Origin of the sequence: Flavobacterium tiangeerense (genome assembly GCF_007830355.1) — a bacterium.
In the GTDB taxonomy this organism is placed as follows: Bacteria; Bacteroidota; Bacteroidia; order Flavobacteriales; family Flavobacteriaceae; genus Flavobacterium; species Flavobacterium tiangeerense.
The window spans coordinates 230,917-288,587 of sequence record NZ_VLKO01000003.1; the positions used below are offsets into that span (position 1 = coordinate 230,917).

Below are 57,671 nucleotides of genomic sequence, written 5' to 3' on the forward strand. Positions count from 1 at the left end.
GGAAAAGATAAAAAGGACGACAAAGGCGATCAGGATAAGCAAAATAAAGATCCGAAACCAAATGAAAAAGGAGAGCCTAAACCTGCGCCAGGAGGAATCTCTAAAGACCGTTTAGAAAATCTTTTAGACGCTGTAAACAAAGAGGAAAAGAAAATTCAAGACAAGGTTAATGCCCAAAAAGTAAAAGGAAAACCAGTTAAAACAGAAAAAGATTGGTAATTCAATTAGAGATTTTGAAAATGAAAAAATACATTGCAGCGATTGTTTTATTGGTGTGCAGCACGCTGAGCGCTCAGGTTCAATTTGAGGCCAGAGTAAGCAAAACTACGCTAGGCTTGAATGAAAGATTGCGTATTGATTTTATGATGAACGTTGATGGCGATAATTTTGTACAGCCATCTTTTGATGGTTTCAGAATTATTGCCGGACCTAGTCAGCAAGTGAGTCAGTCTTGGGTAAACGGGAGAAGCTCTTTTGAAAAAGCATATTCTTATTTTTTGGTTCCCAATCAAAAAGGAACTTTTGTAATCAAGTCGGCTGCTATTGAGTACAACGGGCAAATTTACAAAACAGCTCCCATAAAAATAACGGTTACAGCAGCTACAGAGCAGCCTAGAGATCCTAACGATCCTCAAATTTCTGGTGATGAAAACTTATATTTGGTTGCTGATGTTTCTAAGACTAATCCATATCTCAACGAGCCAGTTACGGTAGTATATAAATTGTATTTTGCAAACATTGGCATTACAAATCTTGGGGAAACAAGTAAACCCAAATACATTGATTTTTGGAGTCAAAACATTGAAATAAAACAACTAGTTGCCGAAGAAGGCATTTTTAAAGGTCAAAATTTCAGGTATATTGTTCTTAAGAAAGTAGTATTGTATCCTCAAAAATCGGGTAGACTTAAAATTGAGCCACTGTCCTTATCTGTTGATGTGCAATTGCCTACTAACCGTAGAGATATGTTTGGTAGAATGTTACTCACCGAAACTACAAAAAGAGTTTCGGCTGGAGCCAAAACAATAAACGTAAAACCACTACCTGAGGCAGGCAAACCAGATGATTTTACAGGTGCAGTGGGTAATTTTGATTTTAAAGTTACTCCATCAAAAACTAATTTAAAACATGGAGAAAGCCTGGATTTGGTTGTGAGCGTTACCGGAAAAGGAAATTTAAAACTATTTAGTTTGCCAAAACCAGTAGTTCCAAATGCTCTTGAAATGTATGATGCCGTTCACAGCGAAGTCATTAGCACACCGCTATCTGGAATGGCAGGAAAATCAGTTGATAGTTATGCTATAGTTCCGCAATACAAAGGGAATTATCCGGTAAAACCAATGCAGTTTTCATATTTTGATTTAAGTTCTGGAACTTATAAAACTTTGCGTTCACCAGAAATCATGATACATGTACTTGATGGGCCTACACCAGTCGATTCTACTGCTACAAGGGGTAATAAAAATAAAATTGCAGCTGTAGAAGAATTTAAAAACATTAAGTCAAAGACCAATTTTGTTCCAATAAATAAGAAAGATTTTTTAGGGTCAAATACGTTTATAGGGTTATTATTAATTCCTTTTTTATTGATACCGCTGATTGTGTTATTCAAAAAGAAGAAAGAAGCTATGGATGGTGATGTTACTGGAAACAGAGTTCGAATGAATAGCAAGTTAGCCAAGAAATATTTATCAGAAGCCAAGAAACAGATCAATAACAAAGAACTCTTTTACATTGCACTTGAAAAAGCGATGCATAATTTCTTGAAAGCCAAACTAAATATTGAAACCTCAGAAATGAGTAAGGATAATATTCAAGAATTATTGTTGTCTCGTAATGCAAATCCAGTAGCGGTAAATGATTTTATTGCACTTACTGAAAATTGTGAAATAGCGCGTTATGCACCTTCGTCAAGTTTCACGATTCAACACGATTTTGATAAAGCGGTAGTTATAATTTCGGATTTAGAAAAACAGATTTCATAATAAGAGTATTAAAATTAATTTTTAAGTAAAAGGACTTTGTGCCTCTGTGGCAAATAAATATTATAATGAGAAACATATTATATCTACTTTTATTTTCAACCCAATTTTTCTTTGCCCAAAGTGGCTTTGAGAGCGGCAACGCATTCTATGCAAAAGGAAAGTATACCGAGGCTGCAGCGGCTTATGAAAGTGTTTTAAAAAACAACCAACACTCATCAGAGTTGTATTTTAATTTGGGTAATGCCTACTATAAGCTTAATCAAGTAGCGCCTGCTATTTACAATTATGAGAAAGCCCTTGTACTAAATCCAGCAAACGTTGAGGCGGCAGGTAACTTAAAATTCGCCCAAAAAAGAACCATTGATGAGTTTAAGGTGATTCCTAAGGTAGGTTTTTCAAAACTCTTACAAGACTTCACGGGACAATTTCACTATGATGTTTGGGGTAAAATAGCTATCGGTCTTTCATTTTTATTTTTTACGTTCTTTTTAGTGTATTATATTTCTCGAAAACCACTTTTAAAAAGAGTTTTCTTTACCGGAATGAGTGTAGCTTTTGTATTGCTTCTGGTTGTTCTGTCGGCTGCATTTTTTGAGAAAAGGTATTATTATTCTGAACGACCGGCGATCGTTTTTGCCGAAAAAACAGATGTGAAAAAAGAACCGAGAGAAGGTGGAAAGCCATTGTTAGCAATACATGAAGGAGCCAAAGTCTACGTTTTTGAAACTATTGGAAAATGGAGAAAAATTCAACTCACAGATGGAACTTCTGGTTGGATTGAAAGTATTGCAATAAAGGAAGTGAAATAGATTATTCTTTACTTTTTTTCTTCAAACTGCTATACCACTCTTGTAAGGAAGGGTATAGGTAAGCAGCGGTTTTTTGAACGGGATTATAAAATATGGATTTGTCAAGCGTTTCTTTCTTGACCAAAATATGATTGTAATTTATTTTTTCAAAAATTGAAAATACAATTCCTAATATTAAAACGGTTTTTAATATTCTAAAAAAACCACCACCTATAGAATTGGCCCATCCCAAGAAAGCAAAACTCGCTATCCCAGTGAGAAATTTACCTAAAAATGTTACTGCCACAACAACGATTAAAAACGTAATCATAAACGCTATTACTTGGATGGTATTTGGATTCCAGTTTACAAATCCCGAAATGATTTCTTTTGTAAAAAATGAAAATTTAATAGCTAAATAGATTCCTAATACTAATGAAACTAGTGAAGCTAGTTCAACAAAAAGACCATTTTTTAAACCTTTAAATCCAGCAAAAGCTAATAACGCACCCAAAATAATATCTAGAAAACTCATAAAAACAAAAATATAGTGATTTAAATAAAGAACAAAGATAAAAGAATTGTTGACTATCAATTGCCAATTTTCAAGTTCTTATCTTTGTGCAAATAATTTTATGAGTTGTACATCAATAATTCATAATCCATCATTCATACTTTAAACAATGTCCAGAGATATACAACTAAAAGAACGCTGGGAACAGTTGGTTCAATTACTTTCTGATCAATTTTCGCAAGGCGAGGATTTAGATTTAGATGCTATTATTTATTTAATTGGCGTACAAGAATTAGGTAAAGTACACCAAGAATTTAAAAAAGACGAAAAACTCAATTTGATGCATATTGCCATTTGCCGTTTGTTAGAGCCGTATGGTTACTATGAATTCGAGTTTTTTGACAAAGACGGTTGGCCACATTACAAAGTTAAAGAACAATTACCAGCGTTAAAGGCAGGGGAACAATCGGTTTTGATGAAAGAAGCCATTGTGAATTATTTCTTAGAACGCGAAGTAATTTCGTAGTTGACAGTCACAGACACAGTTTTCAGAATGAATCTACTAGAAACTGCGACTGAAAACTGAAAACTTTTTCATAAATTTGCACTCTCAATTACGGAAGGAAAATGATAGATAAGATAAAAGAATATATCGGCGAAGCTCAAGCTTTTTCAACTCAAAATGCAACTGAATTAGAAGCGTTTCGAATTAAATTTTTAGGAAGCAAAGGTCTTTTGAAAGATTTGTTTGCGGAGTTCAAAAATGTACCAAACGATCAAAAAAAGGAGTTTGGGCAAATTATGAATTTGCTAAAAACTACTGCCGAAGAAAAAGTAAAATCCATACAAGAAGCTTTAGAAAGTAAAGAAGAAAGTAAAGGATTTTATGGTGATTTGACTCGCTCTGCTGAACCCGTTATTATTGGTTCTCGTCACCCTATTTCATTGGTTAAAAACCAAATCATAGAAATCTTTTCTACCATAGGTTTTAACGTTTCTGAAGGTCCAGAAATTGAAGACGATTGGCATAATTTTACCGCATTAAACTTGCCAGAATACCATCCGGCACGTGATATGCAAGACACGTTTTTCATTCAAACTAATCCAGATATTTTGTTGCGTACACACACTTCATCTGTGCAAGTGCGCTACATGGAGAACAACAAGCCGCCTATTCGAACCATTTCGCCAGGCCGCGTTTTTCGTAATGAGGCTGTTTCCTCTCGTTCCCACTGTATTTTTCATCAAGTGGAAGGGTTGTACATTGACAAAGACGTTTCATTTGCCGACTTAAAACAAACCTTGTTGTATTTCACCAAAGAGATGTTTGGTAAATCAAAAATACGTTTGCGTCCTTCTTATTTTCCATTTACAGAACCAAGTGCCGAAATTGATATTTACTGGGGTTTAAAAACAGAAACAGATTACAGAATTACCAAAGGAACCGGCTGGCTAGAGATAGGTGGTTGCGGTATGGTAGATCCTAATGTATTAAAGAACTGCAACATCAATCCAGAAGAGCACACAGGTTTTGCATTCGGAATGGGAATCGAACGGATTGCGATGTTGTTGTATCAAATAGGCGATATTCGTATGTTTTACGAAAATGATGTTCGTTTCTTAGAACAATTTAAATCCTCAATATAGTCAAAAGTTATAAAGTCTAAAGAAATATCAGTTATAGTTTTTCATTCGACTTTATGATTTTACGACTTTAGACATTACAAGTAACTTATGAAAAAAGATATCATTATACCCGAAGTAGAAAACGTTTTTTTTGCAGCAGTGCAAGAATGGAGCGACGATTTTATGGAAAAAGTATGGTACGCTTATCTAGTAAACGATAGCGATTACTTGATCGAAAGTGTGATGGTTGTTTCCAAAGCCTTTGGAACAATAGATGGTGAAATGAAAAAAACATCACTTTTGCGCCATGCCTTTATTGAAGTCCCAGCGGTTTCTGTAGTTAAGGTTGAAATGATCGAAAAAAGTGTTTTAGCGCTTAACAATGAATTCATGCTTACGTTTTTCATGGATGGGAAATTGTACGATAAAAAATTCATTTTCAAAGCTAAAGCCATCAACGAAACAGAGGTAGAAGAAGTACCTATTTTATTTGTTGACGGTGTTATTGTTAGATAATTTACTTTTTTACAAAAAAAACATACAAGACTAAATAAAATTTAGTTCTACAAAAAAAGCAGTCGAGAGACTGCTTTTTTTATATAAAAACTCTTTTTACATTATTTTGAATACCTAAATTGCGGCAAGAATTAGTAGAAATACAAATCCTAAAATCAAGCCAGTTTTAAGTTGGTATTTCAATCTTTCTGTAAGAAATTAAAAATTATAGGTTTTGCTTTTGTTTGGATTTCCAGGTAAAATAACCCAAAACAAATATCCCTACTAAAATATAAGCTACGGCTTTAAAATAAAAAGCAGGAGCGGCAACTTGTGCTGCGAATGGAGTTTCTTTAATGTCAAAAAGCACATTGAAAACGGTCATAAATACGCCCCAAATACCACCCATTTTAATTTGATATTTCCATCTTTCGCTCATAAGGTGTTTTTTAAATTTTGAATTCGGGTGTTATATTAGTCGAGTTTGTCTGTTAGTTTTTTAAATACCGCCTTGGCATCTTGACCTTCATACAAAATACTATGAACAGCATCTATTATTGGTGTTTTGGCACCATAAGCTTGATTGAGTTTATAAGCGCTTTTCGCTGCATAGTAGCCTTCGGAAACCATACTCATTTCCATCATGGCTGATTTTACGGTATATCCTTTACCTATCATATTGCCAAACATTCTATTTCTAGAAAAAACAGAGTATCCGGTCACCAATAAATCACCTAAATATGCTGAATCATTGATGTTGCGTTTCATGCGATGTACTTTTTTGATGAATTTTTTCATCTCGCGAATCCCATTACTCATCAATACAGACTGAAAATTATCGCCATACCCCAAACCGTGTGCAATTCCTGCTGCAATAGCATAAATGTTTTTGAGCATGGCAGCATACTCAGTACCTATAATGTCATCTGTGATTTTAGTTTTAATGTAGTTTCCTGATAAATTTTTAGCCACGGTTTTGGCTTTATCAGGATCGCCACAAGCAATGGTTAGGTATGATAGGCGTTCCATAGCTACTTCTTCGGCATGGCAAGGACCTGTTATGACACCAATATTGTAATACGGAATATCATATTTTACATGAAAATGTTCGCCTACGATCAGGCTTGTTTCTGGAACAATTCCTTTTATGGCTGAAAAGATGATTTTATCTTCTAATGAAACGGTAAGTTTCTCTAATTCTGCACCAAGAAAGGCAGATGGAATAGCAAAAATAATATAATCAGCATAGGCTATTGCCTCGTTAATATCGCTTGTAAGTTTTAATTTTTTAACGTCAAACTCAACCGAACTCAAATAGTTAGGATTGTGCTTATAGGTTTTAAGATGTTCTATTGCAGCTTCATTACGCATGTACCAAGCTATTTCGTCAAGATTTACACAAAGCATCTTAGCTATTGCTGTAGCCCAACTCCCACCACCAATTACTGCAAATTTTTTATTATCGGTCATTGTTTACTGAATTTAATCAAAAGTACTTAAAAAAGGTCTAATGAAGCAAATTTAATTATTGTCAGAGGTATTGTGTATACTAAGTTTTTTTAAAATTTGTCTTAAAAAAGTAAAATATAATTATATTTTTTTTAGTTATGGCATACTATTTTTAATTTTAAGACGTTGTAGTTAATTAGTAAGCAGTGTTTTAACATTTATTTGAATTGAGTGAGTTAGTTATATTTTAGAATGTTAAAAGGCGTTCCCTGTTTTAGAGAACGCCTTTTTATTATGATCTGTAAGCTAGTATGAGGTTTAATAACTCATTTCAACGATTGCTTTTACTTTCTCTAAAGTAATGTTTTGCTTTTCACCTAGTCCTAACCAACCTCTTTCTTTAAAGCGGTCTACTATGAAATCAGCAGTTTTATCGTACTCTTTAGTGTAGTCTGACAATTTAGTGTCCATTCCCATGGTATGAAAAAAGGCTACTGTTTTGGTGATCGCTTCATTTGCGATTTCATCCTCAGTTCCGGTTAAATTAAAGATACGTTTTCCGTATTGTGCTAATTTCCCCTTTTTGGTTTCAAACATGACGCGGTACAAATTTGGACCTACCACTGCTAATGTTCTAGCATGATCAATTCCGTACAATGCCGTAAGCTCGTGACCAATCATGTGCGTAGCCCAATCAGATGGAACTCCTTTTTGAATTAATCCGTTCAAGGCCATGGTGCAACTCCACATAAAGTTAGAAGCCAATGCGTAATCTGCTGGGTTTTCAACAACTTCTGGACCTACTTGAATTAAGGTTTGCAAAATACTTTCGGCAATACGATCTTGTAAAAAACCTTCGTGCGGATAAGTTAAATATTGCTCTAAAACGTGAGTGTAAGCATCTACGACACCATTTTGCAATTGTCTTTTTGGAAGCGATTGAATGACTGTTGGATCACATATAGAAAATTTTGGAAACAAAGCCGAACCTCCAAACGCCAATTTCTCTTGAGTAGCTTTGATAGTTACCACAGAGCCAGAATTCATCTCGCTTCCTGTTGCTGGCAAAGTAAGAACTGTTCCAAAAGGTATTACTTTAGATAAATCCTTAATCAACAATCTTTTTTGTAGAATTTCCATTGGATTTCCTTCAAAATGTACGGCTGCCGAAATGAATTTTACTCCATCAATTACTGAACCTCCACCAACGGCAAGGATAAAATCAATGTTTTGTTGCTTAATTACGTCAACCGCTTTCATCAAAGTTTCAAAATGCGGATTGGGTTCGATTCCACCAAATTCAACAATTGTAAAATCTTTTAAATTGTTAATTACTTGCTCGTGAACACCATTTTTGAAAATACTTCCACCACCATAAGCCAAAAGAATTTTAGCTCCTTGAGGCACTAGTGTAGATAGTTTTTCTATTTGTCCTTTTCCAAAAACTAAATTGGTAGGATTGTATAATTCGAAGTTTAACATGATATTTTATTTTAAAAAGAGGTACTAAGATCCTTAGATTCTAAGTTTTTAAAGCATATTTAAACCTTATTAACTTAGCTTCTCAGCATCTTAGTGACTTTTCTTTTATTTTTTTGAATTTAATTGGTTCAATAATTTTTCAGCAACTAATTTAGACGAAGCTGGATTTTGACCTGTGATTAACAAACCATCTTCTACAGCATAAGGCTGCCAATCTCCTATTTTTGAATAAGTAGCACCGTTAGCTTTCAAGGCATCTTCTAATAAAAATGGAACAACATTTGTCAATCCCACTGCTTCTTCCTCGGTATTAGAAAATCCGGTTACATTTTTACCTTTAACTAAAAATTCTCCATTTACTTTTACGTTTTTCAACACTGCTGGTGAGTGACATACAAAAGCAACAGGTTTGTTATTGGTATAAAAAGATTCAATCAATGCACTAGAGTTCGCATCAGTTGCTAAATCCCATAATGGACCATGACCTCCTGGGTAAAAAACAGCATCATAGTCAGCTTGTTTAACATCAGCTAATTTGTGTGTTTTACCTAGTTTAGCTTGTAGTTCAGTATCTTTATCAAATCTTTTAGTGTCTTCAGTTGCCGAAGATGGATCTGAACTTTTTGGGTCAATTGGTGGCTGTCCTCCTAGTGGTGATGCAATATCAATGATCACTCCTTTATCTGCTAACTCATAATAAGGTGCAGCGAATTCTTCAATCCAAAATCCTGTTTTTTCTCCTGTGTTCCCTAGTTCAGAATGACTAGTTAGAACGAATAATACTTTTTTCATCTTAGTTTTTTTTGTTTTTTGTGCCGTTGCTGATAAGCAACCCACGGTTAATACTAGTAATGCAAATAATGCGATTTTTTTCATCTTGTAATTTCTTTGTACAAATTTACGGCGATTATGTTATCAGTAAAAATAATTTAAATTATGTTTGTGATAAATATATTTATATCATGGTCAATCTAGAATGGTACCGCACCTTTAAATCAGTGTATAAAAACGGGAATTTTTCGGCTGCTGCCAAAGAGTTGTTTATCAGTCAACCCGCTGTGAGTCAGCAAATATCCATGCTCGAAGCGCACGTGGGGTACAAGCTTTTCAATAGAAAGTCAAAAGGTGTAGAACCTACAGAATACGCTAAGTTACTTAATAATTTAATCATTGAAGCATTAGACCGATTGGAAAATGTAGAAAATGGTTTTCGAGCCAAAGCATTCAACGCCAATCGGTTAATTTCAATAGGAATTTCGAAACATTTAATGTCTAGCTTGGGTAGTGCTCTGGTGTCAAAGTTTGAATATATTGACTTTAGTTTCTATGACAATGACACGTTGTTTGAATTGGTGAACGAAAAAAAACTTGATTTTGCAGTAGTTACCCAACAATATGACACCTTTGATACCATTCAGAAAAAAGTTGGAGACATCAAGCAGGTAATTGTAGGATCGCCACAAATTGATGCGGCGCCATTAAAAGCAAGTATAAAATTTAAAGATTTTGCGGCCATTGAACATTGGTTGAACGATCAAAAATGGTACAGCCACAATGCTCAAATTCCGCATATCAAATTATTTTGGTTGCATGTCTTTAACAAAAAAAGACCGTCGATGGTTCCTAACTATATCATTCCGTCTGAATATGAAATGCTCGAAATCATTTCGAGAAATACTGGAATAGGAGTAGTTTGGGATATCAATGCAAAAAAGTTACTAGCTGAAAACAAAATCCGGATGTTGTGGAACAGCAAGCAAATGCCCAGTACAGCCGTTTATGTCTTGTCAGGTAAAAATGACAATTTGAGTACTATTTTTGAGAATATTCAAGTGGAATTGAAAAAGGTTTTTTGATTATTATTTAAATTATTCATTTATCATAACTTAGAGAGCAAATTAATAAGATTAGAAGTATAAAACTATTTCTATATTTGTGTAAATCTTACGCATTTAGAATATGAGTGAAAATCAAAATATCAGAGTCGCTGTTGATGCTATAGTTTTTGGTTACCAAAACAATCAGCTTTATGTATTGTTAATACAGCAAAAATTTGGAACAAACGATTCTTATTGGGCATTGCCTGGTGGATTAGTACAAATTGATGAATCCTTGGAAGATGCTGTGAAAAGAGAGTTGAAAGAGGAAACGAACATTAGCGTTAATTATTTTGAACAGCTGTTTACTTTTGGTGATGATGTGTTTCGTGATCCTAGAAATCGTGTAATTTCAGTAGCATATTTTGCCTTAGTGGATTCCTCAAAACTTAAGGTCAAGGCCGATTCGGATGCTGAAAATGCACAATGGTTTAAAATTGATGAAGTGCCAGCTTTAGCTTTTGATCATACCATCATTTTAAGGAAGGCAATGCAGCGATTAAAGGCAAAACTCACGTATGAGCCTATAGGATTTGATCTGTTACCAAAAGAGTTCTTATTCTCAGAGCTCGAAAATTTATACTGCACTATTTTGGAAAAAGAAATAGATCGTAGAAACTTTAGAAAAAAAATACTAAGCTTTGAAATTATTGAAGAAACAGATCATTTTTCTCCTATAAAAAGCGGAAGACCTGCAAAACTATTCAAGTTTAACAAACAGAAATATAATGCTTTATTGAAGAAAGGTTTTCACTTCGAAATAAAGTTTGCGTAATTTTTACACAAAACAAATTGTTTATTGAAAAATACTATTTATATTTGCGTATAATTAACGCAAAACAAAAAACTATGATACTTAATTTAGACCCAAAACTCAAACCATTTACTGCCGAGGAGGAAATCATTTTCCAAAATTTCACTTTTTCAGGAGGAGAACCTCATATTAAAATTAATCCTGATTTTGATGTTAATCAAAAAATAACCATTACACACAGATTAAATTCTTTTAACGATTTAGGATTGCTGTGCATTGCCGTTGATGCCTTGCGAAGAATGGATGTAAAAAGAGTAGAACTTTTTATTCCCTATTTTCCCGCAGCAAGACAGGATAGAGTTATGATTAAAGGTGAGCCATTGTCAGTAAAAGTATATGCCGATATTATTAATGGAATGCAATTCGATAAAGTGTTTGTATTTGATGCACATTCTGAAGTCACCCCAGCATTAGTAAACAACTGTGAAGTGATCCCGAATCATACTTTTATTGAAACGGTTGTAAAAGCAATTGGGAACGACGTCAAATTAATTTCTCCAGATGGAGGCGCTTTAAAGAAAATCTATAAAGTTTCAGAATTTCTAGGAGGAGTTGAAGTAGTGGAATGCAGTAAAAGCCGCGATGTGAAAACAGGAAGATTATCTGGTTTCAAAGTCTATAATGACGATTTACAAGGAATGGATTGTCTGATAGTAGATGATATTTGTGACGGTGGCGGAACTTTTGTTGGTCTTGCCGAAGAACTGAAAAACAAGAATGCTGGAAAATTATATTTAGCAGTAAGTCATGGAATTTTTAGTAAAGGTTTTGAAGTTTTAGATTGCTTTGAAAAAATATTTACGACCAATTCTTTTAAAGATTTTGAAGGAGAGAGTGTTGAAGTGATAGGATTAAATCAACTGATATGAAATACAATATAAAAGATATAGCTCCCGAAAGTAAATTTTTATTTTTCTGGGGACATTCACCTTCAAAAGATGGAACTATTACCAAAACCTGTTTTAGTCAATGGTGGATTAGTCCATTTATAGTGGATGGCATTACCTATAAAACAGCAGAACATTGGATGATGGCAAAAAAAGCCGAACTGTTTAACGACAATGAAATTTTAGAAAAAATAATTCAAGCGAATTCTCCTGCCGAAGCTAAAAAATTAGGACGAGAAGTGAGGAATTATGATGATACACTTTGGTTAGCTAACAGATACGAAATTGTAAAACAAGGCAATTTTCATAAGTTCAGTCAACATTCAGATGTAAAAGAATTTCTTATAAATACTAAAGAAAGAATTTTGGTAGAAGCGAGTCCAGTTGATGCTATTTGGGGAATAGGAATGGCAAGTGATCATAAAGACATTCATAATCCTGAGAAATGGAAGGGATTGAATTTATTAGGTTTTGCATTGATGGAGGTTAGGGAGGAATTAAAAATTTATTAAAGTGAAAACAATATATAGAGCTCCAGATTCAATTGATGCTATTAATCAAGATATTCTATCTGTTTTTTTAGCTGGATCTATAGAAATGGATAAAGCTGTTGATTGGCAAAAAGAATGTGAAGAAGTGTTGAGTGCTAAGTACGTTATATTTAATCCAAGAAGAAATGAGTGGAATTCAGATTGGGAACAATCTATCGATAATGTAAAATTTAAGGAACAAGTAGATTGGGAATTAAATGCATTAGAAAAAGCAGATATCATTATTATGTTTTTTGCGAATAACACAAAATCTCCAATATCACTATTAGAGTTTGGACTTTATGCTCAATCAAATAAGATGAAAGTTGTAGTAGAAGAGAATTTTTGGAGAAAAGGGAATATTGATGTTGTATGTGAAAAATATAATATCCAACAATATAAAAGTTTAGAAGAGTTATTACAAAATCTGATAAAGTATAAATTATGAACCCACTATTATTAACAGATGGTTACAAAGTTGACCACAAAAGACAATATCCTGACGGGACGACATTAGTATATTCTAACTGGACTCCAAGAAAATCGAGAATTGAGGGTATTGATGAAGTTGTGTTTTTTGGATTGCAGTATTTTCTAAAAAAATACATCATTCAAGATTTTGATTTGCATTTTTTCAAACAGCCAAAAGAGGAAGTGGTAAAAAAATATGCGCGTAGAATCAATAATTATTTGGGTGAAAACCAAGTGGGTACCAAACATATTGAAGATCTGCACGATTTAGGATATATACCGATGGTTTTCAAAGCCTTGCCAGAAGGAGCCAGCGTGCCTATTCGCGTGCCTATGTTCACGATGTACAATACGATTGCTGAGTTTTTCTGGTTAACCAATTATTTTGAAACATTGCTTTCTGCAGTAATTTGGCTGCCTTGTAATTCGGCTACAATAGCAAAACAATACCGTATTGTTTTAGACAAATATGCCGAAGAAACATCATCAATGCTGGGGTTTGTCGATTGGCAAGGGCACGATTTTTCAATGAGAGGAATGGGTGGTATTGAAGCGGCGGTAACATCTGCAGCAGGACATTTATTGAGTTTTACAGGTTCGGATACGATTCCTGCCATTGATTTTTTTGAAGAGTATTACAATGCTAATTCTGACAGTGAATTAATAGCTGGTTCTGTTGCTGCAACTGAACATTCTGTAATGTGTATGGGTACTACCGAAGGAGAATATGAAACGTTCAAAAGATTAATTTGTGAGGTCTATCCAAAAGGAATTGTTTCTATTGTTTCTGACACTTGGGATTTATGGAAAGTATTAACAGATTATTTACCTCGTTTGAAAGATGAAATTGTTTCAAGAGAAGGAAAAGTAGTCGTGCGTCCAGACAGTGGAGATCCAGTTGACATTATTTGCGGTAATCCAAATGGTAAAACCGAACAAGAGAAGAAAGGAGTAATTGAATTGCTTTGGGATGTTTTTGGAGGTACTGTAAACGCAAAAGGATTCAAGGAATTAGTACCTCAAATAGGAGCTATTTATGGAGACAGTATTACCGTAACTAGAGCCACGGCCATCTGCGAACGATTGAAAGCTAAAGGGTTTGCTTCTACTAATGTGGTTCTTGGAATTGGTTCATTTACTTATCAATACAATACAAGAGATACTTTTGGCTTTGCAATGAAAGCGACTTATGGAGAAGTACACGGAGAAGGAAGAGCTATTTTTAAAGACCCGATTACGGATGATGGTACCAAAAAATCGGCTAAAGGATTAATGAAAATAGAATTAGTTGAGGGTCAATATACTTTGACAGATGAAGTGTCTTGGGAAGAAGAACAAAAAGGGGAATTGAAAGAAGTTTTCAGTGACGGAAAACTCTTAATTGACCAAAGTTTATTTGAAATTCGAAGTCGAGTTAAGAATAGTGTGTTGCAACCAAGTGTGTAAAACAAAAAGCCTAAATGTAAATTTTCATTTAGGCTTTTTTTGATTTTATTTCTTATAAAAATTATTGTGATCAATATACTCCCAAACTTTTGCAGGCAACAGCGGTTGAATGTTTTTGCCTTTTTTGATGTTGTCACGGATAAAAGTTGCTGAAATCTCTACAACAGGCGCATCAATCAGATGGATTTTTGGGTGGTTTTTAAACTCCAAATTTTCTTCTTCAGTTGAGATTCGTGGGTACACATAAACGTCATGACGTTCAAGGATTACTTCGTAGTTTTTCCATTTGTGTAAGGACTTCAAATTGTCTTCTCCCATGATTAAAGAGAATTCGTAGTTATGATATTTTTCCTCTAAATGTACAAGCGTATTTACTGTATAATTAGGTTGCGGTAGTTTAAATTCAATATCCGATGGTTTGATTTTTGGGAAATCCTCAGTAGCTAGAAACACCATTTGCAAACGATGGTAATCATCAAGTAGTGTGCTTTTTTTCTTCAAAGGATTGTGTGGCGTAACTACCATCCAAACTTGATCCAAATCAGAGTGCTCTGCCATGTGATTGGCAATAATAAGATGCCCAACATGAATGGGATTAAAGGTTCCGAAATAAAGTCCGATTTTCATTAATTTAAAGATTTAAAAATTTAATGATTTAAAGATTAGAAATAATTTTTGAATTTTTCAATTCTTTAATTTTTAAATCTTTTAATCCTCAACAAAATCCTTCACCAATTGATACGCTTCCTCAAGTGCAACTGGCAAATCATAGTTTTTGATAATCACATCAAATTGTGGTGCAGTTGCAAGTTCTACTGATGCCTTAGCGATACGCATATTGATTTTATCATCACTTTCAGTGGAGCGTTCCTTCAATCGTCTTTTAAGTTCATCCACGCTTGGTGGTTTCACAAAAACAGCAAGAGTTTCCTCTGAAAATTTATGTTTGATGCGCAATCCGCCGGCAACATCAATATCAAAAATTACGTTTTTACCGAGTGCCCAGATACGTTCTACTTCGCTTTTTAAGGTTCCGTAAAAATTATCGCGGTAGACTTCTTCCCATTCTACGAAATCTTCGTTTTTAATGTGCGTTTTAAAATCTTTCAGCGACATAAAATAGTAATCCTTGCCACTTACTTCTTCACCACGAGCCTCGCGCGTAGCTGCTGATATAGAAAACTCTAAATTCAAGTCTTCTTGTTTTAATAAATGCCTAACTATAGTAGTTTTTCCTGAACCTGACGGTGCAGAGAATACGATTAATTTTCCTTTTTTCATTTGTATGATGAATTTGTTTAGGTGTGTGAATTAGTGACCTAATAATTTCAATTTTATTTTTTCTCGTTCAATCTCTTCTATCAATTCTTTTTCGCTAGGCAAATACGGTAGGTATTTTGTAGCAAAAAGGTGTGGTGAATCATTGACAATAGAGTATTTAACAACTGTTTCACTTTTTTCAGTACAAAGAATTATACCAATGGTTGGTAAATCGCCCTCTGGTTTTTTTAAATCATCAAACATACGACGGTACATATCCATTTGGCCAATATCTTGATGAGTGAGTTTGCCTATTTTTAAATCAAATAAAACAAAACATTTTAAGAGATAATTATAAAAAACTAAATCAATATAGTAATGTTCAGTTTCACTACTTATGCGGTATTGTCTTCCTACAAATGAAAATCCTTTACCAAGTTCCATCAAGAAAACCTGAAAATTCTCTATCAAAATACTTTCTACTTCTTGTTCTGAATGACTTTTAGGTTCTGGAATATCTAAGAACTCAAACACATAAGGGTCTTTGATAAAGTCTTTAATGTTGATCTTCGTTTCGGCTACTTCATTCTTTAAAATCGTTTTAGAGGATAGTAGTCGATTGTAGTAAAACGTTTTAATATTTCGCTCTAAAGTTCGTACACTCCAGTTTTCTTGACTAGCTTCTGTAAGATAATATTGTCTAGCCTCAAGGTTGTCAATTCGCATGATGAGTCTATTGTGGCTCCAGCTTAATTTGCTACACAGTGTGTAGCAAATTTGTTCATCAGGATAAGTCAAGTAAAATTGTCGAAAATTGCGAAGATTAGCAGAAGAAAATCCTTTTCCGAATTCAGCAGATAAATTCTTTGACAATTCTTTTAAAACTGCTTCGCCATAGTTGGCTTTTTCTTTGCCATTTTGCTCTTGAACAACAATTTTTTGTCCAATTTTCCAATACGCTTCAATCATTGCAAGATTGATTGCCCGATACGATTGTTGTCGGGCTGTGATCAATATTTGCTTTATTTCTTGAATGTACTGCATCTTTAATTATCTAGAGCACATTCAATACCTGTTCTTTAATTTTCTCCAATTCGTCTTTCATTTGAACGACTAATTTTTGCATTTGTGCGTGATTTGACTTGGAACCCATCGTGTTGATTTCACGTCCCATTTCTTGAGTAATAAAACCTAATTTTCTACCGTTAGCTTCGGTTCCGTTGATGGTTTCCAAGAAATAATCGAGGTGATTCGTCAAGCGTACTTTTTCTTCGGTGATGTCTAGTTTCTCTAAGTAGTAAATCAATTCTTGTTCAAATCGATTTTCATCTACATTGACTTTCAATTCGGCAATAGCAGTTTGCAAACGATCTTTAATAGCTTGCACACGTTCTGGATCAAGCGCGAGTGCCTCGGTCATGTATTGACGAATGTTACCAATACGCAATTGGAATTCTTTTTCAAGTGACATGCCTTCATCTTGCCTGAAGTTCAAAATGTTTTGCAACGCTTCTTGAATCACGGTTTGGATCTGAACCCAATCATTTTCGTCAATTTCTTCGCGTTCTATTTTCATGGTATCCGGCATGCGAACAGCCATTTTCATGAGTTCAGTTTCATCAGCTTGTGGGTATACTTCACGCAATTGATTGATGTATGCTTTTACAATCGGTACATTGACTTTGGTAGAAGTTTGTTCAGCAGTACTTTCTATAAAAAGAGAAAAATCTACTTTTCCGCGTTCGAGTTTCAGCGCAATTTGGTTGCGTAAACCCAGTTCCATTTCGCGGTACAGCGAAGGCATGCGTACATTTAAATCCAAACCTTTACTGTTCAAGGATTTTACTTCGACTGTTATTTTTTTGGTTGGTAGTTGCAACGTCGCTTTACCAAAACCGGTCATTGATTGTATCATATCATTTTATAAAAAGAGCTCAAAGATAAGGAAAAACTTTTTCAGTCTCAGTCTCAGTTTTTAGTGTGTAGTTTGCAGTATTTAGTCATCGTTTTCAGTCTCAGTTTTCAGCAATCAAATTCGCAACCAAATCTCATTTTTGTAGACTACTTTTTACGACTGCCAACTGCAACTGCCCACTGTAAACTAGTTCTTTTTCATCGTCACCAAAAAAACGCCGGTAAATATCAATAGAGCCGACGCTATTTTTACCAAACTCAACTCATCTTTACCCAAACTGATGGCAAAAATGGTTGCAAATAAAGGTTGTAAATAGATAAAAACGGCCACGGTTGTTGGTTTTAATTCTTTCATCGAAAGCAAATTCAATAAATACGTGAAGAAAGTTGAAAAAATCACTACAAATCCTATTTTCCATCCAATAGCTGCGGGTATTACAGCCCAATCAACAGCTTGAAATTGGCTCCAGCCAAAAGGCAAAACCATTAAAAAACCAAACAAATAAATCCATTTTACAAACGTAAAAGCATTGTATTTATCCATTAATTTCTTGACTACAATAAGATAGAACCCATACGAAATGGCATTGACCAAAACGAGAAAATTCCCCAATCCAGCATTGGTAGCATTGCCAATAGACTTGCCGTATAAAATTAAAAACGCAGTTCCTATAAGTCCTAGGATGATTCCAAAAACTTTTCTTTTTTGCATACGTTCTTTCATGATAATGGCCGAAAGTGTCAATACAATCATGGGAGTAGACACCATAATTACTGCTGCACTTATGGGCGAAGTCAAGCTTAATCCTTTAAAAAAAGTAAGCATATTAAAGGCCACACCAAAAAAAGCAGCCGCTATAATTCTAGGAAAATCACCAATCTCAATTTTTTCCTTTGGCATAAAAAGCCAAACCAACCAAAACAAAAGTACCGAGCCACCTACACGCAGCAAAATAAACCCATACGCATCAATATAGAAAGGCATAACATCCTTAGCAATGGTAAAGGTTACACCGTAAATAATAGAGACCAGTGTAGCGCCAATGAGTGCGAGATTTCTTTTAGACATGGGCAAGAACAAGATTTACTTGATGCATGTTTTGTTGGCTGTTGCCAATGTAGATTTTGTCTTTGATAATAAATACCGGACGACTCAAAAACGTATAATGTTCCAAAATGTATTTTTTGTAATCGTCTTCGGTTAAGGATTTATTTTTCAAATCCATTGATTTGTAAAGCTGTGCTTTTTTACTAAAAAGTGCTTCGTAACTGCCTGCAAGTTTGCGCATTTGCTCTAATTCTTCCAGCGTAATGGGGTCTTGTTTGATATCGTGAAATTTAAAATCATGTTCTTTAGGTAATGATTTTATAATTTTTCTGCACGTGTCGCAAGATGCGAGATAGTATATTTTGTCCATGGATAACATAATTTCTTTGTGCAAAGAAAATTCATTTGACACGGAAAATGATTATTTTTATAGAAAAAATAAAAAAATGCATCAAACATTTGATATTGCCAAAGCAAGTAGAAAAGTGTTGTCACAATTTCTGGAAAATTATACTTTGGAACAACTAAATAAAAGGGCTCCGGGATTTAACAACAATTTAATTTGGAATATCGCCCATATTGTGGTTACACAACAAAGGTTAGTTTATAAATTTTCGGGAGTGCCTATGATTATTTCTGACGAATTATTCGAAAAATACAAAGGTGGAACCAAGCCACTTCAAGATGTTACACAAGCTGAGGTTGATGAAATCCAGTCATTGCTTTTTGAAACTATTAATCAAACCGAAGCTGATTTTAATAATAAATTCTTTAAAGATTATCAGGAATATAAAACCTCAATAGGCCTGACTATTAAAAACATTGAAGATGCATTATCTTTTAATAACTATCATGAGGCGCTACACATGGGCATCATTATGAGTATTAGAAAGTTTGTATAAGTCAAAAAATGATTATTTTTATAGAAAAAATAAAAATCATGAAGCAATTATTTGATGTAGCTACAACCAGTAGAAAAATGATGTCGAAATTCTTAGATAGCTATTCGCTGGATCAATTGAATGCCATACCGCTAGGATGCAGCAATAATTTAATCTGGAACATTGGGCACATTATTGTCTCCCAGCAAATGCTAGTGTACAAACTTTCGGGTTTGCCTATGTTAGTTTCAGAGGAATTGGTGGAGAAGTATAAAAAAGGAACCCGCCCAGAGGGAGATGTTACACAAGCCGAAGTAGACGAAATAAAGGCCTTATTGTTTGCAACTATAGCGCAAACCCAACGGGATTATGAGCAGAAAAAGTTTGTTTCTTACATGGAGTACACCACTTCTACGGGTGATCACGTCCTGCAAAATGCCGAAGATGCCTTGGCTTTCAGTAATTTCCATGAAGGCTTACATATAGGCAATATGCTCATCATTCGAAAGTTTATCTAGGAGCCATATCCCGCCATTCGTTTCATCTCTGGCCCAAAACCCTATTTTTTCAAAGGCATAAAAGGAGCTTCCTGCGGTCGCTCTTTTCTACCAAGAAAAAATAGAGTTTTGGGCCAGAGGATTTTCACTGCTGTCGGGGCTAGGGGATAGCGCTTTGTTGATAAAGATATTTTGTAAAGCAGACTGATCTTTTTTTACTTCAATTTCAAATAGGATTCTATTGTTGCGTACGATAGCAATAATTCTTTTGGCCCATCGGCATAGGATGCTGCTTCGTAGGAGTTGTAATAAAGCAGTAATCCTTTATCAGTGTAAAAAATATTTTGAGGAAGCGCAAATTTATCCTCTTCAAACATCAATCCCGTAGCGTTTATCGATGCCGTACTTGGGATTTTATATTTGGCTCTGAATTTCTTTTCGGCGAAAGCCATAAAAGCAGCTTTATCCTTAAAAATAGCTTCGTTTGTAATAGTCTTACCTGTTGATGGGTCAAACAATAAAGAACGCAAACCTTGATAGCCATGAGCACCTCCCGTATAGGTGTAATGATTGATTTCTAGATTCAAAATCCCTTCTGATTGGTACCCTACTTTCCCTGTTACAGTAGCCTCCCAGCCAATAGTTTCACTTGGAAAATCTTTGTGTAATTTCTCGTAGGAATCAATAAAAGCAGTGGTTAAATCTTTATAATTTGTTGCGGCATATGGCTTTTCACCAAAGTAAACAATCTCTTTCAATACAGAAAATACTTTTTGGTTAATACTATCGGTCTCCACAGAATTGTCTTGTGCAACTGGAATTTTGATACTGATTTGTGGGCAGTTTTCTTGGCAAGCAATCTTCGATTTTTTTTCGAAAGAAACAGAAGTAAAGTGAAGTTCCTTTGTACAACTAGTTAAAAAAAGGAATAGTACTCCAAAAACGAAATAAGGTTTCATTTGTAAATTGTTAATTATATACAAAGGTATCAACTTGTAGCTTGGTTAAAATAAATTAAAGGGTAAATTTGTGAAACATTTAGGTAATAAAATCAAACGATATGAAATTCAATACAAAGGTAATCCACGGTGGGCAACACCATGATCCAAGTACAGGAGCAGTTATGCCGCCAGTATATCAAACATCAACATTTGTACAAACTAGCCCAGGGCAGCCATTAAATCCAGACTATGAATACAGTAGGGCTGCAAATCCTACCAGAAGCGCTCTTGAAAACGCTTTGGCAAGTATTGAGAACGGAACTCGTGGATTGGCTTTTTCATCAGGATTAGCGGCTACTGATTGTGTGTTGCGATCTTTCAAAGCAGGAGACGAAATCATTGCTATGGATGATTTATATGGAGGAACGTACCGAATGTTTACGCGTATTTATAAAGATTCAGGAATAAAATTCCATTTTGTTGACATGAATGATTTAGAAAAATTCAAGTCGTTAATCAATGAAAACACAAAGATGGTTTGGGTAGAAACGCCTACAAACCCTTTAATGAAACTAGCCGATATTCAAGAAATTGCAAAAATCACGAAGGAAAACAACATTCTTTTTGCAGTTGATAACACTTTTGCAACGCCTTATTTGCAAAAACCATTAGACTTGGGAGCTGATATTGTAATGCATTCTGCCACCAAATATCTAGGTGGACACTCTGATGTTATTGCGGGAGCTTTGATTGTAAAAGATGAAGCGCTAGGAGCACAATTGCATTTTCAACAATTTGCTACGGGAGCTACACTTGGACCCATGGATAGCTTCTTAGTACTTAGAGGTATAAAAACTCTGCACTTGCGCGTACAAAGACATTGTGAAAATGGAGCTAAGGTGGTGGAGTTTTTAAACAATCATCCAAAAGTAAAAACAGTATATTATCCTGGATTACCGAGTCATCCCTATCATGAAATTGCTAAAAAACAAATGAGTGGTTTTGGCGGAATGGTATCTTTTACATTTGTATCGGGTAAAAAAGAGGATGCAATTGACTTTCTAGAAAAAGTTAAGGTATTTACTTTGGCCGAATCTCTTGGTGGTGTAGAGTCTTTAGCCAATCATCCAGCGTTGATGACACACGCATCTATCCCTGAAGATAAACGTAAGGAAATTGGAATTACGGATGATTTGGTTCGTTTGAGCGTAGGTATCGAGGACGCCGATGATTTGATCGAAGATTTGAAACAAGCATTGGCTTAAAATAAAAAACAAACCCCAAAACAGAAAGAATGTTTTGGGGTTTGTTTTTATACGTATAGAGGTTTAATTAATTAATCTAAATAATGAATATATCCTACATTAAACCACACGAGCCAATCATTAGCTTTGTTTTCTTTATAAATTTTTGGGTTGGGATTAAGCCCGTCAACCCAGTTGGAAAAAAAATATTGAAATCGTAAATCGACCATCAAATCACCAGAATCGGTTAATTTATATCGAGATCCAACACTTGATACAACAGACCAAACGGTACCTTGTTCTGATGAAAAACCGTAAGGACGCCCTTCAGAAGGGGTGAGGTATTTAGGGAATGTAGTTGCAGCATTTCCTAGCGGTCCTAATGAAGATTCAGCTTTGGCGTTGTAGGCACTAAACTGGCCACCTAAACTGATAAAAGGAGCAAAACCTCCCGTAACAGCTGTAAAATCTCTTATGTTCCAAGGGTAAAATTCAAGTTGCATTCCAAGGTTTGCCACCGCAGTACTTCCAGTCATGGCTCGTAATTGTTGAGCTCCAAGTGAATTTTTACTCGGGTCAACATATTCACCAAAATGCTTTAGATTTGTTTTGTTATAAGACAACTCAGTCCTTAGCTTGAAGTGCTGGTTGAAAAAAGTTCTTGAAGTGTAATTATAATTCTTGTCGTAAGTAAAGTTCAGGTAATGAACTAACCCAATACCGATTCCTGTGTTACCAGCATTTGTTGAAAAATCATATCGCTCACCATAATCCGATTGAAATGCTATTGGACCCGCAATAATACCTACTTCGTGCGAAAAACCGTCGAATTGAGCATTTGAATTGTTAGAAAATCCAAATATCAGTGCTAAAAGTGGTATTATGTGTCTGGCCATTAGGAGCTAGTGTTTTCAAATCTTCACAAATATATAAAAACATCGAGTATTAAGAAGTAGAAAAACGAATTAAAAATAAGCAGACAAAATCTTATTTACTTACGAAAGTGTTAAACATTAGCTTCAAAACAACATATCTTGAACATAATTGTTTGTTAATGGATAATAAAAAGATAATTCTATTGATAAATTTTAAAAACTGAGTCCGAATATTTTTATAAGATGTATATTTGTATATTATAACGAAATCGTTTTCTTAATTAATTACTTATATACTATGTTACTAAAAATAAATGATTTTATGGCTCAAGTTGAGGCCAAGAATCCAAATGAACCTGAATTTATTCAAGCTGTTAGGGAATTTGCAGAAACTGTAATTCCATTTATTGCAGAGCAAAAAAAATACGATGGAAAAAATTTACTGCTTAGAATTACTGAGCCAGAGCGTTCTATTATTTTTAGAGTTCCTTGGGTTGATGATAAAGGAGAGATTCAAGTAAACAGAGGTTTTAGAATTCAAATGAACTCTGCCATTGGTCCATACAAAGGAGGAATTCGTTTTCACAATACCGTAAATTTATCAGTACTTAAGTTTTTAGCATTCGAACAAGTTTTTAAAAACAGTTTGACTACATTACCTATGGGTGGTGGAAAAGGAGGTTCTGATTTTGATCCACAAGGTAAATCAGATGCTGAAGTAATGCGTTTTTGCCAATCGTTTATGACAGAATTGTGCAGACACATTGGGCCACAATTAGACGTTCCAGCTGGTGATATTGGTGTAGGAGCTAGAGAAATAGGATATTTATTTGGTCAATATAAAAGAATCAGAAATGAGTTTACTGGTGTTTTAACTGGTAAAGGATTAGCATACGGTGGATCTTTGATTAGACCAGAAGCTACTGGTTACGGTGTGGTATATTTTGCGGAGCAAATGTTAAACACTATCGGACAAAACATCAAAGGAAAAAGAGTTTCTATTTCTGGATTTGGAAATGTAGCATGGGGTGTTGCCTTAAAAGTAAATGATTTAGGTGGAAAAGTAGTTACTATTTCTGGTCCTGATGGATATATCTATGATGAAGAAGGAATTTCAGGAGATAAGATTGACTTCATGCTTGAAATGAGAGCAAGAGGTGATAACAGAGCTGAAGCGTATTTAGAAAAATATCCAAATGCTGAATTCCACAAAGGAAAAAGCGTATGGGAAGTGAAAGTGGATGTTGCAATCCCATGTGCTACTCAAAACGAGTTGAACGAAGAAGATGCAAAAAAATTAATTGCAAACGGAGTAATGTGTGTAACAGAAGCTGCTAACATGCCATGTACTCTTGAAGCAATAAAAGAATTCTTGAAAGCTAAAGTACTTTTTGCACCTGGAAAAGCTGCAAATGCTGGAGGAGTAGCTGCTTCAGGACTTGAAATGACACAAAACTCTATCCGTTTAAACTGGACTAGTGAAGAGGTTGATTCAAGACTTAAAGAAATTATGGTTGGAATTCACAATCAATGTAAGCAATATGGTACAGATGAAGAAGGATATGTAAACTACGTAAAAGGAGCAAACATAGCTGGATTTGTAAAAGTTGCCGATGCAATGCTAGCACAAGGAGTGGTATAATACACTGCTTAAATTATAATAAACCTTCTATCGTGTATTCGGTAGAAGGTTTTTTTATGTAACAAATAGCCTTAACTTTCGTTTGTTTATATTTGTAAATCAATAGTGCTACAAAGGATGAAAAAGTTTTTTTCGCTTATCTTACTTTTTACAGGGATGTTTTTGGGTTTTGCCCAAAGTGACTTATCCTGGCAAGGTTATTTTTCTTATTCTGAAATTAAAGATATTTCACAAGCCCCAAATACTGTTTTCGCAGCTTCAGAAAACGCTTTGTTCTCTAAAAACACAGGTACAAATATTATAAAAACAACTACTACGGTTGATGGACTCTCAGGAGAAACTATTTCTACGATATATCATAGCACAGCGCTCAACAAGACTGTAGTGGGGTACGAAAACGGACTTATTATAGTGATTAATGAGCAGGACGGAAGTATGTTGAGAATAGTAGACATTATCAATAAAAAACTGTCTCCTACTATAAAAAAAATCAATCATTTCTTAGAACATCAAGGAATACTTTATGTCTCCTGTGATTTTGGGATTGTACAGTTTAACTTATCAACCATGCAATTTGGGGATACCTATTTCATTGGCGACGGCGGGACGGAAATGCAGGTACATCAAATGGCATTTTTTAATGGATATTTTTATGCTGCTACTTCCAGTGGAATAAGAAGAGCCTTAGCAACAAACCCTAATTTAATTGATTATAATCAGTGGGAAACGCTAGCATCAGCCTCTTGGATAGGAATTACAACTCTTAATCAAGAATTGTATGCTGTCAATGCTACAGGAGCAATCCAAAAATATAATGCAGTTACAAATGCTTTTGTGCTATTTTCACAATTGCCAAATCCAGCAATAGATATGAGAGTTGGAGCAGGTATTATGGTTGTGAGTACTCCAAGCACACTATATTTGTATAACGGTCAAATGATTTTGCTTCGGGAACTAAGCGCCAATCAGATTCCTGAGACCAACATCACCTTTACGTGCGCTACCGTAATTGGTGATACGGTATATATTGGCACACAAGAAAACGGATTATTTACAACCGCTCTTAATGGATCATCCGTATTTGAAAACAGTACACCCTCGGGACCATTAAGAAATAATATTTTCGCTTTAGATCTCACGCCATCTGTGCTTTGGGCAGTGTACGGAGAATTTGCAGGGGATTATAATCCATTTCCGTTGGATAGCTATGGCATTAGCAAATATAATAAAGAAGGCTGGCTTAATATTCCTTATGAATCGGTATTAGGAGCGCAAACTATAGGTAAAGTAATTGTGAATCCAATAAACGAAAATCAAGTGTATGCGAGTTCTTTTTTTTCAGGGCTTCTCAAAATTGAGAATGATGTTCCAACCATTTTATTCAATCAAACCAACAGCGGATTAGAGTCGCTTACTTTTGGTGGACCTAATAATGTTGATATAAGAATCAATGCAACAGCATTTGACAAGTCGGGGAATTTATGGGTGACCAATAGTAGAATTAAAAACGGGCTTAAAGTTTTGCGTACCAATGGGCAATGGCAAAGCTATGCCATGGATAAAATTCTAGATGTGCCCGAAGAGAATAATTACGGCGCCATTGTAATAGATAAAAACGGTACAAAATGGCTGGCTACAAGTGAAGGTGGTGTGGTGGGATTCAATGAAAACGGGGCCGCTTTTAAGAAAATGACTGTGGGTGCCGATACTGGAAATTTACCCATTTCAAACGTAAGAACTGTAGCTTTAGATACTAGAAGCCAACTTTGGATAGGAACATCAAAAGGGTTGAGGGTTTTGAATAGCGTGAATAATTTCCTCTCAGATACGCCCTTAAAAGCTAATCCTGTTATAATCATTGATGACAATCTGCCTCAAGAATTGTTATTTGAGCAATTTATCACGTCCATTGTTGTAGACGGTGCTAATAATAAGTGGATAGGAACCGCTGATGCGGGACTTTTTCTTGTATCACCAAACGGTCAGGAAACCAAATACCATTTTACAACAAGCAATTCTCCGCTACCCAGCAACACTATTAATGACATTGATATTAATGGGATAACTGGCGAAGTATTTATTGCTACTAGTAAAGGCATGATATCATTCAAGGGAGTTGCTACCAAGGCAAATGATGATTTAAGTAAGGCTTATGTATATCCTAATCCTGTTCGGCCAGATTTTCAAGGAACTGTAAAAATTGCAGGATTATTAGACAAAGCAAATGTTAAGATTACCGATGTGGGCGGAAACTTAGTATATGAAACTACCTCCGAAGGCGGAACAATAGAATGGGACACAACCGCTTTTGGGAAATACAAGGTTGCATCTGGAGTTTATATGATTTTTATTTCGGCACAAGATGGTGTTGAAACTACCATTAAAAAAGTAATGATAATTAGATAATTTAGAGAGATGAATTTTTCAATCTTTATATTTTTCAATCTTTAAATTAAAATTGTGCAAGTCAAAACCAAAGCTATTGTTCTTTCATCACTAAAATTTCAGGAGAAAAGCTTGATTGTAAAATGTTTTACCCTATCGCACGGTTTAAAATCATATTTTGTTAGGGATGCTTTTTCGAGTCGGAAAGCGAGTCAAAAAAAGGCTTATTTTCAGCCTTTGACCATTCTTGAAATTGAGGCCGTTCATAAAAACAAAGGCACTTTAGAAAATTTTAAAGAGATAAAAATCAGCTCAGCTTTTCATTCCATACACTCCGATATTTATAAGAGCACCATGGTGATGTTCATTTCAGAAATGCTCCACCATTCCATTCACGAAGAGGAAGAAAACGAGCCCCTTTTTACTTTCCTAGAAACCGCATTACATTGGCTAGACAACCACGATGAAATAGCTAATTTTCATCTAATACTATTATTAGAAACCACCAAATATCTCGGTTTTTACCCCGATACTTCGGATATGGACATGGCTTTTTTTGAAATGACCGAAGGTATTTTTACACCCTTTCACGCCATCAGTTCGCTTACAGAACACGAAAGTAATTTGTTTAAAAAACTGATTGATTTAAAATTCGACAACAATCAAAAAATTTTCCATGTCATAGAACGCCAAATCCTGCTGAAAATATTGATTGATTACTACAGTTTCCATTTAGACGGATTTAAAAAACCAAAATCACTCGATGTTTTAAAAGAGGTTTTCTCCTAAAATCTTGGGCGTGCCCCTGCGTAAAAACTCCGGGTCAGGCTGTCCGCTGTATCTTTTATTCCGTAAACTCCATAAAAGGATGCCGCTTCCATCCTTCACGCAAAACCTTAAGATAAATCATAAAGAAGTAAAATTCTGTAAGATTTATTTATATATTAGCAATAAATAAAAGCAGCTGTTTGCCAGATAAAGCACCTTGTTTTGAGTGTAGATGCGCAATAGCGTTGCGTGTATTTATGAGTTGTGTGATATCGCTGAAAAAAACGTATCTAATCAACAACTTTTTTAAAAGACTACTCTTAAAATAGTTTATTACGTACCAAAATATTATTTTTGAAAATAAATCTTAAGTATAAATGGAAAAGATAAAGTTTATTGACCTTTTTTGCGGAATAGGTGGTTTTAGAACTGCGATGGATGAAGCGTGTCTTGAAAATGATATTATCCCAGAATGTGTATTTTCATCTGATATTGATAACTTCTGTCAAGACAGTTATGAAGCTAATTTTGGAGAAAGACCATTTGGAGATATTACAAAAATTGACGAAAAAGATATTCCTGACCACGATATTTTATTTGCAGGATTTCCTTGCCAATCATTTAGTATAATCGGAAAAATGCAAGGTTTTAACGATGTTCGTGGAACTTTATTTTTTGATATTGCGAGAATTTTAAAACACAAAAAGCCAAAGGCTTTTGTGTTAGAAAATGTAAAACAACTTTTTGGACACGATGGTGGAAATACTTTAAAAACTATTGTAAATGTGCTTGAAAAAGAATTGGGTTACAGCGTTCGATTTGCAGTCTTAAATGCTCTCGATTTTGGTCTTCCTCAAAAAAGAGAACGAATTATAATTGTTGGTCATAAAGAGCCTATTTTATTTAATTTTCCATCTCCAATAAGACCATTTAAACCATTATCAGAAATTCTTGAAAAGAAAGTTGATGCAAAATATTATGCATCCGAAATGATATTAGAAAAAAGAAAAAACAAACATAAATCTGCATATAATCTTTCCATTTGGCACGAAAACAAATCAGGAAATATATGTTCGTATCCATATTCTTGTGCATTACGCTCGGGTGCTTCACATAACTATTTACTTGTGAATGGAGAAAGAAGATTAACACCAAGAGAAATGTTTCGTTTGCAAGGCTTTCCTGATAAGTACAAAATTGTAGTTTCTGACGGACAAGCAAAAAGACAAGCAGGAAATGCAGTTCCTGTAAATCTAGTAAAAGCGGTTATTTTAAAACTTTTGCCTTATGTCGCAAACTCTATGGATATGACTTCGGTATTAAGAGATTATGAAGTAAGATATGGAGAATAATCAATCCCCAAAATTAAGAACTGTAAACAAATCAGTTTCAGCATTTCCATTGAATGAATTTCCAAAAGAATTTCCATTTCTGTTAGGAAAGGAAATCATCTATTTACTAGCTTCAAAAGGAAAACCTGAATTGGAGGGTTCTGAATGGGAGAGTATTTTTGCAACTTGTATTGGAGCAGATTGGAAACCTTCCAATGTTGGTTTAGATGATGTTGTAATGGGAAATACTGCTTGGGGCGCAAAAACAGTAAAAGCAAAATATCCTTCAAAACAGAAAAAAGTCAGATTGATTTCCGGAAGAAATTCACCTAATTATTCCTTTGGAGAAAGAAGCGACCAAAAAGCAGACGCCAAATTCATCGGTAAACTTGTACTTGAAATTTGGAATGAAAGAGTTTCTTCAATTCGTGAAAAATATAAACATTTAAGAACAGTTGTACTTTTAAAATCTGACGATTTATCAGAAGTTGTAATTTTTGAATTTGACACAATTAGATATGACTACGAATTATATAATTGGGAATGGAATAAAAACGGAAATCTAACAGGAACGAATATAAAAACTAATGAACATTGTTTTACCTGGCAACCTCACGGTTCCCAATTTACAATTGTTGAAGAAGTCCCTGAAAAATGTTTAATTATCAAAATTAAACAACCTGAAAAATTAGACAAAGATGCAATCTTAAAAGCATTAGGATTTGATAAATCGTGGGTTACTGTTTCTCAAAAATCTAAATAGAAACGAAACCGCATATTGCGCCATCACACAACAGCTAGGGTTTCGTTGCGTGCGCAGCGCGAACAATGAAACCCGTGTTGAATCATCCACGGCGGACTAGCCGGAACTGTCAGTCTGTAAAAATTACTTAAAATTTAGAAAGTATTTATGAGCTGCCAAAGAAAAATCTCAAATAGGAGATTCTCAAGAGGTTGATTTTTAGTTTTCTCACTGACTAAAGTTGGTTCTCGTTAATACTAAAAAAACAGACACAATAAAGACACAAACCTTATGAATATTGAGCTATTAAAATACCCTACAGGTAAGTTTATCAAACCAACATTAATAACGAAAGACATTTTAAAAAAATGGATTTCTGATATTTCCACCTTTCCTCAGAGACTATCAAGCGAAGTCATAAATTTAACTGACGAGCAACTTGATACTCCATACAGACCTGATGGCTGGACAATTAGGCAAGTAGTTCATCACTGTGCTGACAGTCATATGAACAGTTTAATTCGCTTAAAACTTGCATTGACAGAAGACAAACCAACAATAAAACCATATTATGAAGATCGTTGGGCAGAACTGCCTGATAGCAAAAATATGCAAATAGAACCGTCATTAAAAATGATTGAAGGTATTCACGAAAGATGGACTGTTTTATTAAACAATTTAGCAGAAAGCGACTATTCAAAAATATTTATTCATCCCGAACACGGAAAAGAGTTCAGGATAGACGAGAATATTGGGGTTTATGCGTGGCATTGCAACCATCATCTTGCTCATATAACTGAAACAAAGACACGAAACAACTGGTAACTGTTATAAAAAGGATTGGATAGAAAAAAAACCAAACCGCTAAAAAACTTTCAGGAAATAGAAGAAATAATCTAAGAAGAAATATGATCCTAAAGATAACATTGTGGAATCAATTGAAGTTATTGTCTTCATTACTAGTATTAACTTCATGTTATATTGGTTTATTAATATATGCCGAAATATCACTCGAAAAAAGAGAGATATTAATATTCTCATTACCATATTTAATTTTATTTTTTATTCCCATAGCTATTATCCATTTGAACCATTATATCAAGAGCAAAGGAATTATTTATAAAATTGATGAAACCGGAATAATAAAGAGTGTTAAAAATGAAGAGGAGTTTATACCAACAACTAACATAAAAGAAATAACATTTTTTATGACTCCTAACAGGTTCTTAGATAGTGCAACTAGAAGCTTTCCATTTGAAGATTATTACTATGCCGAAATCATAACGACAGACAAAAAAGTTATTTTTATAAGTTCATTTTTCTCTACAAAAATTGATAAAGTATTAGAAGTAAATTTTAAAGAGCTAAACATAAAAAAGTTAAAGACAATTTATCCATTAATAAATGCTTAAAGGTATCGGCCAGCTAGCGCGGATTTGTAATCCGTGCCCGCAAAAATTAGCTACTTTGTCCAATCGAATGAAGTTGTTATTTGCTAGTTAGCAATGATTTGCAACCAGCTGAAGTGCCAGGAAAATTACTGTCATTGCCTCTTAACGAAGAAAAATAAAACTTAAAAAAAATTAATAATACCAAAATTGACAAATTCAAGCAACATATTTTCTGAAATACAACTTTTAAATAATTCCATATTTAAAGTTTGCGGAATACAACTTGAAAATGTAGCAGCTGAAAAAGAAAGTCAAGAGTATTTTGCTCATAATTTTGAACTGAACAAACAAAAAGTAAAATTCAGAATGGCGAAAATTACGCCAACCAAAACGGGGCAATTTGTATCAATTTGGAAACGAAATGAAAAGGGTATAACAGAACCGCATAATGTTGACGATTATTTCGAATTTTACTTTATTGCTACGCGTCAAGCAGAAAGGTTTGGAGTTTTTATTTTCAACAAAACAGTTTTGAGCGAAAATAGAATTTTGACAAGCCCCAAAGGGAAAGGAAAACTTGGAATTAGAGTTTACCCAAATTGGAGCGTAACAGAAAATAAACAAGCAAAAAAAACTCAAAATTGGCAAACAAAATATTTCGTAGAAATTGGAAACAGTAACGAAATTGACTTAAACAAGCTAAAAAAATTATTGAAAATAGAGTTAGAAAAAAACTAACGCCAAAAAAGCAAGGAACAGCTAACAGCTACAATTTCATTGCGTTCCCCGCAGTAAAAGAATACTAGAACGATACCTTATAGCTTGTATTTATAATCCAGTGCCCACAAGTTTTATCAAATTTGTAAAATCGAGCGCACTTGTGATTCCGTTTTAGCCCTAAAACTATCAAAATTGTTTGGCAAACCAGTCAATGATTTTTTTGAATTAGAAGGAGATGAATAAAAGTGTTTTTATCTCTTTGACAAAATGCTAGTAAATCGATTTTGGCTTAAAGCGTAACTTTCGACCTACGACTTTCAACTTTCAACTTTAATTTACTACTTTCGCATTTCGATTAAAGAAAAGGATAAAATGAGCACAAAATTTACTGAATACAAAGGACTTGACTTGCCAACAGTGGCGTCAGAAGTACTTGCTTTTTGGAAGAAAGAAACGATATTTGAAAAGAGTGTAACCACTCGCGAAGGCAATCAACCGTTCGTATTTTTTGAAGGCCCGCCTTCAGCAAATGGATTACCAGGAATTCACCACGTGATGGCACGTGCTATTAAAGATATTTTTTGCCGTTATAAAACTCAAAAAGGATTCCAAGTAAAGCGTAAAGCCGGTTGGGATACGCACGGTTTACCTGTGGAATTAGGTACCGAGAAAGAACTTGGAATTACAAAAGAAGATATTGGAAAAACCATTTCTATTGAAGAATACAACGAAGCGTGTAAAAGAACAGTTATGCGCTACACGGATGTATGGAATGATTTGACCGAAAAAATGGGGTATTGGGTAGATATGGAAGATCCGTATGTGACCTACAAACCGAAATACATGGAAACGGTTTGGTGGATTTTAAAACAAATCTACAACAAGGATTTGATGTACAAAGGATACACCATTCAGCCGTATTCTCCAAAAGCAGGAACAGGATTGTCCTCACACGAGGTCAATCAGCCAGGAAGTTACCGCGATGTAACGGATACTACGGTTGTGGCACAATTTAAAGTTCTTGAAGAAAGCCTCTCAGATTTGCAACGCATTTTTGAAATAGGGCACCTTTTTGAAGATACTTTTTTCCTAGCTTGGACCACTACACCTTGGACTTTACCAAGTAACACCGCGCTTACCGTAGGTCCTAAAATTGACTATGTTGTAGTAAGTACCTACAATCAATATACGTTTAAACCTGTCAATGTAATTTTAGCAAAGGCATTGGTAAACAAACAATTTGCTGGAAAATATACAGAAGTACAAGAGGAAAGCGAATTGTTGAACTACAAAGAAGACGATAAAAAAATCCCATTCTTTATTACCGCAACGTGTAAAGGAGCCGATTTAGTCAACATCCAATACGAACAATTAATGCCATTGGTATTGCCGTATCAAAATGCTGAAAACGCTTTTAGAGTGATTTTAGGAGATTTTGTTACTACCGAAGATGGTACTGGAATTGTTCATACTTCGCCAACTTTTGGTGCAGATGATGCCAAAGTAGCCAAAGAAGCTACACCAGAAGTGCCACCATTATTAGTGCTTGACGAAAACGGAATTCCGGTTCCATTAGTAGACTTGCAAGGACGTTTTGTACAAGGACTTGGTGGTTACTCAGGCAAGTATGTGAAAAACGAATATTACAACGAAGGTGAAGCTCCAGAGCGTTCCGTTGACGTAGAAATTGCGATTCAATTAAAGGAAGAAAACAAAGCGTTTAAAGTAGAGAAATACGTGCACAGTTACCCACATTGCTGGAGAACAGACAAGCCTATTTTGTACTATCCTTTGGATTCTTGGTTTATCAAAATATCAGAGGTTAAAGATAGAATGTTTGACCTAAACGAAACCATCAACTGGAAGCCAAAAGCAACTGGAGAAGGTCGTTTTGGGAACTGGTTGAAAAACGCTAACGACTGGAATCTTTCCCGTTCTAGATATTGGGGAATCCCATTGCCAATTTGGAGAACTGAGGATAAACTAGAGGAAGTTTTAATTGGTTCTGTTGAAGAATTGTACAACGAAATAGAAAAATCAATCGCTGCTGGTTTTCAAAAAGAAAATCCTTTTAAAGGGTTTGAAATCGGAAACATGAGCGAGGAAAACTATGATTTGATTGATTTACATAAAAATGTAGTCGATGAAATTACCTTGGTTTCGGCATCGGGTAAACCAATGACACGCGAAACCGATTTAATTGATGTTTGGTTCGATTCAGGTTCTATGCCGTATGCACAATGGCATTATCCATTTGAAAACAAAGAAAAAATAGATCAAAACCAAGATTTTCCAGCTGATTTTATTGCTGAAGGTGTGGATCAAACCCGTGGATGGTTTTATACCTTGCACGCTATTGGCACTTTGGTTTTTGATAAAGTGGCCTATAAAAATGTCGTTTCAAACGGATTGGTTTTAGACAAAAACGGACAAAAAATGTCCAAACGTTTGGGCAATGCTGCAGATCCTTTTGAAACTTTAAAAGAGTACGGACCAGATGCTACGCGCTGGTACATGATCTCAAATGCTAATCCTTGGGATAACTTGAAGTTTGACTTGGAAGGAATTGCTGAGGTGCGAAGAAAATTCTTTGGTACTTTATACAATACTTATTCCTTCTTTAGTTTATACGCTAATATTGATGGTTTTACATACGCTGAAGCGGAGATTCCAGTACAAGAAAGACCAGAAATTGATCAATGGATTATTTCTGAGCTGAATACTTTAATCAAGGAAGTGGATGGTTTTTATGCTGATTATGAGCCTACAAAAGCAGCGAGAGCCATATCTGAATTTGTTCAGGAAAACTTGAGTAACTGGTACGTTCGTTTGTGCAGAAGACGTTTCTGGAAAGGGGAATATGCGCAGGATAAAATTGCTGCTTACCAAACATTATACACTTGTTTGTTAACGGTAAGTAAACTAGGTGCGGCTATTGCTCCATTTTTCATGGATAAACTTTACAGAGATTTAACGCAAGCAACACAATCTGAAACGTTCGAGAGTGTACATTTGGCGGAGTTTCCAAAATACGTTGAAAACTTTGTTAATAAGTCGTTAGAGAGTAAAATGCAGAAGGCACAAACCATTTCATCTTTAGTTTTATCACTACGTAAAAAGGAAATGATTAAGGTGCGTCAACCTTTGCAAAAGGTAATGATTCCAGTACTTGACGATAATCAAAGAGCTGAAATTGAGGCCGTATCTGACCTTATAAAAGCAGAGGTAAACGTGAAGGAAATAGTACTTCTTGATGATGCATCAGGAGTTTTAGTGAAGCAAATTAAACCAAATTTTAAGGCACTTGGTCCTCGTTTTGGTAAAGATATGGGATTGATTTCCAAAGAGATACAAGGTTTTTCTAGAGAGCAAATTGCGCAATTAGATAAAGAAGGAAACCTCGATATTGTAATTGCAGGAAATTCCGTAACTTTAACCTTAGAAGATGTGGAGATTACTTCGCAAGATATTGAGGGCTGGTTAGTAGCAAATTCAAATGGAATTACTGTTGCACTTGACATTACAATATCAGACGAATTAAGACAAGAAGGGATTGCTAGAGAATTAGTAAACAGAATTCAAAACATCCGTAAAGATTCAGGATTTGAAGTAACGGATACGATTAAAGTACAATTAAAGCGAAATGGAATTTTAGAAGAGGCTATCTTGAAAAATGAAGCATACATAAAATCAGAAACATTAACGCACGATTTAGTTTTTGTAGATGATTTAAAAGAAGGTACAGAAATAGAATTTGACGAGATAAAAACAATGATATTAATTTCAAAATAAAATACGATGGTAGATGAAGCTACACGATACTCTGACGCTGATTTAGCAGAGTTCAAAGAGTTAATACTCAATAAAATTCAAAAAGCACAAGCTGATTTAGATTTGATCAAAAGTGCTTACATGAATGATTTAAATAACGGAACAGATGATACTTCGCCTACATTCAAAGCTTTTGAAGAAGGAAGCGAAACCATGTCTAAAGAAGCAAATTCACAATTGGCAATTCGTCAGGAGAAATTTATCCGGGATTTAAAAAACGCACTTTTCCGTGTTGAAAATAAGACTTACGGAGTTTGTAAAGTAACAGGTAAATTGATTGGGAAAGAAAGATTAAAAATCGTTCCTCATGCAACAATGAGTATTGAAGCAAAGAACTTGCAACGATAAACCTCTTGTTAAACAAGATTTAACGCTCCATTGGGAGCGTTTTTTTTGATTAAATTGTTATTTTTGCGCCATTAAAATTTATAAAATGACATTACGAAAAGCGTATCTCCTTATTTTTATCTTATTGATTGTTGATCAAGTTTCTAAAATTTACATTAAAACTAATTTTGTTTTAGGGGAAGAAGTGGAAGTGTTCAATTGGTTCAAAATTCTATTCATTGAAAATGAAGGGATGGCTTGGGGAGTTCAAATTCCAGGAGCGTATGGAAAATTGTTTTTAACTCTTTTTAGAATTGGTGCTGTTGGTGGTATAGGGTATTGGTTGTGGGATTCTGTAAAAAAGAAGAGTTCAGATTATTTGATTGTTGCCATTTCTTTAATTCTTGTTGGTGCTTTCGGTAACATTATTGATTCTGTTTTTTACGGTGTTATTTTTAATGACAGTCAACAACAATTGGCTACTATGTTTTCGGATCAACCTTATGGAACTTGGTTTCACGGAAAAGTAGTAGACATGCTTTATTTCCCTTTCTGGCACGGAAATTTGCCTGATTGGTTGCCAATTTGGGGCGGAAAAGAATTTACTTTTTTCAACGCTATATTCAATGTTGCTGATATGGCAATTTCAACAGGAGTTGGAATCTTGATTTTTTTCAATAAAAAAGCATTTCATAACAGTTAGATTTAATGTTATTCACACTATAAAAAAAGACCTGTTCAATTTTGAACAGGTCTTTTTTATTAATTTTTATTTTGTCCGGGCGCGTAACGTTTAGCACTCTTTCCGCCATATATTTTTTTAGCTTGTCCTGGTGGAAGTGTTTTCGCTTTATATGTTGATCTGCTGGTTCCAGTATGGATGCTACAGTTTGAAAATGAAACTGCAAATAGAATAACCATAACGCTTACGGCAAATCTTGAATTTTTAAATGTTCTCATAACTTGATTAGATTTTTATCTATTGGCAAAGTAACGATTAAAAAATTAAAACGAATGCACCTCATTCGGGGTGACACAATAATCCAGTTTTATATCGCCTTCAAAAACACCTTCTATACTTTCTTCAGGTTCAAAAAAAGATAGTCCAATCTTGATTACATCTGGTTTGCATTCAGAGAGAAATTTATCATAAAATCCTTTTCCGTAACCTACGCGATGCCCGCTTTTATCAAAAGCTAATAGCGGTACAAAAACAACATCAATTTTAGTTGAGGGAACTTCAATTCCATCTACAGGTTCTGGAATGTTGTATTTGTTTTTCTTAATTTTTGTATTGTCAGTAAGCAAAAAATGAGTCATATTTCGAGTTTCAAAATCAGCTTTGGACACAATAATTTCCTTATCTTTTCCAGATAATAAATGAAGAATGAATTCGGTATTGATTTCTTTTTGTTCAGTTATGGGTAAAAAAATATGGAAGTAGTTTTTCTCCCAAATAGGAAGTTTGATTATTTTATTGGCAACAGCCAAACTCATTTCCTCTATTTCATTTTCAGATAAAGAATTTCGTAAGGCTTTGTATTTTTGTCGTAACTCTGTTTTATTCATTTTAATAATTTTATTCTCCTTCTTCGCCAAGAGCATTCGACAAATGATAAATGGCATCGCCCTCGTAAACTATCGGGGAATGATTGGCATTGATAATATAACCGTCGTTAGGTGCTTTTACTTTTCGTTCAAACTTTCCGTAGGGATCAGTTATTGTGGCAAGAATGGTTCCTTTTGTTACAAATTTACCTATCGAATTATAATCATGCAACAAACCAGAACATTTGGCACGTATCCAGCCCGATTTTTCAATATAAATCGTGTTGGTTTTTTGTTGTACTGCTGTATGTTTTAAATCTAGCATGTCGAGATGTTTAAGCAGTCTCTTCGCTCCATTTATGCCTTCTTCAGCAATATCATTATTAATATCTAGTGATTTTCCACCTTCAAATAGTAACATTTTTACGTCCATTCTTTCGCTGGAACTCCTAAAAGATCCCATTATATTTCTGGAATATAAGGTGAAAGGGGCATTAAAAACATCGGCAAGAATTTTTAAATCAGCATTGTTGTGTGCTATTCTAATTTGTGGTGCGTTGAATCGACTAGCTCCACCAGCATGAAAATCAACGGCATATTGTACAACAGGCATGATTTGGGATAGAATATGAAAGGCAAATCGGCTGGCCAAAGAACCCGTTTTACTTCCAGGAAAAACACGGTTTAAATCCCTGCCATCTGGAAATTCTCTGGATTTATTAACAAATCCGTACACGTTAATGATAGGAATACAAATTATAGTGCCTCTTTTAGGTTTGTTTATTTTTTTATGAATAAGTTGTCGTACGATTTCAACACCATTTATTTCGTCACCATGAATACCAGCAGAGAATAAAACTACTGGACCCTCTATTTTTGAACGCCTTACAATTACAGGGATAGTTAATTTTGTAGTGGTGTGCAGTCGGGCAATTTCAACATTTATTGTTTTGCTTTCGCCAGGATATATGCTTTCGCCAAAAAGCACAATAGGAGTAGTATTGCTTTTTATCATAAGTTCTTGAAAAGATAAAAATAAGCATAATAACGAATTACAACCTAGAATTAGGCTAAATATTTTGCAAGAAACAATTCACTAGCATTGATTTGTATTTCGTAATTTTAGAAGTTAACTTTGTTACATGAATCCAACAGCTCTAGCCCTACAAATACAAACCTTACCAGACAATCCCGGCGTATACCAATATTACGACAAAGAGGGAAAAATTTTGTATGTAGGCAAAGCCAAAAATCTAAAGAAAAGAGTTTCTTCTTATTTTAATAAAATTCACGACACTGCTAAAACCAATGTGTTGGTAAAGAAGATTGTGACCATAAAACATATCGTGGTTCCTACTGAAACGGATGCACTCTTGTTAGAAAATAACTTGATAAAAACGTTGCAACCACGGTATAATGTATTGCTACGCGATGACAAGAGTTATCCTTGGTTATGCATAAAGAAAGAACCTTTTTCACGCATATTTGCTACACGTAGGATGGTTAAGGACGGATCGGAATATTTTGGACCATATACCAGTTTCAAAACAGTAAGTACGATTTTAGAGCTTATTAAAGAATTGTATCCGCTGCGTACTTGTAATTATGATTTAAGCAAGAACAATATTGAGAGTGGAAAATTTAAGGTATGTCTAGAGTATCATATTGGCAACTGTATGGGGCCATGTGAAGGTCATGAAACTATTGAAAACTACCAAAAACAAGTTGATGCCATTCGTGAAATTCTGAAAGGAAATTTTAAGGAGAGCATGAAGGATTTCAAGCGGGTCATGACAAACTTAGCCGCTGATATGCATTTTGAAGAGGCGCAAAAAATCAAAGAAAAAATAGAGGTTTTAGAGAATTATCAATCTCGTTCTACCGTGGTGAACCCAAAAATTACCAATATTGATGTTTTTTCCATTGTGTCTGATGAGGCAGCAGCTTATGTGAATTTTCTACAAATTTCGCACGGTTCTATCATTCGCTCCCACACTATGGAGATCAAGAAAAAACTAGATGAACCTGACGAAGAGCTACTAGAACTTGCAATTATTGAATTAAGAGAGCGTTTTCAGTTGTTGTCTCGTGAAATAATTGTGCCTTTTCCTGTAGATCTGGGTGAAAACATAAAAATAACCGTTCCACAACTGGGAGACAAAAAGCAAATCTTGGATTTATCCATCCGCAACGCTAAATTTTATCGAATAGAACAACTCAAACAACTACAAATTGTAGATCCAGACAGGCATACCAATAGGATCATGGCACAAATGCAAAAAGATTTGCGCTTGCCCGTAGAACCTAGGCATATTGAGTGTTTTGATAATTCTAATATTCAAGGTACAAATCCGGTCTCGGCGTGTGTTGTTTTCAAAGATGGTAAACCTAGTAAAAAAGATTACCGCCATTTTAACATCAAAACTGTCGAGGGTCCAGATGATTTTGCCTCCATGACAGAGGTGGTTTACAGACGATATAAACGCCTATTGGATGAAAACCAACCATTACCTAATTTAATCATTATTGATGGGGGAAAAGGGCAGTTGTCATCAGCATTAAAGAGTATTGATGAGTTGGGTTTGCGCGGTAAAATTGCTATTATTGGCATTGCCAAAAGGCTGGAAGAGTTGTTTTATCCCGGAGATTCTATCCCGTTGTACCTAGACAAAAAATCCGAAACGCTCAAAGTGATTCAACAATTACGTAATGAAGCCCACCGTTTTGGAATTACGCATCATAGAGACAAACGCAGTAAAGCAGCGCTCAATTCATCTATAGAATCCATACCAGGTATTGGCGAAAAAACGATGTTGTCCTTGATTCAACATTTTAAAAGTGTTAAAAGATTAAAATTAGCCACAGAAAAAGAAATTTCAGACGTTGTAGGTAGTTCAAAAGCCAAAAAAATTACCGAATTTTACAACAACAAATAGTGTTTTTCTATGAGCCAATTCCAGCTATCCGTTTCAAGCGCTCCGCAAAAAAGCTTTTTTTCTAATAAAAGCAAAGGAGCTCCTACGGTCGCTCTTTCCTTTCATGAAAAAATAGCTTTTTTTGCCTCTCGGCTTTTCACTGCTATCTGGGGCTTTAAAGAAATACCTGCAACAGTTCTTCCAGCAGTACTCTTTTGTTTATTTTCTTTTTTATTAGGATCGCAAACTACAGTTGCACAAGAACAAAAAAGACCTAAAATAGGTTTGGTTTTAAGTGGAGGAGGTGCCAAAGGTTTTGCTCATATTGGGGTTTTAAAAGTACTGGAGGAAGCAGGGGTTAAGATTGATTACATTGGCGGTACCAGCATGGGTGCAGTTATTGGCGGTCTTTATGCATCAGGATATAATGCGAAGCAAATAGACTCTATATTTCATACCACAAATTTTAACGAGTTATTAAACGATTTTATTCCGAGATCTTCAAAGAATTTTTACGAGCGTGGAAATGATGAGTCCTATGCACTAGTACTCCCTTTTAACAAAATGAAAATAGGCATCCCCGAAGCTTTATCAAAAGGGATGTACAACTATAATTTATTGAGTAGAATTACTAGAAATGTGAGTACTATTAAAGATTTTACTAAACTGCCCATACCCTTTTTATGTATAGGTACAAATATAGAAACTGGTGAGGAAGTGGTTTTGAACAAAGGCAATCTTGCACAGGCTATGATAGCAAGTTCGGCCTTTCCGTCTTTATTTGCACCTGTAGAAATTGATGGAAAAATACTTGTAGATGGAGGTGTTGTCAACAATTATCCTATTGAGGAAGTGCGTAAAATGGGCGCAGATATTATAATTGGTGTTGATGTGCAAGACGGACTTCTGGACCGTACCCAATTAAAAAACGCTACAAAAATCTTGGTGCAAATTACAAGCTTGCAATCTATTGACCGTATGAAAAAAAACATTTCAAATACGGATATCTATATAAAGCCAGATATTTCTCAATACGGAGTCGTATCATTTGATAAAGGTAAAGAAATCATAAAAAAAGGGGAAGAGGCGGCAACACTCGTTTTAGATAAAATTAATACCATTGTCAATCCAGTAAAATTTTACACAAAACCAAGTCTTAAAATAATATCAGATAGCCTCTATATCCGAAATATAAATGCAGGTAAACTAGAGAATTATACAAAGGAATACATCATAGGAAAACTCAGATTTAAATCCGGTGCCAAGACCACATTTACTGATTTGCTCAGGGGAATAAACAATATAAATGCCACACAAAACTTCAGCGCTATTTCTTATTCGCTAGAAAAGAATCAAAACGAACTGGATTTAAACTTAAATCTAACCGAAAATGCTACAAAAACCTATCTGAAATTTGGGTTGCATTACGATGATTTATTTAAAAGTGGTGTCTTGATTAATTTAACTCGGAAAAAAGCAATTTTTAAAAATGATGTTGCCTCTTTTGATATAGTTTTAGGAGATAATGTACGTTACAATTTAGATTATTATGTTGAAAATGGTTTTAATTTAAGTCTTGGATTCAAGTCTTTTTACAATCAATTTAGTAGAAACGTTTCTAATGATATAAGTCCTATAACAGCCAGTAATGCTGATATTAATTTTATAAATGTTGATTTTACGGACTTAACAAATCAAATTTATTTTCAATCCCTATTTGTTCAAAAATTTTTGATAGGCGGTGGTATAGAGTTGAAATATTTAAAAATAAAATCTGAAACACTTGCCAATGTAGATCCTATTATTGACAATAGTAATTACCTAAGTCTTTTTGGTTATCTAAAAGCTGATTCTTTTGACAATAAATATTTTCCAAAAAAAGGATGGTATTTCTCAGGTGATCTACAAACGTATGTAGCATCATCAAATTATACGGGTGGTTTTCAACCTTATTCTATTGCAAAAGGTGATTTTGGGGTAGCAGCTTCTTTATTTAAAAATGCAACTGTAAAGTTTCAAACAGATGCTGGTTTCTCTTTTGGTCAACAAAGTGTCACTTTTTTTAATTTTGTTCTCGGCGGATATGGTTTCAACATGATAAATAATTTCAAATATTTGTACGGATATGATTATTTGAGTGTTGCCGGAAATAGTTATATCAAATCTACAGCAACTATTGATTATGAGTTCTTGAAAAAAAATCACCTTAATTTTTCGGCAAATTTCGCTAATATCGGTGACCGAATTTTTGAATCGGTAGATTGGATTTCTATTCCTAAATACTCTGGATATGCTGTAGGATATGGTATGGAAACAATTATTGGACCTATAGAGATTAAGTATACTTGGTCTCCTGAGCTTGCAAAAGGATTTACTTGGTTTAGCATAGGCTTTTTATTTTAAACTTAAATTAATTCAAAAATAATTACGATATTTGTGATAATGAAAGCAAATTGGACAGGTTTATTAGCGCATTTACAATTCCTAATCAAGAGAAATCCGGAGTAGCGAATCAATTTTTGATTTAGAAAAAAAACCAAGCGTTACCGCTGTAATTAATTACACCTTTTTTAAACAAAAAATTATGCCACTATATCATAAACTAGGGACTTTCCCTCAAAAAAGACACATACAATTCGAAAAACCGAATGGCGGTTTTTATTACGAACAATTGTTTGGAACCGAAGGTTTTCATGGTCATGCTTCTTTATCATACCATGTGCACCGCCCTACGCAAGTCAAAGAAATTCTCAAGTCGTATTCCGTTGAACCAAAAATAGCTATTGGTAAAAACATCAAATCGTTGTTGCTAAAAGGATTTGAATTAAAACCTGAAGATGATTTTTTAGACAGTCGCAAAGCGTTATTGGTTAATAAAGACTGTACCATCGGTCTGGCAGCGCCCAAAAAATCTTTAACAACGTATTTTTATAAAAATGCCGATGCCGATGAAATGATTTTCATCCACAAAGGAAAAGGAAAATTACGTACCATGTTGGGAAACATTCCATTCGAGTATGGAGATTATCTTATCATTCCACGCGGAATTATATACCAAATTGAGTTTGATACCGATGATAACCGTTTGTTTTACGTAGAATCATTTGCTCCATTTTATACTCCAAAACGTTATAAAAACGAATCGGGTCAGCACTTAGAGCACTCTCCTTTTTGCGAGCGTGATTTTATTTTGCCAAACGAGTTAGAAACGCATGATGAAAAAGGAGATTTCCTTATCAAAATCAAAAAAGAAGGCATGATGCACGAAGTAGTGTATGCTACACATCCTTTTGACGTTATCGGTTGGGACGGTTATAATTTCCCATACGGTTTTAGCATTCACAATTTCGAGCCCATTACAGGACGAGTACACCAACCGCCACCAGTACATCAAACTTTTGAAACTGCCACTTTTGTAGTGTGTTCATTCGTACCAAGATTGTATGATTACCATCCAAAATCAATTCCGGCACCTTACAATCACAGTAATATTGATAGTGATGAGGTCTTGTATTACGTAGATGGTGATTTCATGAGCCGTAATAACATAGAGCAAGGCCACATTACCCTGCACCCAAAAGGCATACCACACGGTCCAGCACCAGGAGCGATGGAGCGCAGTATAGGCCATAAAGGTACTGAAGAGTTAGCCGTAATGGTAGATACTTTCCGACCGTTGATGGTTACTGAGGAAGCCATGGGACTAGACGACGGTCAATATTATAAATCTTGGGTCGAATAAATAATCTTTCGCTTAAGATTTCAGGAGCTATTTCCTGCTGTACGCTATATCTTTTTCTGGTCTCGTAAAAAAAACGAGACCAGAAAAAGGATGCCGCTTCCATCAGGGCTAGGAGTACAACATTCAAAACCATTTTAATAAAATAACAAACAGATTCTTTTATTTGATAACATCTAAAAAAGAATTCAAAAACAAATAAATACCATGTCAAAAGAAGTAAAATCTGTAGAATACGGACTAGAAAAAATATTTGAAGGAGCACAAGATTTCTTGCCTCTTTTAGGAACAGATTACGTAGAGTTTTATGTAGGTAATGCAAAACAATCTGCTCATTATTACAAGACAGCTTTTGGATATCAATCATTAGCTTACGCTGGTTTAGAAACGGGTGTAAAAGACAGAACATCTTATGTATTAAAACAAGATAAAATCAGAATTGTTTTAACTACGCCATTAACGCAAGATTCACCTTTACATGATCATTTAAAAAAACATGGTGATGGTGTAAAAGTAGCTGCCCTATGGGTTGAAGATGCTACAAGTGCTTACGAAGAAACCATGAAACGTGGTGCACGCTCTTTTATGGAGCCAACTGTCGAAGAAGATGAGTTTGGTCAAGTAGTTCGCTCAGGGATTTATACTTACGGTGAAACGGTTCACATATTTGTAGAAAGAAAAAATTACAACGGGATTTTCTTGCCAGGCTACAAAGAATGGAAATCAGATTACAACCCTGAACCAACAGGATTAAAATACATAGATCACATGGTAGGAAATGTGGGCTGGAACGAAATGAATACTTGGGTAAAATTCTACGAAGAGGTGATGGGATTTGTTAACTTCCTTTCATTTGATGACAAACAAATTAATACTGAATATTCAGCCTTGATGAGTAAAGTAATGTCAAACGGAAACGGAAGAATTAAATTCCCTATCAATGAACCTGCCGAAGGAAAGAAAAAATCACAAATTGAGGAGTATTTAGATTTTTATGGTGGGCCAGGAATACAACACATTGCTATTGCTACCGATGATATTATTAAAACAGTAAGCCAATTAAAAGCAAGAGGTGTAGAGTTCTTATCAGCGCCGCCACACGCCTATTATGAAGCTATTCCAGAGCGTTTAGGCGCTCACATGGATGTGATGAAAGAAGATATCAACGAAATCGAAAAATTAGCCATCATGGTCGATGCCGATGAAGATGGTTATTTGTTGCAAATTTTTACTAAACCGGTTCAAGATAGGCCAACCTTGTTTTTTGAGATTATTCAAAGAATGGGAGCCAAAGGTTTTGGTGCTGGGAACTTTAAAGCCTTATTTGAATCAATTGAAAGAGAACAGCAATTACGAGGAACGTTATAAAAGTTAATTATTTTTACATATTGTGAAAAAATAACCATTCAACGACCTGTTTTTTATTAAATGTTGTGTTAAACTTTATTTTTTGTAAATAAAACTGGATTTGTTAGCTACCTTTGCACTCGCAAAAAGGGAAGGGGTGGTTTCCTTCCTAATTTCATATAAATTTCATAGTTTATAGTTTTTTGGTTAGTTAATAGCATAAAAACTCAGTCATTATTTGACTGAGTTTTTTTGTTTTAATATATTTGGAATAAAAATTGTAATACGAGTATATAAATTTATAAACTAAGAAATGAAAAAATTACTTGTACTCTGTATCATTGGTATCACCTTTGGTTTTTCCTCACCCCAAGAGGATGCCTACGCAGTAGGAGAGTTTTTTAAATTCAGAATTCACTACGGCATTGTCAATGCGGGTTATGCTACTCTTGAAGTAAAAGATGCCAATGTAAACAATAAAAAAACGTTTCATATTGTTGGGAAAGGCTACACTACAGGTATGTCACGATTTTTCTTTAAAGTAGATGATTTATACGAAAGCTATATTGATAAAGAAACAAGAAATCCATACCAGTTTGTTAGAAAAATTGATGAAGGCGGATACACAAAAAATCAAGAAGGTTTTTTCAATCAATCCTCAAATAAAGTAGTTGTAAAAGATTATAAACATAAAACAGAAAAGGCACTTTATATTCCGAAAAACACTCAGGATATATTGTCAACATTTTACTACCTTAGGAATCATCCTAATATTGATAAGTTAAATGTTGGAGAATCTATAGCTGTAGACATGTTTTTTGATGATGAAACCACAAAATTCAAGCTTAAATTTATAGGTCGTGAAAATATAACCACTAAATTTGGCGTTGTTCCCTCCATGATATTTCGTCCCTTAGTGCAATCAGGACGTGTGTTTAAGGAACAAGAAAGTGTTACGGTCTGGATATCAGATGATAATAATAAAGTGCCGTTACGCATAAAAGCTAGTTTAGCTGTAGGGTCTATAAAAGCAGATCTAGATGCTTATAAAGGGTTAAAAAGCCCATTTAAATTAAAAAAATAATGAGTAATACAGAGGTTTCTGAAACTATTTTAAAAGAAATTGAGCAAAAATATCAGGCTATTAATCAAAAAGTAGAAACCCAACTTGAAGGTTTGCTTTGGTCTAAACCCATAACGTATTGGGATTATATTCAAACAGATGCTTTGCTGGGCCTGCAAACACAGCGCACCACCCTTCCCGATGAAATGGTGTTCATCATGTATCACCAGGTCAATGAGTTAATCTTCAAAATGATTCTTTGGGAAATCAAGCAAATTGCTTATCAGCCAGCTATTAATGCTGAATTTTTCACTGAAAGAGTCATGAGAATTAGCAGGTATTTTGACATGCTTACAACTTCTTTCAGTATTATGGGTGACGGTATGGAGGTAGATCAATACATGAAATTTAGAAATACATTAACTCCTGCTAGTGGTTTTCAAAGTGCACAATATAGATTTATTGAGTTTTCATCCACTGACTTAATTAACCTTATTGATAATAGATTTAGAGGAAAAATAGATAGAGATACCCCATATGAGCATGCACTAGAACATTTGTATTGGCAAGCAGCAGGTAAGGATTATCACACGGGTAAAAAAACCTATTTGCTAGATGAATTCGAAAAGAAATACAAGAAAGAATTCCTAGCTTATATGAAAGAGTATAACACCATCAATATTTGGCAAAAATTCAAACAGTTGCCAGAGTTAGATCAGAAAAACCCAGAGTTAATCAAGGCTATGAGACATTATGATTATACTGTTAATATTACTTGGGTGTTGCAACATTTAAATACGGCTAAGAAGTATATTGATCAAAGTGGTCAAGGAGATGGAGAAGCAACTGGCGGAAGCGACTGGAAAAAATACATGCATCCTAAATACCAAAAAAGAATTTTTTTCCCGGAATTATGGAGCAGCCAAGAATTAGATAATTGGGGAGTTGAGGTGTAAATTGAACGTAAACAGGTAGTTTGAAAAAAATATTAACAATAATTGCAGCATTATTTTTGATAATGTCATGTAAACAAGAGGAACTTAAAGTTGAAACAGTTAAGAGTATAACAAAATCAAAAAAAAGTGAGTTTGGTTTTATTTATGCGGATTTTAATGTTGTACATGATACCATTCATGATGGCGATACCTTTGGGACTTTACTGGAGAGTCAAAACATTGGTAATCGACAAGTTTATGATATTATAGCAAAAGTTAAAGATAGTTTTAATGTTAAAACAATTCGGCTAAACAAGCCTTTTACTATTCTTAGATCTAAAAACAAAACTAATGATTTACAGGTTTTTATTTATCAGCCTGATAATTTGAGTTATTATGTTGTAGATTTTAGGGATACTGCAATTGTGGTGTATAAAAAAGTAAAACCCATAACTATTAAAAGACGAACAATAGGTGGTGTCTTGAAAGAATCTTTATCAGAAACGTTAGGGAATGCTAAAATAGAAGGTGCTTTAGCTAGTAAAATCACTAAGATTTATGCTTACTCTATAGATTTTATGAAATTGAAAAAAGGGGATCGTTTTGCATTGACATTTACGGAAAGGTATATCAATGATTCTATTTATGATGGAGTGGAGGAACTTGAGGCTTCTTTTTTTGAATACAAAGGAAAGTTTATTTATGCATTTCCTTTTGCACAAAATCCAGAATCAGGTAAAGTAGATTATTATGACGAACAGGGTAAGACATTAAAAAATTTCTTTCTCAAATCTCCAATAAAGTTTAGTAGAATATCTTCTCGTTTTTCATCCAGTAGATTTCATCCCGTTCAGCATCGCTGGAAAGCACATAAAGGTACGGACTATGCTGCGCCAAGGGGAACACCTATTACAACCACAGCAGGAGGAGTGGTTGAGCAAAGTGGTTATTCTGCCGGAAACGGAAACTTTGTAAAAGTCAAACACAATGGAACATTTTCTACTCAGTACTTACACATGTCTAAAATTCTTGTGAGACGCGGACAAAGAGTAACTCAAGGACAAGTTATTGGCTTAGTGGGTAGCACCGGCCTCGCAACTGGTCCTCACGTATGTTATCGTTTCTGGAAAAATGGAGTTCAGGTTGATGCATTAAGACTCAAATTGCCTACTGGCGAGCCCATGACAGGTGCAAATAAAAATAGGTTCTTACAACAAATAACTCCTTTGAAACAAGAACTGGATAGTATTGCAAATTTATAAGCAAACAGTACTTTATTTTAATAGTAGGTAGAGAGCATCTGCTTTTAAAAATGAAAATACTTTGCACTTCTATTTGTGAAACAATCGGGTTTTTAATCATTAAACTAATTTGAGTATTTTTACCCAAATTTTATTACAACTAAAAAAATACATTTTAAATGGCTTTAGATACAATTAATCCAACAAACACTAATGCTTGGAAAAAACTGGAATTGCACTTTCAAACTATGCAAAAGGCAACAATTCAAGATTTGTTCGAGTCAGATCCAGCAAGAACTGAAAAATTGAATATTCAATGGAATGATTTTTTAATAGATTACTCAAAAAATATCATTGATGAGGAAACAGTTCAGTTGTTAGTAGAATTAGCAAATGAAGTTGGACTTAAAGCTGCTATTGCTGATTATTTTGATGGTACAGTGATTAATAAAACCGAGAGTAGAGCCGTGCTTCATACTGCTTTGCGTGCTGTTGAATCTGCAGTGGTCAATGTAGATGGGATAAATGTAATGCCCGAAGTATATGAAGTAAAAAATAAAATAAAAGGATTTACAAACGAAGTTGTTTCGGGTATACGAACTGGTTATACAGGAAAGCCTTTTACAGATATCGTAAATATAGGAATAGGAGGATCAGATTTGGGACCAGCAATGGTAGTCGAGGCACTTCAGTTTTATAAAAACCATCTTAACGTTCATTTTGTTTCAAACGTGGATGGTGATCATGTTCAAGAGATTCTAAAAAAATTAAATCCTGAGACAACGCTTTTTGTAATTGTTTCAAAAACATTTACCACGCAGGAAACTTTAACGAATTCAGAAACGATTAAAGATTGGTTTCTAAAATCAGCAAAACAAGAAGATGTTGCCAAGCATTTTGTTGCAGTTTCAACTAATCTTGAGAAAGTTACTGCTTTTGGAATAGATGCCAGCAACGTTTTTCCAATGTGGGATTGGGTTGGCGGTCGTTTCTCTTTGTGGAGTGCAGTAGGTCTTACTGTCAGCTTATCAATAGGGTATGATAATTTTAATAGTTTGTTGAAAGGTGCTAATGAAATGGACGAGCATTTTAAGACAGCTGATTTTGATAAAAACATGCCTGTTTTATTGGCGATGTTGAGTGTTTGGTATAATAATTTCTTTGGTGCTGAAAGTGAAGCTTTAATTCCTTACACCCAGTACTTGCAAAAATTTGCACCTTATTTGCAGCAGGGTACCATGGAAAGTAATGGCAAAAGTGTTGGTCGAGATGGAAAACCTGTTAATTATCAAACAGGTACAATCATTTGGGGCGAACCAGGAACCAATGCACAACATGCTTTTTTTCAGTTGATACATCAAGGTACAAAATTAATTCCAGCTGATTTCATAGGATTTGTTACTCCTTTATATGGAGATGCCAATCATCATGATAAGTTAATGTCTAATTTCTTTGCACAAACAGAAGCGCTGATGCACGGAAAATCTGCAACGCAAGTTCAAAAGGAATTTGATCTTCAAGGAATAATAGCTGAGAAAGCAGAATTCCTATTGCCCTATAAAATTTTCTCAGGTAACAAACCTACAAATACAATTTTAATTCAAAAATTAACTCCACATACTTTAGGTTCATTGATCGCTTTATATGAACATAAGATTTTTGTTCAAGGTATTGTTTGGAATATATTTAGTTTCGATCAATGGGGTGTTGAACTCGGTAAACAGTTGGCAAATTCTATTTTAGCGGAGATTACCACAAAAGAGGTTCAAAGTCATGATAGCTCTACCGCTTTTTTATTAAATCATTTTGTAAAAAATAAATAATATAAAATAGGTGGTAAAAAACCAATAATTATCTTAAAAACGGAAAGATTGATATATGAATAGTTTTTTAAATGAATTGATATGTCAGTTTTGACGTTTGTGATATATTTCTGATATTAAAATTAAAAATGTATTATTTTTTTGTCTTTTTAAATCTTAATTCTATAGATAAATAGTTATAAATTTGGCGTTATTGTTAAGTTTAATTTAAAAATATGTAAAAAAAATACATATTCATTGATTTTTTCTAATTTCTTACTTTGGCAAGTAAGTATATTTAACATTGCGTTAACTTACTTAACTAAATTTGTTATAATTTTGCCAAATATTAATTAATAAATAACAATGAAGACAATGAAAAATTGGTTACTCACTGGATTAATGTTTTTTGTAGTTTCAGCAGTTTTTTCTCAAGGAAAAATTACAGGAACTATTACAGATGGTCAAGGTTCTTTACCAGGTGCAAATATTGTAATTAAAACTACAAAATTTGCTGCTACTGCAGGTTTTGACGGTAAATTTTCTATTAATACTTCCGTTAAATCAGGAGAATTAGTTATTTCTTTTATAGGTTTCGAGCCTAAAACAGTTTTGTTTTCAGTTGAAAATGGAGCTACTCTTAATTTAGGAAGAATTGTTCTAGTTTCTGATTCTAATCAACTGGAAGAAATTGTTGTTAGAAGTTCGGTAATCGATATTGCAAGAGACAGAAAAACGCCTGTTGCAGTTTCTACAATTAAAGCTTCTGAAATTCAGGAAAAATTAGGGTCTCAGGAATTTCCTGAAATTTTAGCGAATACTCCTTCAGTATATGCTACCAAATCAGGTGGTGGTTTTGGAGATTCAAGAATCAATATTCGTGGTTTTGATCAAAGAAACATTGCGGTAATGATTAATGGAATGCCTGTAAATGACATGGAAAACAGTGCGGTTTTCTGGAGTAACTGGGCAGGTTTGTCAGATGTTACTTCTGCAATGCAAGTTCAAAGAGGTTTAGGTTCTTCTAAATTGGCTATTTCTTCTGTAGGAGGTACTATCAATATAGTTACAAAAGCTTCTGATATGAAACAAGGTGGTAATATTGCATCTACTTTTGGTAATGCAAATTATCTAAAAACACAAGCGTCTTATTCTACTGGTAAAATGGAAAATGGTCTTTCGGCTTCTGTTTTGTTGAGTCAAACACGTGGTGATGGTTATATAGATGGAACTAAGTTTCAAGGTTATAATTATTTTCTTGCATTTGGTTATGAAATAAATAAAGACCACTCAGTTCAATTTACATTCACGGGTGCTCCTCAATGGCATAATCAAAGATCTGCTGCTCCAACAATTGCAACTTATCAGAAATATGGTAGCAATGATGATCCGAATACTAGATACAACTCAGACTGGGGTTATTTAAATGGACAAGAGTATAGTTTCAGAACTAACTATTATCACAAACCCGTAGGTTCAATCAACTGGGATTGGAAAATAAACGAAACAACTAAGTTGTCAACTGTACTTTATGGATCTTGGGGTCGTGGAGGAGGTTCTAATGGTGCTGGAGCAATAAGAGGAAATAGATTTTTTGCAGATCCTTTGAGAACAGCAAATGGTTTAATTAATGTAGACTTGATACAAGCTTATAATTCTGGCCAACCTGTTGTTATTGGTGGAAGTACAGTTACAAGAGCTAAAATAGGCGGAGCATATCAAAATAGTGCTTCGACAACTAATAATAGCACTAATGGTATTTCTCAAATCGCTTCGGTTAACTCTCATAATTGGTATGGTGGTGTGATGAACTTGAATAAAAGATTAAATGAAAACTTAGTTTTAGATTTTGGTTTTGATGCAAGAACTTACAGAGGTATACATTACCAAGTGTTAAATGATTTGTTGGGTGCTGGTAATTATTCTGATAATACAGATGTTAACAATGTTAATGGAACAGGTGTTCAGGTTCCAAGGATTTTAACTAATACTTATGAAGCAAGACCAAAGGCAAATCCTTTTTACAGCGTTGATCAAGAAAAGATTAATTATAATAATGACGGTCTTGTTAGATGGTATGGTGCTTTTACTCAACTAGAGTATAGTAAGAATAATCTTACCGCATTTGTTCAGGGAGCAGTTTCTCAACAAGCTTTCAGAAGAGATGATTACTTTAAGTACAAAACAACTGATCCTTTATATTCTACAGATTATGAAAATATTCTTGGAGGAAACGTAAAAGGAGGAGCTAATTATAATTTTAATGAAAACCATAATGTTTTTGTTAATGCAGGTTACTATTCAAAACAGCCATTCTTTAATGCGGTTTATCCTAATAATGCTTCTGTGTTAGGTGCAAATTTAACAAATGAGAAAATTACAGGATTAGAAGCTGGATACGGTTTTCGTTCAGCTGTTTTTAATGCTAATTTAAACGTTTACCATACTAATTGGAAAGACAGGTACCAAAGATCTTCTGACCAGGCTCTTGATAATCCAGGTGGTTATTATGATTTCTCAGGGATTACAGAAATCCACTCTGGTGTAGAACTTGAAGCTAATGCAAAAGTTAATGATCAGTTTAAAATAAACGCGATGTTCTCAGCTGGAAAATGGGTTTATGATGGAAATAGTGAAAGCAATAGATATGATAATGCAAATAATCCAATTGGTGGAGGTACGTCAACAACTTTATATTTAGATAAAGTTAAAGTTGGAGATGCTGCTCAGCTTACAGCTTCTTTGGGAGCTTCTTATGAAGTCATTAAAAGAGTTACATTAGATGCTAATTACAGATATTCAGATAAATTATACGCTTCTATTTCTCCAGGAAACTTTACTTCTGCGACTAATAAAGGTTCTTTAGAGTTGCCTTCTTATGGATTGATGGACGCTGGTTTTTCTTATAAAATGCTTGTAGGTAAAAACAAAGATAATTCTGTGAATTTCAGATTGAATGTAAATAATGTTTTAAATGAAGTTTACATTGCAGAATCAAGAACAAATATTTTTGCAAATGATAATGTAAGTTCAACTAATGCAGCATTGGGAACTTATGCATCAAACAACAGACTATATAATGGTGTTGCAAATGCAAATCAAGTTTTCTTCGGTTTTGGAAGAACTTGGAACTTTAGTTTACGTTACAATTTCTAAAATAGAACTAATTTAATATTTAAAAACGGCATCTGCTTTTAGCAAGATGCCGTTTTTTTTATGTCTTTTTTTATTATATTTGTTAAAACAAAAAAAGTATTTATGTACCATTTTATTCAAAAATTTCATTCGGGCTGGGCGTATCTAGCACTTTTAATCCTAGTTGTTGCGGTTGTTAATTCTTTAATAGGATTGTTTTCTAAAAAGGATTTTACTTCAAAAGATCGAAAAATAGCATTATTTGCTTTGATTGCAATTCACATTCAATTATTAGTTGGAATTATTTTATATTTCGTTTCGCCATTAGGGTTAGATTCTTTTGGTCAAATGCAGGATAAAGCGTTGCGCTTAACTTCTCTAGAGCACCCGTTGATTAATATTATTGCCATTGTCCTTATTACAATAGGTTGGTCTAAACATAAAAAATTTGTTTCAAGTGAATCTAAATTTAAAACGTTTTCTATTTTTTACGGTATTGGTTTGCTTCTTATTTTAAGTAGGATTCCATGGAAATTATGGTTGTAAAAACCTGTAAAAGCTCTAGAAATAGAGCTTTTTTTATCTAGGTATGGTTTTTGCAATTTTGTTCAACTAATACATAATACATGAAAAAATCAATTACTTTATTTATTTTTATAGCAATGGTAAGTATTGCTGTTTGTCAAAGATCTGTAGCGACAAAGCAGAACGTCTCTAATACTAAAGTTTCTTCTGTAAAAGGAGCAAGTAATAAAGGTCTAGTAGAAAAAGACTCCATCAAAAAAGAAAGAGCTATTACCGATATTCAGGAGAAAAAAGCTGATTCAATGATGGCGACTTTGGGAACATTCAAATTGTATAAAAAAGAGTCTCATGCCTCATATTACGCCGATAAATTTAATGGTAAAAAAACATCTAGTGGCAGACGATTTGATAACTCTAAGCTTACTGCTGCTCATAAAAAGCTTCCTTTTGGGACAAAAGTTAGAGTAACAAATGAAAAAAACGGAAAATCTGTAATTGTTGAAGTTATAGATCGTGGTCCCTTTGTTAGATCAAGAGAAATTGATTTAACCAAACGTGCTTTTATGGAAATTGCTTCTAATAAAGGTAGTGGTGGAATGCTTGTTACACTTGAAGTATTAAACAATTAATTACCATTCCTTAAAAGGTAAGATAATTAAGTTAGAGTTATAGTAGCGTTGTTCTCCTGTGACTTCATCTCCAAGCCAATTGGGTTTGTCAAATTTTTCGTTCTCAGAACTCAATTCGATTTCTGCAATGATTAGCCCTTCATTATCTCCATAAAATTCATCTACTTCATACGTATGATTCCCAAACGGTATTTCGTATCTTGTTTTTGTGATAGCTCCTTTTTCGCACAACTTAAATAGTTCTTTGGCTTCTACCAGTGGTATCTCTTTCTCCCATTCGTATCTCGAAGTTCCAGATTCGTTTGAAATTCCTTTTATTGTAAGGTATCCTTTTTCATTTTTAATTCTTACTCGTACCGTACGTTCAGGATTTGAACTTAAATATCCTTGAAATACAATGCTTTTCGTGTGAATTTCTTCTTTAAAGGATTGATTTTTTACAATAAATTTTCTTTCAATTTCAATCATAGTATTTTTGTTATTAGCAATTCAAATGTATTGTTTTTTATTTTAAGTTCTTATTCTCGATACAGAATTGTATTTTTCTTTGCTTTCAAATTAGTTTTTATCGTAAGCGGTATTGATTTTTGTTATCAAAGAAATCGTCATTCCATTTTTTGAATTGTAAATTTACATAAAATCTTATTCATGAAATTTTTTTCAAAACCTACTGGTAAACCAACGTATGAATCCGTTTTCAAAAACTTTTTTGAAAGTAGCTCTAGCGGTTTTATTCCTAATGTATCCTATGATCTCTTGGTACGGTTGGTAAGCATCCTTAGACCCTCAAGAAAAGAATTAAAGAAAACTGTTGACTTGCGGGATTTGATTTCTTTTTTAGAACAAAATCCATCTCTTTGTGAACAATTTTCCTTGTATTTGAAATTAGTATTAAAGGATTTAAAGTTCAATTCGGTACTATCTGATGCAGCCATATTGCAAGATGTAGATTTTATTTTCGAATTAAAGAAACGAATTGTAGCGAATTTTCTTCCTTTTCAACCAGAAAAAGACAGTTTAGAGTTTGTCTTGAACCAAATATTTTATTTGCCAACAGATGGAGATTGGATTAGTACTATTTCGATTATTCAGTTAGAGTTTTTATTCAATTTATTAGAATTAGAAACTATTTATGGCTCAGGACCCGCTAATTTTGCCTTGTCTGAGGTGATGATGTCCATGCATGTCATTACCCAGCGTGTTAGCGGTCGTGCCATGGAAAGGGAAGTGATCAAGATGGTTCCTGAATATGAGCAATTACAAAGTCCTTTTTCTGCTTTTGAAAAAGAATTATTTTTGATTGAGGATCGAATAAAAGAATTAAAGGAACATTTTATCACTCCTGATGATTTGTCTTATCAACAACTTTTGGTCTTGCATAAACAATGTTTGGATTTTGTAAATAAGGCGTTTCATAATAGTAGTAAGTTTGGCATATCGCTCCGTGTGAACCAAAATCTATTAAAAATAAAACAACAGTTAGAACGATTAGAATTTTTAATTTCCTTGATAGTTGTTTCGGATGTAAATGGAACTACAACAAACACAATACGACTTGGTATACAATTAATTCAATTTAACTGTTATAAGAGTAATATTCGAAAATTTATTGCCGAGAGTACACAACTTTTATCTTATGAAATCACTCAGCACACGGCTAAGACAGGTGAGCACTACATAACCGAAACCCGAAAAGAATATTTTAAGATGTTGCGGACTGCAATAGGTGGTGGTTTTATAGTAGGAATATTGTGTTTGATTAAAATTGCGCTTTCAAAAGTTGAAACTAGTCTTTTTGGTCATGCTTTTTTGTATAGTATGAATTATGCATTTGGATTTATCTTAATTTATGTTTTAGGGTTTACATTAGCCACAAAGCAACCAGCAATGACAGCATCAGCATTGATAAAGGCTTTAGAGGATGGTGCTTCTAAAAAAGGGAAAGAAATAGAAAAATATACGGCTTTTTCCATTTTATTTGCTCGTGTATTTCGATCTCAATTTATAGCCTTTGTTGGAAACGTTCTTATGGCGTTTCCGGTTTCGTTATTTGGTATATGGATCATAGATTATTATTTTAATTATAATATTGCTGGATCAAAATGGGAAAACTTAGTTCAAGATTTAAGTCCAATACATTCCCTAGCTATGTTGCATGCCGCTATAGCCGGTGTTTTCTTATTTTTATCGGGTATTATTTCAGGTAGTGTTGCAAATAGGGACAAGCACAATCAGGTTTATTATAGAATTGCTGAAAATCCTTTTTTAAAACGAAATTTAGGCATCCAAAAGACTTTGGCATTATCAAAATTATATGAAAAACGCTGGGCTGGTATTATTTCAAATTTTTGGTTTGGTATTTTCATGGGTAGTACAGCTTCATTTGGGTTGTTTGTAGGGTTGAATTTAGATATTAGACACATTACCTTTGCTAGTGGGAATCTTGCTTTAGCGTTATATGGATCTAATTATCAAGTAAGTCAAACAATGCTATTTTTGGGTATTTTTGGTATTGGAATTATAGGGTTAATCAATTTCCTCGTCAGTTTTAGTCTTTCATTAGGTCTCGCTTTTCGTTCTAGAGGAATGTCTTGGTTTGAATTGAGGCATATAGCAACCTCTATATGGAGG

The 57,671-nt window shown here is 34.2% G+C and carries 55 protein-coding genes (2 of these 55 only partly in view); 38 read left to right on the forward strand and 17 right to left on the reverse strand.

Annotation, left to right across the window (positions count from 1 at the left end):
- The 3 genes from IQ05_RS04215 to IQ05_RS04225 all read left to right on the forward strand — a co-directional run.
- Window positions 1-219 carry the end of a tetratricopeptide repeat protein gene (locus IQ05_RS04215; RefSeq protein WP_144890214.1) on the forward strand. The gene continues 543 nt to the left of window position 1, outside the view, so 219 of the gene's 762 nt are visible here — the last part of the coding sequence; its start codon lies off the left edge, out of view; the stop codon is at window positions 217-219.
- A gap of 20 nt (window positions 220-239) precedes the next feature.
- A complete protein-coding gene (locus IQ05_RS04220) occupies window positions 240-1,985 on the forward strand; it encodes a BatD family protein (protein ID WP_144890218.1) in 1,746 nt (581 codons plus the stop codon).
- 65 nt (window positions 1,986-2,050) lie between these two features.
- Entirely contained in the window at window positions 2,051-2,794 is a 744-nt protein-coding gene (locus tag IQ05_RS04225) for a tetratricopeptide repeat protein (RefSeq protein ID WP_144890221.1), read from the forward strand.
- A gap of 1 nt (window position 2,795) precedes the next feature.
- Here the strand turns inward: IQ05_RS04225 and IQ05_RS04230 are convergent, their stop codons facing one another.
- Window positions 2,796-3,308, reverse strand: a complete 513-nt coding sequence (locus IQ05_RS04230; RefSeq protein WP_144890224.1) for a CvpA family protein — start codon at window positions 3,306-3,308, stop codon at window positions 2,796-2,798.
- Between the two features lie 148 nt (window positions 3,309-3,456).
- On the opposite strand from IQ05_RS04230, the gene IQ05_RS04235 reads away from it, so the two are divergent.
- The 3 genes from IQ05_RS04235 (at window position 3,457) to IQ05_RS04245 (ending at window position 5,429) form a co-directional block, all read left to right on the forward strand.
- The gene (locus tag IQ05_RS04235) at window positions 3,457-3,813 is read left to right on the forward strand and encodes a hypothetical protein (RefSeq protein WP_086453259.1); all 357 of its coding nucleotides are present in this window, start codon (window positions 3,457-3,459) and stop codon (window positions 3,811-3,813) included.
- A 101-nt stretch (window positions 3,814-3,914) separates the two neighbouring features.
- Window positions 3,915-4,934, forward strand: a complete 1,020-nt coding sequence (gene pheS, locus IQ05_RS04240; protein WP_144890226.1) for a phenylalanine--tRNA ligase subunit alpha — start codon at window positions 3,915-3,917, stop codon at window positions 4,932-4,934.
- An 87-nt stretch (window positions 4,935-5,021) separates the two neighbouring features.
- The gene (locus IQ05_RS04245) at window positions 5,022-5,429 is read left to right on the forward strand and encodes a hypothetical protein (RefSeq protein WP_144890229.1); all 408 of its coding nucleotides are present in this window, start codon (window positions 5,022-5,024) and stop codon (window positions 5,427-5,429) included.
- Window positions 5,430-5,634: 205 nt separating this feature from the next.
- On the opposite strand, the gene IQ05_RS04250 is transcribed toward IQ05_RS04245, so the two are convergent.
- The 4 genes from IQ05_RS04250 to IQ05_RS04265 form a co-directional block, all read right to left on the reverse strand.
- The gene (locus IQ05_RS04250; RefSeq protein WP_144890232.1) at window positions 5,635-5,847 is read right to left on the reverse strand and encodes a hypothetical protein; all 213 of its coding nucleotides are present in this window, start codon (window positions 5,845-5,847) and stop codon (window positions 5,635-5,637) included.
- 35 nt (window positions 5,848-5,882) lie between these two features.
- Entirely contained in the window at window positions 5,883-6,878 is a 996-nt protein-coding gene (locus IQ05_RS04255) for an NAD(P)H-dependent glycerol-3-phosphate dehydrogenase (RefSeq protein ID WP_144890235.1), read from the reverse strand.
- A 297-nt stretch (window positions 6,879-7,175) separates the two neighbouring features.
- The gene (locus tag IQ05_RS04260; protein WP_144890237.1) at window positions 7,176-8,339 is read right to left on the reverse strand and encodes an iron-containing alcohol dehydrogenase; all 1,164 of its coding nucleotides are present in this window, start codon (window positions 8,337-8,339) and stop codon (window positions 7,176-7,178) included.
- 105 nt (window positions 8,340-8,444) lie between these two features.
- Complete coding sequence (locus IQ05_RS04265) at window positions 8,445-9,215, reverse strand: type 1 glutamine amidotransferase domain-containing protein (protein WP_167496928.1); 771 nt, start codon at window positions 9,213-9,215, stop codon at window positions 8,445-8,447.
- Window positions 9,216-9,301: 86 nt separating this feature from the next.
- Here IQ05_RS04265 and IQ05_RS04270 point away from each other — a divergent pair, with 86 nt between their 5' ends.
- The 6 genes from IQ05_RS04270 (at window position 9,302) to IQ05_RS04295 (ending at window position 14,364) form a co-directional block, all read left to right on the forward strand.
- Complete coding sequence (locus tag IQ05_RS04270) at window positions 9,302-10,195, forward strand: LysR family transcriptional regulator (RefSeq protein ID WP_144890240.1); 894 nt, start codon at window positions 9,302-9,304, stop codon at window positions 10,193-10,195.
- A 103-nt stretch (window positions 10,196-10,298) separates the two neighbouring features.
- Window positions 10,299-10,991, forward strand: a complete 693-nt coding sequence (locus tag IQ05_RS04275) for an NUDIX hydrolase (RefSeq protein ID WP_144890243.1) — start codon at window positions 10,299-10,301, stop codon at window positions 10,989-10,991.
- Between the two features lie 74 nt (window positions 10,992-11,065).
- Window positions 11,066-11,899 carry a ribose-phosphate diphosphokinase gene (gene prs / locus IQ05_RS04280; RefSeq protein ID WP_144890246.1) on the forward strand — a complete coding sequence of 278 codons (834 nt, stop codon included), beginning with the start codon at window positions 11,066-11,068 and terminating at the stop codon, window positions 11,897-11,899.
- Complete coding sequence (locus IQ05_RS04285) at window positions 11,896-12,429, forward strand: NADAR family protein (RefSeq protein ID WP_144890249.1); 534 nt, start codon at window positions 11,896-11,898, stop codon at window positions 12,427-12,429. Before prs ends, IQ05_RS04285 begins: the two co-directional genes overlap by 4 nt.
- 1 nt (window position 12,430) lies before the next feature.
- Entirely contained in the window at window positions 12,431-12,895 is a 465-nt protein-coding gene (locus IQ05_RS04290; protein ID WP_144890252.1) for a nucleoside 2-deoxyribosyltransferase domain-containing protein, read from the forward strand.
- Window positions 12,892-14,364 carry a nicotinate phosphoribosyltransferase gene (locus IQ05_RS04295; protein WP_144890255.1) on the forward strand — a complete coding sequence of 491 codons (1,473 nt, stop codon included), beginning with the start codon at window positions 12,892-12,894 and terminating at the stop codon, window positions 14,362-14,364. The genes IQ05_RS04290 and IQ05_RS04295 overlap by 4 nt, the downstream gene beginning before the upstream one ends.
- Before the next feature lie 45 nt (window positions 14,365-14,409).
- On the opposite strand, the gene nadD is transcribed toward IQ05_RS04295, so the two are convergent.
- From nadD to IQ05_RS04325, 6 genes are all read right to left on the reverse strand, one after another.
- A complete protein-coding gene (nadD, locus tag IQ05_RS04300; protein WP_144890257.1) occupies window positions 14,410-14,991 on the reverse strand; it encodes a nicotinate (nicotinamide) nucleotide adenylyltransferase in 582 nt (193 codons plus the stop codon).
- 81 nt (window positions 14,992-15,072) lie between these two features.
- On the reverse strand, window positions 15,073-15,645 hold the full coding sequence (gene gmk, locus IQ05_RS04305) for a guanylate kinase (RefSeq protein ID WP_144890260.1): 573 nt from the start codon (window positions 15,643-15,645) through the stop codon (window positions 15,073-15,075).
- Window positions 15,646-15,675: 30 nt separating this feature from the next.
- Entirely contained in the window at window positions 15,676-16,668 is a 993-nt protein-coding gene (locus IQ05_RS04310) for a PDDEXK nuclease domain-containing protein (RefSeq protein ID WP_144890262.1), read from the reverse strand.
- A gap of 10 nt (window positions 16,669-16,678) precedes the next feature.
- The gene (locus IQ05_RS04315) at window positions 16,679-17,539 is read right to left on the reverse strand and encodes a YicC/YloC family endoribonuclease (RefSeq protein ID WP_144890265.1); all 861 of its coding nucleotides are present in this window, start codon (window positions 17,537-17,539) and stop codon (window positions 16,679-16,681) included.
- 186 nt (window positions 17,540-17,725) lie between these two features.
- Window positions 17,726-18,607 carry a DMT family transporter gene (locus IQ05_RS04320; RefSeq protein WP_144890268.1) on the reverse strand — a complete coding sequence of 294 codons (882 nt, stop codon included), beginning with the start codon at window positions 18,605-18,607 and terminating at the stop codon, window positions 17,726-17,728.
- Window positions 18,600-18,956: an arsenate reductase family protein gene (locus IQ05_RS04325; protein ID WP_144890271.1), complete on the reverse strand. Its 357-nt coding sequence runs from the start codon at window positions 18,954-18,956 to the stop codon at window positions 18,600-18,602. The genes IQ05_RS04320 and IQ05_RS04325 overlap by 8 nt, the downstream gene beginning before the upstream one ends.
- 76 nt (window positions 18,957-19,032) lie before the next feature.
- Here IQ05_RS04325 and IQ05_RS04330 point away from each other — a divergent pair, with 76 nt between their 5' ends.
- A complete protein-coding gene (locus IQ05_RS04330) occupies window positions 19,033-19,488 on the forward strand; it encodes a DinB family protein (protein WP_144890274.1) in 456 nt (151 codons plus the stop codon).
- A 38-nt stretch (window positions 19,489-19,526) separates the two neighbouring features.
- On the forward strand, window positions 19,527-19,985 hold the full coding sequence (locus tag IQ05_RS04335) for a DinB family protein (RefSeq protein WP_144890277.1): 459 nt from the start codon (window positions 19,527-19,529) through the stop codon (window positions 19,983-19,985).
- A gap of 194 nt (window positions 19,986-20,179) precedes the next feature.
- On the opposite strand, the gene IQ05_RS04340 is transcribed toward IQ05_RS04335, so the two are convergent.
- A complete protein-coding gene (locus IQ05_RS04340) occupies window positions 20,180-20,923 on the reverse strand; it encodes a DUF3298 and DUF4163 domain-containing protein (RefSeq protein ID WP_144890280.1) in 744 nt (247 codons plus the stop codon).
- A 101-nt stretch (window positions 20,924-21,024) separates the two neighbouring features.
- On the opposite strand from IQ05_RS04340, the gene IQ05_RS04345 reads away from it, so the two are divergent.
- Window positions 21,025-22,170 carry a cystathionine gamma-synthase gene (locus tag IQ05_RS04345; RefSeq protein WP_144890282.1) on the forward strand — a complete coding sequence of 382 codons (1,146 nt, stop codon included), beginning with the start codon at window positions 21,025-21,027 and terminating at the stop codon, window positions 22,168-22,170.
- A gap of 71 nt (window positions 22,171-22,241) precedes the next feature.
- Here the strand turns inward: IQ05_RS04345 and IQ05_RS04350 are convergent, their stop codons facing one another.
- Complete coding sequence (locus tag IQ05_RS04350) at window positions 22,242-23,045, reverse strand: THC0290_0291 family protein (protein ID WP_144890285.1); 804 nt, start codon at window positions 23,043-23,045, stop codon at window positions 22,242-22,244.
- Between the two features lie 277 nt (window positions 23,046-23,322).
- Here IQ05_RS04350 and gdhA point away from each other — a divergent pair, with 277 nt between their 5' ends.
- The 11 genes from gdhA (at window position 23,323) to IQ05_RS04405 (ending at window position 36,864) form a co-directional block, all read left to right on the forward strand.
- A complete protein-coding gene (gene gdhA, locus IQ05_RS04355; protein WP_144890289.1) occupies window positions 23,323-24,666 on the forward strand; it encodes an NADP-specific glutamate dehydrogenase in 1,344 nt (447 codons plus the stop codon).
- Window positions 24,667-24,783: 117 nt separating this feature from the next.
- On the forward strand, window positions 24,784-27,072 hold the full coding sequence (gene porZ / locus IQ05_RS04360; protein ID WP_144890292.1) for a type IX secretion system anionic LPS delivery protein PorZ: 2,289 nt from the start codon (window positions 24,784-24,786) through the stop codon (window positions 27,070-27,072).
- 54 nt (window positions 27,073-27,126) lie between these two features.
- The gene (gene recO / locus IQ05_RS04365; protein ID WP_086455024.1) at window positions 27,127-27,840 is read left to right on the forward strand and encodes a DNA repair protein RecO; all 714 of its coding nucleotides are present in this window, start codon (window positions 27,127-27,129) and stop codon (window positions 27,838-27,840) included.
- Between the two features lie 356 nt (window positions 27,841-28,196).
- Window positions 28,197-29,171, forward strand: a complete 975-nt coding sequence (gene dcm / locus IQ05_RS04370) for a DNA (cytosine-5-)-methyltransferase (protein WP_144890295.1) — start codon at window positions 28,197-28,199, stop codon at window positions 29,169-29,171.
- Window positions 29,161-29,913, forward strand: coding sequence for a hypothetical protein (locus IQ05_RS04375; RefSeq protein WP_144890298.1), 753 nt, complete (start codon window positions 29,161-29,163; stop codon window positions 29,911-29,913). The genes dcm and IQ05_RS04375 overlap by 11 nt, the downstream gene beginning before the upstream one ends.
- Before the next feature lie 270 nt (window positions 29,914-30,183).
- The gene (locus IQ05_RS04380) at window positions 30,184-30,717 is read left to right on the forward strand and encodes a YfiT family bacillithiol transferase (protein ID WP_144890302.1); all 534 of its coding nucleotides are present in this window, start codon (window positions 30,184-30,186) and stop codon (window positions 30,715-30,717) included.
- Window positions 30,718-30,839: 122 nt separating this feature from the next.
- Window positions 30,840-31,304, forward strand: a complete 465-nt coding sequence (locus tag IQ05_RS04385) for a hypothetical protein (RefSeq protein ID WP_144890305.1) — start codon at window positions 30,840-30,842, stop codon at window positions 31,302-31,304.
- Between the two features lie 186 nt (window positions 31,305-31,490).
- Entirely contained in the window at window positions 31,491-32,021 is a 531-nt protein-coding gene (locus IQ05_RS04390) for a MepB family protein (protein WP_144890308.1), read from the forward strand.
- A gap of 354 nt (window positions 32,022-32,375) precedes the next feature.
- Entirely contained in the window at window positions 32,376-35,795 is a 3,420-nt protein-coding gene (gene ileS, locus IQ05_RS04395; protein WP_144890310.1) for an isoleucine--tRNA ligase, read from the forward strand.
- A 6-nt stretch (window positions 35,796-35,801) separates the two neighbouring features.
- Entirely contained in the window at window positions 35,802-36,182 is a 381-nt protein-coding gene (locus IQ05_RS04400) for a TraR/DksA family transcriptional regulator (protein WP_086453962.1), read from the forward strand.
- A gap of 85 nt (window positions 36,183-36,267) precedes the next feature.
- Complete coding sequence (locus IQ05_RS04405) at window positions 36,268-36,864, forward strand: lipoprotein signal peptidase (RefSeq protein ID WP_144890313.1); 597 nt, start codon at window positions 36,268-36,270, stop codon at window positions 36,862-36,864.
- A gap of 59 nt (window positions 36,865-36,923) precedes the next feature.
- On the opposite strand, the gene IQ05_RS04410 is transcribed toward IQ05_RS04405, so the two are convergent.
- From IQ05_RS04410 to IQ05_RS04420, 3 genes are read right to left on the reverse strand one after another with little or no spacing between them, the layout of a single operon-like run.
- Window positions 36,924-37,121: a hypothetical protein gene (locus IQ05_RS04410; protein WP_144890316.1), complete on the reverse strand. Its 198-nt coding sequence runs from the start codon at window positions 37,119-37,121 to the stop codon at window positions 36,924-36,926.
- A 45-nt stretch (window positions 37,122-37,166) separates the two neighbouring features.
- The gene (locus tag IQ05_RS04415; protein WP_144890319.1) at window positions 37,167-37,730 is read right to left on the reverse strand and encodes a 5-formyltetrahydrofolate cyclo-ligase; all 564 of its coding nucleotides are present in this window, start codon (window positions 37,728-37,730) and stop codon (window positions 37,167-37,169) included.
- A gap of 10 nt (window positions 37,731-37,740) precedes the next feature.
- Window positions 37,741-38,724 carry a succinylglutamate desuccinylase/aspartoacylase family protein gene (locus IQ05_RS04420; RefSeq protein ID WP_144890321.1) on the reverse strand — a complete coding sequence of 328 codons (984 nt, stop codon included), beginning with the start codon at window positions 38,722-38,724 and terminating at the stop codon, window positions 37,741-37,743.
- A gap of 127 nt (window positions 38,725-38,851) precedes the next feature.
- On the opposite strand from IQ05_RS04420, the gene uvrC reads away from it, so the two are divergent.
- The 11 genes from uvrC (at window position 38,852) to IQ05_RS04475 (ending at window position 55,040) form a co-directional block, all read left to right on the forward strand.
- On the forward strand, window positions 38,852-40,645 hold the full coding sequence (uvrC, locus tag IQ05_RS04425) for an excinuclease ABC subunit UvrC (protein WP_144890324.1): 1,794 nt from the start codon (window positions 38,852-38,854) through the stop codon (window positions 40,643-40,645).
- A gap of 9 nt (window positions 40,646-40,654) precedes the next feature.
- Window positions 40,655-43,027 carry a patatin-like phospholipase family protein gene (locus IQ05_RS04430; RefSeq protein ID WP_144890328.1) on the forward strand — a complete coding sequence of 791 codons (2,373 nt, stop codon included), beginning with the start codon at window positions 40,655-40,657 and terminating at the stop codon, window positions 43,025-43,027.
- A 181-nt stretch (window positions 43,028-43,208) separates the two neighbouring features.
- On the forward strand, window positions 43,209-44,366 hold the full coding sequence (locus IQ05_RS04435) for a homogentisate 1,2-dioxygenase (RefSeq protein ID WP_144890330.1): 1,158 nt from the start codon (window positions 43,209-43,211) through the stop codon (window positions 44,364-44,366).
- 204 nt (window positions 44,367-44,570) lie between these two features.
- Window positions 44,571-45,731 (forward strand): 4-hydroxyphenylpyruvate dioxygenase, encoded by a 1,161-nt coding sequence (gene hppD / locus IQ05_RS04440; RefSeq protein WP_144890333.1) that lies wholly within the window; start codon window positions 44,571-44,573, stop codon window positions 45,729-45,731.
- Between the two features lie 292 nt (window positions 45,732-46,023).
- The gene (locus tag IQ05_RS04445) at window positions 46,024-46,794 is read left to right on the forward strand and encodes a DUF3108 domain-containing protein (protein WP_144890336.1); all 771 of its coding nucleotides are present in this window, start codon (window positions 46,024-46,026) and stop codon (window positions 46,792-46,794) included.
- Complete coding sequence (locus tag IQ05_RS04450; RefSeq protein ID WP_144890338.1) at window positions 46,794-47,729, forward strand: tryptophan 2,3-dioxygenase family protein; 936 nt, start codon at window positions 46,794-46,796, stop codon at window positions 47,727-47,729. The genes IQ05_RS04445 and IQ05_RS04450 overlap by 1 nt, the downstream gene beginning before the upstream one ends.
- Before the next feature lie 20 nt (window positions 47,730-47,749).
- Window positions 47,750-48,970 (forward strand): M23 family metallopeptidase, encoded by a 1,221-nt coding sequence (locus IQ05_RS04455; RefSeq protein WP_144890341.1) that lies wholly within the window; start codon window positions 47,750-47,752, stop codon window positions 48,968-48,970.
- Window positions 48,971-49,128: 158 nt separating this feature from the next.
- On the forward strand, window positions 49,129-50,772 hold the full coding sequence (gene pgi, locus IQ05_RS04460; protein WP_144890344.1) for a glucose-6-phosphate isomerase: 1,644 nt from the start codon (window positions 49,129-49,131) through the stop codon (window positions 50,770-50,772).
- A 345-nt stretch (window positions 50,773-51,117) separates the two neighbouring features.
- On the forward strand, window positions 51,118-53,907 hold the full coding sequence (locus IQ05_RS04465; protein ID WP_144890347.1) for a TonB-dependent receptor: 2,790 nt from the start codon (window positions 51,118-51,120) through the stop codon (window positions 53,905-53,907).
- 102 nt (window positions 53,908-54,009) lie between these two features.
- Entirely contained in the window at window positions 54,010-54,432 is a 423-nt protein-coding gene (locus tag IQ05_RS04470; RefSeq protein ID WP_144890350.1) for a hypothetical protein, read from the forward strand.
- 80 nt (window positions 54,433-54,512) lie between these two features.
- Window positions 54,513-55,040, forward strand: coding sequence for a septal ring lytic transglycosylase RlpA family protein (locus tag IQ05_RS04475; protein WP_144890352.1), 528 nt, complete (start codon window positions 54,513-54,515; stop codon window positions 55,038-55,040).
- Here the strand turns inward: IQ05_RS04475 and IQ05_RS04480 are convergent, their stop codons facing one another.
- On the reverse strand, window positions 55,041-55,508 hold the full coding sequence (locus IQ05_RS04480) for a CYTH domain-containing protein (RefSeq protein WP_144890355.1): 468 nt from the start codon (window positions 55,506-55,508) through the stop codon (window positions 55,041-55,043). It abuts the gene before it with no gap.
- A gap of 180 nt (window positions 55,509-55,688) precedes the next feature.
- On the opposite strand from IQ05_RS04480, the gene IQ05_RS04485 reads away from it, so the two are divergent.
- A protein-coding gene (locus IQ05_RS04485) for a recombinase (protein WP_144890358.1) crosses the window boundary here: on the forward strand, window positions 55,689-57,671 show its 5' portion. Its footprint extends 120 nt past the window's final position; the window shows 1,983 of its 2,103 coding nt (coding positions 1-1,983); the start codon lies at window positions 55,689-55,691; its stop codon lies off the right edge, out of view.

What these genes read in the sequence shown, in the direction of transcription:
- IQ05_RS04220 (WP_144890218.1), top strand. Translation starts at nt 240, where the DNA reads ATGAAAAAATACATTGCAGCGATTGTTTTATTGGTGTGCAGCACGCTG.
- IQ05_RS04225 (WP_144890221.1), top strand. Translation starts at nt 2,051, where the DNA reads ATGAGAAACATATTATATCTACTTTTATTTTCAACCCAATTTTTCTTT.
- IQ05_RS04230 (WP_144890224.1), bottom strand. Translation starts at nt 3,308, where the DNA reads ATGAGTTTTCTAGATATTATTTTGGGTGCGTTATTAGCTTTTGCTGGA.
- IQ05_RS04235 (WP_086453259.1), top strand. Translation starts at nt 3,457, where the DNA reads ATGTCCAGAGATATACAACTAAAAGAACGCTGGGAACAGTTGGTTCAA.
- pheS (WP_144890226.1), top strand. Translation starts at nt 3,915, where the DNA reads ATGATAGATAAGATAAAAGAATATATCGGCGAAGCTCAAGCTTTTTCA.
- IQ05_RS04245 (WP_144890229.1), top strand. Translation starts at nt 5,022, where the DNA reads ATGAAAAAAGATATCATTATACCCGAAGTAGAAAACGTTTTTTTTGCA.
- IQ05_RS04250 (WP_144890232.1), bottom strand. Translation starts at nt 5,847, where the DNA reads ATGAGCGAAAGATGGAAATATCAAATTAAAATGGGTGGTATTTGGGGC.
- IQ05_RS04255 (WP_144890235.1), bottom strand. Translation starts at nt 6,878, where the DNA reads ATGACCGATAATAAAAAATTTGCAGTAATTGGTGGTGGGAGTTGGGCT.
- IQ05_RS04260 (WP_144890237.1), bottom strand. Translation starts at nt 8,339, where the DNA reads ATGTTAAACTTCGAATTATACAATCCTACCAATTTAGTTTTTGGAAAA.
- IQ05_RS04265 (WP_167496928.1), bottom strand. Translation starts at nt 9,215, where the DNA reads ATGAAAAAAATCGCATTATTTGCATTACTAGTATTAACCGTGGGTTGC.
- IQ05_RS04270 (WP_144890240.1), top strand. Translation starts at nt 9,302, where the DNA reads ATGGTCAATCTAGAATGGTACCGCACCTTTAAATCAGTGTATAAAAAC.
- IQ05_RS04275 (WP_144890243.1), top strand. Translation starts at nt 10,299, where the DNA reads ATGAGTGAAAATCAAAATATCAGAGTCGCTGTTGATGCTATAGTTTTT.
- prs (WP_144890246.1), top strand. Translation starts at nt 11,066, where the DNA reads ATGATACTTAATTTAGACCCAAAACTCAAACCATTTACTGCCGAGGAG.
- IQ05_RS04285 (WP_144890249.1), top strand. Translation starts at nt 11,896, where the DNA reads ATGAAATACAATATAAAAGATATAGCTCCCGAAAGTAAATTTTTATTT.
- IQ05_RS04295 (WP_144890255.1), top strand. Translation starts at nt 12,892, where the DNA reads ATGAACCCACTATTATTAACAGATGGTTACAAAGTTGACCACAAAAGA.
- nadD (WP_144890257.1), bottom strand. Translation starts at nt 14,991, where the DNA reads ATGAAAATCGGACTTTATTTCGGAACCTTTAATCCCATTCATGTTGGG.
- gmk (WP_144890260.1), bottom strand. Translation starts at nt 15,645, where the DNA reads ATGAAAAAAGGAAAATTAATCGTATTCTCTGCACCGTCAGGTTCAGGA.
- IQ05_RS04310 (WP_144890262.1), bottom strand. Translation starts at nt 16,668, where the DNA reads ATGCAGTACATTCAAGAAATAAAGCAAATATTGATCACAGCCCGACAA.
- IQ05_RS04315 (WP_144890265.1), bottom strand. Translation starts at nt 17,539, where the DNA reads ATGATACAATCAATGACCGGTTTTGGTAAAGCGACGTTGCAACTACCA.
- IQ05_RS04320 (WP_144890268.1), bottom strand. Translation starts at nt 18,607, where the DNA reads ATGTCTAAAAGAAATCTCGCACTCATTGGCGCTACACTGGTCTCTATT.
- IQ05_RS04325 (WP_144890271.1), bottom strand. Translation starts at nt 18,956, where the DNA reads ATGGACAAAATATACTATCTCGCATCTTGCGACACGTGCAGAAAAATT.
- IQ05_RS04330 (WP_144890274.1), top strand. Translation starts at nt 19,033, where the DNA reads ATGCATCAAACATTTGATATTGCCAAAGCAAGTAGAAAAGTGTTGTCA.
- IQ05_RS04335 (WP_144890277.1), top strand. Translation starts at nt 19,527, where the DNA reads ATGAAGCAATTATTTGATGTAGCTACAACCAGTAGAAAAATGATGTCG.
- IQ05_RS04340 (WP_144890280.1), bottom strand. Translation starts at nt 20,923, where the DNA reads ATGAAACCTTATTTCGTTTTTGGAGTACTATTCCTTTTTTTAACTAGT.
- IQ05_RS04345 (WP_144890282.1), top strand. Translation starts at nt 21,025, where the DNA reads ATGAAATTCAATACAAAGGTAATCCACGGTGGGCAACACCATGATCCA.
- IQ05_RS04350 (WP_144890285.1), bottom strand. Translation starts at nt 23,045, where the DNA reads ATGGCCAGACACATAATACCACTTTTAGCACTGATATTTGGATTTTCT.
- gdhA (WP_144890289.1), top strand. Translation starts at nt 23,323, where the DNA reads ATGTTACTAAAAATAAATGATTTTATGGCTCAAGTTGAGGCCAAGAAT.
- porZ (WP_144890292.1), top strand. Translation starts at nt 24,784, where the DNA reads ATGAAAAAGTTTTTTTCGCTTATCTTACTTTTTACAGGGATGTTTTTG.
- dcm (WP_144890295.1), top strand. Translation starts at nt 28,197, where the DNA reads ATGGAAAAGATAAAGTTTATTGACCTTTTTTGCGGAATAGGTGGTTTT.
- IQ05_RS04375 (WP_144890298.1), top strand. Translation starts at nt 29,161, where the DNA reads ATGGAGAATAATCAATCCCCAAAATTAAGAACTGTAAACAAATCAGTT.
- IQ05_RS04380 (WP_144890302.1), top strand. Translation starts at nt 30,184, where the DNA reads ATGAATATTGAGCTATTAAAATACCCTACAGGTAAGTTTATCAAACCA.
- ileS (WP_144890310.1), top strand. Translation starts at nt 32,376, where the DNA reads ATGAGCACAAAATTTACTGAATACAAAGGACTTGACTTGCCAACAGTG.
- IQ05_RS04400 (WP_086453962.1), top strand. Translation starts at nt 35,802, where the DNA reads ATGGTAGATGAAGCTACACGATACTCTGACGCTGATTTAGCAGAGTTC.
- IQ05_RS04405 (WP_144890313.1), top strand. Translation starts at nt 36,268, where the DNA reads ATGACATTACGAAAAGCGTATCTCCTTATTTTTATCTTATTGATTGTT.
- IQ05_RS04410 (WP_144890316.1), bottom strand. Translation starts at nt 37,121, where the DNA reads ATGAGAACATTTAAAAATTCAAGATTTGCCGTAAGCGTTATGGTTATT.
- IQ05_RS04415 (WP_144890319.1), bottom strand. Translation starts at nt 37,730, where the DNA reads ATGAATAAAACAGAGTTACGACAAAAATACAAAGCCTTACGAAATTCT.
- IQ05_RS04420 (WP_144890321.1), bottom strand. Translation starts at nt 38,724, where the DNA reads ATGATAAAAAGCAATACTACTCCTATTGTGCTTTTTGGCGAAAGCATA.
- uvrC (WP_144890324.1), top strand. Translation starts at nt 38,852, where the DNA reads ATGAATCCAACAGCTCTAGCCCTACAAATACAAACCTTACCAGACAAT.
- IQ05_RS04430 (WP_144890328.1), top strand. Translation starts at nt 40,655, where the DNA reads ATGAGCCAATTCCAGCTATCCGTTTCAAGCGCTCCGCAAAAAAGCTTT.
- IQ05_RS04435 (WP_144890330.1), top strand. Translation starts at nt 43,209, where the DNA reads ATGCCACTATATCATAAACTAGGGACTTTCCCTCAAAAAAGACACATA.
- hppD (WP_144890333.1), top strand. Translation starts at nt 44,571, where the DNA reads ATGTCAAAAGAAGTAAAATCTGTAGAATACGGACTAGAAAAAATATTT.
- IQ05_RS04445 (WP_144890336.1), top strand. Translation starts at nt 46,024, where the DNA reads ATGAAAAAATTACTTGTACTCTGTATCATTGGTATCACCTTTGGTTTT.
- IQ05_RS04450 (WP_144890338.1), top strand. Translation starts at nt 46,794, where the DNA reads ATGAGTAATACAGAGGTTTCTGAAACTATTTTAAAAGAAATTGAGCAA.
- pgi (WP_144890344.1), top strand. Translation starts at nt 49,129, where the DNA reads ATGGCTTTAGATACAATTAATCCAACAAACACTAATGCTTGGAAAAAA.
- IQ05_RS04465 (WP_144890347.1), top strand. Translation starts at nt 51,118, where the DNA reads ATGAAGACAATGAAAAATTGGTTACTCACTGGATTAATGTTTTTTGTA.
- IQ05_RS04470 (WP_144890350.1), top strand. Translation starts at nt 54,010, where the DNA reads ATGTACCATTTTATTCAAAAATTTCATTCGGGCTGGGCGTATCTAGCA.
- IQ05_RS04475 (WP_144890352.1), top strand. Translation starts at nt 54,513, where the DNA reads ATGAAAAAATCAATTACTTTATTTATTTTTATAGCAATGGTAAGTATT.
- IQ05_RS04480 (WP_144890355.1), bottom strand. Translation starts at nt 55,508, where the DNA reads ATGATTGAAATTGAAAGAAAATTTATTGTAAAAAATCAATCCTTTAAA.